The sequence below is a fragment of the Salinivibrio siamensis genome (assembly GCF_001996005.1).
Lineage (GTDB): Bacteria > Pseudomonadota > Gammaproteobacteria > Enterobacterales > Vibrionaceae > Salinivibrio > Salinivibrio siamensis.
On the sequence record NZ_MUFB01000004.1, the window covers coordinates 1 to 57,671 of the forward strand.

Here is a 57,671-nt window from a genome sequence, read left to right on the forward strand (position 1 = left end):
GCATAGAATATAGCTAACAGTAAGCTAGCGAAAATTATTATAAGAATTACAATTGCTCCCAATATTGCGCTTGCATTGACTGGTTCACTAATAAAAACCAAACTCAATCCTAATAGAGGGAAAAGAATGAGGGTGACAATTAAATTGATTCGTAAAAAATGCCTGCTCTGTTGGCCGATACGTACTTTTAACTTGTTTTCCCAGGAGGTAAATTTAGTAGAAAATGATATTTTTTTGAGAGCGCTTGTAGATGTTAGAATCTTTATTAACAAGTAAACACCTACCAAACCAGTATAAATAGGTACTGCCGTAGAAATAGCTTCGTCAAACCTTTCAAATATCCGTAAAAAAGATTGATATTCCTCACTAGAGTTAAACTCCTGTATTGATGTTGAGAGTGAATCTAAAATTGAAGTAATAACGTCCTTGCAAATCAAGATTAAAAATAGAAATCCGAAAAGAGCACTTGAAACTCTGTGCTTCTCTTCACTTTTTTCAACACCTCTTATTCTTTGACTTATAGCTGTGATCCCCAGTGGCATAAAGAATACAAGCGCTGTTAAACTATCTTTTACGATTAATGGAAACTCTGGTAGGTAAAGCACAATTGCTACTTGATTCCACACCCACCTAGTAAAAGGATACCAATAAGAGATAATCCATTTAGCTACAGAGCCAAATCCAAAATAACCGATTACTATCACAGCCAGCTTAAAGCCCGCAAGAATTGGTGAGAGCTCAGCCAGTACAGACTTTAAGTCTTCTTTTAGCGACATATGCAATCCATCTCACTTAAATGATTCGTTTTGTTTTTATGCATAACGCTGCCAGCAGGGGCAGACAAACGCGCCAGCGGTTGGCTGTCCCTTGCCTGGCCTTGTTATATTAATTTTCGCAGATATTGAATCTGATAATCACAAATTTCAATTAGCTTTGGTTGACGTATTAGTTTCGCAAAACCACAAAGAACTTCAAGTCTCTCAAGGGACATGCCTAATAAATTTTTATATAGTTCTTGATTTAGTTGACTGTAACGCAAGCCCAAATGGCTAAAATTAAGTCCTGCCCTAAAGTAACTTGTTGTATGCCGGGTTATCTCTCCAGGCTCTTTGTTTATTTCACCATAAAAAAGGTCTAAAGCTTTCTCTGGGCTACCAGCTTTAGTAAGAAAACTTTCTAGGTTATATCTGTGAGGATTAACCTTTTTATCAAAATCATAATGCTCTAAATAGCCACTATCGATGACGTATTCACATATTTTAGAATCTAATTCTGGGTGATTCATTAAGGCCTGTTGCACATCATTTTCTGATTGAATTACTATTCCTTTTTCTGCAAAATCACCTCTAGATTTATTCAACCATTCAAATGTGCGTTTCTGATTTTCTTTAATCGGATCTTCAGAATTAGCAAACTCTATCTCTTTTTCTAAAGCCTGTCTTGTACAGCCATTAATTTTTACTAGCTTATCCGATTTATGAATATTTTCAGGCGAACAATAGTCCACATTTTTAACAATTGAAAGCCCTGCTTGTTGATATGATTGCGCAACCAACCTTGAGCAAAACTGATCAGATGTAACTGCATCTTTATTAAACTTGTTAAATATTAAACTAGCGCCTGCTTCAGGAATGTTATAAAGGCTTCCGGATAAATTCCGAGAAAACTCGGTAATTATTGACTCTTGTTTTGAGTTTAATCCCCCCTTTTTTCTCAGAACTATGAGGTCCTCAGGTCGCTCAACAAGTATTCTTTGAGGGTTAGTAGAGTACACTCCATCTGTTAATGCATGAATTATTGAATTACCTACGTAAATCATTGCATGAGAATAATAACTTCTAGTCCCTGCTTTTATCCAAGCACTAAACTTTGTATCACCAGCTTGAAGAATTATATCGCCAAGCTTTAATTTTTGTAAATCCAATAAATACGCCATGGCTACCTTAATTAATATAACGCCGTTATAAATTGCCGAAAGAAGTGCAGCTTATTGAGGTCAATTTCATGACTTTGTTAAGTTTCTATACTCTTCAGCACTAAATATACCTTTCCCAACCCCCGCATATTTGACAAATAGTTGTGCTGATTCATTGTCAGTTTCTAAGGGGAATGATTTAGCTCCTTTCGACAATAGCCATATTGTTCTGGTAATTCCATTGCTGAAGGAAGCATAAGGACCATATTCAGATTCCTGGCAATGAGGGAACGCTAAAGGTACTGGGTTAGAAAGTCCATGAGAGAATCCATATTCAGCAGCAGGATATTTGTAATCTGATTCCCATGCAGATTTATCACCTGAAGATAGTTGATATTCTTGCTTACCTGGGTCATTTTTCCAGAGAGCTAAAAACTTCATAGCATCGACAAAGACGATTTTATAATTGCTACCCTTATACGATGATCGACTCGCCGACATATACTTACGACCACATTCTTCTGTATCCACATAGAATATTACTTTTTCATTTTCTATGGAATGTAACCCAGAGCTCATGTTTACCTCCATTTAAACTTAACATTGCATTAGTGCGCGTGCTCGATTTGTCAAAACCGTTATACGCATCTTTTATCGCCTAAGCTATTGTTAGTAAAATTATTTTCAACGCTCGAAGCAATCAACTCGTCTACGAAAGTGTGCATGCCGCCTATCACGGCTCAGGCGTTCACATTATCCCCAAGCAATAAAATGCAACCCATTGATTAAATAGCATTTCTATTTTTTCGTTTGGTGATAATGTGAATGTGTGCCGGATAATCGTGCACACAATCTGGCTTCCCTCGCCGATAAGCTGTGTAAATATATAGCTTGGCAGTTTAGTGGAATGCGCTTTAACACCCACGCTACCGCCCTCTGGTTAGCGGCGTCCAAAAGGCCTTACAGGGCAATTTTTCGTGGGCTAGATTATCAAACGCTGGGCAGTGTGTTTAGGCAAAGGGGTCTAAAATGTTGGTGAGGTCAGGGTTTGGGGATTTGTAGGGGGATAAACGCAAAAAAGCCGCTGACTGAGCAGCGGCTTTTCGGTATGTGGCGGAGAGATAGGGATTTGAACCCTAGAAGGGCTATTAACCCTTGCCGGTTTTCAAGACCGGTGCTTTCAACCACTCAGCCATCTCTCCGGAACGCGGCGTATATTATTGGGTTCGCTGTGGCTTGTAAACCCTTTATTTGCCGCTTTTTGTCTGCTCGCTCAATCAATGATCAGCTTGGCGAACATGCTAGCAAAAGGCGATTAGCTTGCCGCCAATCGCCCTGCTTTTAACTGAGACACGTTAGCTGAGTCTCTTTACTGCGCAGTGTTTATAGCGCGATAAAAATACCCGCCAGTGCCGCACTCATTAGGTTGGCAAAGGTGGCGGCAATCACTGCGCGCACGCCTAAGCTTGCCACATCTTTGCGGCGTTCGGGCACCATAGCACCAATCGAGCCAAGTTGAATGGCAATCGAGCCAATGTTGGCAAAGCCACACAAGGCAAAGGTGACAATCACCTGGCTTTGCACCGACAAGTTCGCTTTGATATCGGCAAAAGATAAGAAGGCGACAAACTCATTGAGTGCGATTTTCTGCCCTAATAGGTTACCAACGGCAAACACTTCATGCACCGGCACCCCAGTAAGCAATGCTAAGGGTGAGAATAAATAGCCGAACAGGCTTTCTAGGCTTAAGCCTTCTAAATCAAGCAGCTCGCCAATGCTCCCGAGTCCGGCGTTTAGCATCGCAATCACACTGATAAAGGCCACCAGCATAGTACCCACGGCCACCGCGACTTTCATGCCGTTCATCGCGCCACTGGCCAAGGCATCAATCGCGTTCGCTTGGTCGCTATCGCTGATCTCCACCTGGTTTTGCTCAGCCGGTGTTTCCGTCTCAGGGACGATGATTTTGGCCATCAATAATCCACCGGGCGCGGCCATAAAGCTCGCGGCAATCAGGTATTTCAAATCCACGCCCATGGCGGCATATCCACCAAGTACGCTGCCGGCCACTGAGGCCATGCCACCGACCATTACGGCGAAGAGTTCAGAGCGGGTCATTCTGCTAAGAAAAGGGCGAACTACCAAAGGAGATTCGCCCTGAGAAAGAAAGATGTTGCTGGTTGCCACCAGAGACTCTGCGCGGCTGGTGCCGAGTAATCGCTGTATGCCGCCGCCGAGGAGTTTGATAACCCACTGCATAATGCCGAGATGATAAAGGAGAGAAATCAGCGCACTGATAAAAATGATTAACGGCAGTACTTTAACAGCGAAAATAAATCCATCGTTCGCCAGAGGTCCAAACACAAACTCGATGCCTTCGTTGGCAAAGGAGAGCAGCTTCGCCGCGCCATTACTCATTGCCCCTAGCATGGCTTGACCAAAGGGAATATAGAGCACCAGGGCAGCAAACCCAGCTTGCAGGCCAAACGCGCCTAGCACTGTTCGCCAGTTGATCGCTTTGCGGTTGGTGGAAAATGCGCACGCGCATAGAAACAGAGCGACCAGACCTGCCGCACTATAGAGGAGTTGCATAAATAGATTACCTTGCCGTTGTGTTGCACTTGCGGTACGGATGAGTACGACACGCTGCCGGGGTGGCAAGAGGTTCCATCATGCGTTACATCGTACCGCGGGTTCGGTGAAGGTGGGCCCGACCTTGGACGCTTTTTCTTCAGCCGCAAATCGCGACACAGTCACTCTTTGGCTATCGCTGCGCAAAGAGCACATGTTGGGCGAGCATTCTAGTGTGATTAAACTCTCATTTCCAGCAGAATTTGACGCTCGATCACACTTATTGAGTGGTTATAGAGGGTTTCAAACTGACCTTTTGGCTGTGTCTTGTCTCTCAGACAATGGTCGGATGTTTATCCCTCTCTTTTTGTGTCACCTTGGTGGTGTCTATCATTCACACCCTGCATCACGCCTACGCTTAACAAATTTGGCARGATTGGTTGACACGTTTGGCTCATATGATATTCATGGGTGGCTATTGACAAAATCATTGAAGGTAAAGCGATAAAAATAAGCCTCAATGGAAAAACAAAAGCAATAGCGCTAAAAAACATAAAACAAAGCAAACACAACAACGCAACCACAATAAAGGAAACACACATGCAAACCGTCTCTTCGCATCAGGCAGGATCTAGCTTGTCGGTGATGCAACGTCTACGCGCATTGGGGCCTGGCATCATGATGGCCGCGGCAGCTGTAGGCGGCTCTCACCTTGTTGCCTCGACCAAAGCCGGAGCCATTTATGGCTGGCAACTCGCGGCATTGATCCTGCTCGTTAACTTGTTTAAATACCCCTTTTTTCGAGCAGGCGTACAATACACTGCGGGAACCGGTGAAACCTTGGTCGAAGGCTATGCGCGTTTAGGTCGGCCTTATTTGTGGCTGTTTGTCGCGTTAAGTGCGGTCTCTGGAGTGATTAACACCGCGGCCTTAACCTTATTTAGTGCCAGCTTGCTCAGCTATTTTGTGCCGTTTGATCTCTCACTGACGGTGCTCTCGAGCATTATTGTGGCCACCTGCTTAGTCATCTTGATTGCGGGGCATTACAAAGCGCTGGATACCTTATCGAAAGTGATCATGGCGACGCTGACTTGCGCCACCTTGGTGGCGGTGACGATTGCCGTGGGGAATCCTGTCGCGGTTGAACCCAACTTCAATGCGCCCTCGATTTGGTCTGTCGCCGCCATCGGCTTTATTGTGGTGACCATGGGTTGGATGCCCGCTCCGATTGAAATTTCTAGCATCACCTCGGTGTGGCTCAAGCGTAAAGCGCAATCTGAGCCGATTAACGCCAAAGCGGCGCTGTTTGATTTTAACGTTGGCTATATCGGTACCGCGCTGTTGGCGATTGTGTTCTTATCACTCGGTGCCTTGCTTCTGCACGGCAGCGGGGTGGAGTTAAAGCAATCAGGTATTGGCTTTTCGCACCAGTTAGTGGGCCTGTATGCCGCCACCATTGGTGAATGGTCGCGCTATTTGATTGCCGTGGTCGCCTTTTTCTGTATTTTCGGCAGCACCATTACCGTGATTGATGGCTATGCGCGGGTCGTATCAGAATCACAACGCTTGTTGCGTGAACAAACAGAAGCCGAGGCGCACCCGGGCATCGCACAAGGCTGGATGATGCTGATCTCGGTGTTGGCACTGGCGATTGTGGCGTTTTGGACCGGCGCACTGCTGACCATGCTTGATTTCGCCATGGTGGCGGCATTTGTCACCACGCCCTTTTTCGCTCTGTTGAACTATATTTTGGTGACCAAGCACCGCTTGCCGCCTGAAGTGACCATGAGCAAAGCGATGCGCGCGCTAGCCATTACTGGATTAGTGTATTTATTCGGCTTTTTGGCGGTGTTCGTCTGGTGGAAGTGGTTGATGTAACAAAGTTTACCTTGTTCGCGCTTAAAGGGCTGGGTTAACATCCTTTTACAACTTCACCATCGGTGTTGAGCGCGGATAAGGTATTATTGACCTTATAAAAGCCAGTCGTGGTTTAGGTTAAGGACGTGGGCGGCTTGAAAAAGTGAACGACTGCCCACATAACTGTCGTATATAAAAATGGATTGTTAACCCAACCGGGAGAACGTTATGAACGATCGTATCGTTTCGCACAGCCAGTCACAGCAGAGTGCGTTATCTACAAACAAAGTGCTACGTAATACGTATGCACTGCTATCGATGACACTGATCACCAGTGCTATCGCGGCCTTTATCGCTATCGCTGTCGGCATCGGCCCAATGATGTCGCTAGGTATGACCCTAGGTGCGTTGGCGATCGTGTTCTTTGTGCTACCACGCACCATGAACTCTTCCGCCGGTATTGTATGGACCTTCGTGTTTACCGGCTTACTGGGTGCCTCACTCGGTCCAACCTTGACCTACTACCTGAGCCTGTCTAGCGGCCCAGGAATTGTCATGCAGGCGTTGGCGACCACAGGTATGGTGTTCTTAGGCCTATCGGCGTATGCCATTACCTCTAAGAAAGACTTCTCTTTCATGGGTGGTTTCTTGGTCGCGGGTGTGATTGCTCTACTGGTGGCGATGGTCGCGAACATCTTCTTGCAGATCCCAGCGCTGAGCTTGGCAATCAGCACCATCGCGGTACTGATTTTCTCAGCCTTCATTCTGTATGACACCAGCAACATCATTAATGGCGGCGAGACTAACTACATCCGCGCCACCGTGTCGCTGTACTTGAACATCTTCAACATCTTCGTTCATATGCTGAGCATTCTTGGCTTTATGAACGACGACTAAGCCTCGTGCTTTAAACCGTAAGTCACAAAGAGCCGGCATGCGCCGGCTTTTTTTATGGCTGCTTTTTTAGCCCTAAAAGCGTGTGATTGAATGGCGCACCCACTCAGTGAAGCGCGCCACATCAGGCACAGTGAACGCCAGTTGCACTCGCCCGCCCTGCTCGCTATGCTTTGCAGCCTCAATCAAAGCGATAACGTCCGGTCAGATGACGAACAAAGGTAAAAGTATGCTGGTGTATGAAGGTGAAACCATTGCGACGGATGCGCAAGGGTATTTAAAAAATGTGGATGATTGGCACGAAGCCCTGGTACCGCTGCTTGCAGAACAAGAAAACATTGCGCTGACCGAAGCCCATTGGGAAGTGATTCACTTCGTCCGCCATTTCTATCAAGAGTACAACACCTCACCAGCGGTGCGTTTGTTGGTTAAATCGATGGAAAAAGAATACGGCCCGGAGAAAGGTAACAGCAAATACTTGTTTAAGCTGTTCCCTAAAGGCCCGGCAAAACAGGCCACCAAGCTGGCAGGCTTACCCAAGCCCGCGAAATGCCTCTAGTCACCGAGGCCGATAGTTCAAGCGCCGCCACACCTTCGCGGCGCATGTAACGATTGGATCTAGGCTCTCTTCTATTGAGACCTGTTACTAAGGCGCTACAAGATGGCAAAGCCATCAACGGCGCGCCATTCCGCGTCCTCTTGATCAACCTGATCGACGCCCGCCGTCGGTGGCCCTTTATCTAACCACGCCATTAACGAATCCACTGATTCTTCACGTCCACAAGCCAATACCTCAACGCGACCATCCGGCAGGTTCTTCGCGTATCCGGTTAATGAGAGCTTCAACGCCTCATGGGCGGTGTGATAACGAAAGCCAACCCCCTGAACGTGACCTGTGACATAGGCTTTGACACATTTTTGAGACATCTGTCACCTCTCCTATATTCCCATTGCAAAACGACACCTGTATAACGCTACATGAGACAAGTCGTTTGACAGGATGGCGTCATGAAAGAAGTTGCGTTTCGATGGATTGATAAATATTTTATCCACCTTCGGCTACAAGAAAAATTTTACCTTATCTTTTTCCTCCCCTTGCTCGCAATGGTTGTGATTGCGCTTACCTTGGATGCCGCCTCGGATACCCGTGTGGCACACAAGATGGAAGCGGAAGGCCAAGCCATTCAAGCCATGGTTGATAAATACGACCTCCCGAAAGGCGAGGTACAAACCCTGCTCAATAACCAGCAAACCGGTTTTACGTTCAATGGTAATGAGCTTGTCTATCAACTTGACGGCTCACTGTTTAGCCATATGAGCGCCACCGACTGGAGCCTGCTGATCGGTATGGTTCTGGTGATTGCAGTACTGATTTACTACATCATGACCTTTATTGGCGGCGCGATGTACACCATGAACCAAGCCTTATTAAAGCTAGCAGATGGTGAGCTGAGCTACCGAATGAACTTTATTCCTGTTCGTGATGAGTTTAGCCAAATTGCCGTCACTATCGATAAAGTGCTTGAGCGCGAGCAAAACTTGGTGAAGGCGATTCAACAAAGCGCTGAGATGATGGATGGCTTGTCAGCAAGCTTGCAGCAGCGTAGCGATGAGAGTGAAGCCTTGGGTGAGAGTCAGCGCCAGTATCTTGATTCACTGGCCAGTGCCACCGAAGAAATGGCAGGCTCGATTCGCGAAGTGGCCAGCCATGCCACGGACACCTCAACCCAAACGCAAGAGGCCACCGAAGCGGCGAACCAAGGACGTCAGCAAGTCCAGCAAACCATGGCCGCGATTAACGGCCTTGCCAGCGAAATTGCCCAAGCAGCGGATAAAGTTAGCGAGCTGAGCAAAAACGCCGAGCAAATTGGTACCGTGGTGACCACCATCAATGGCATCAGTGAACAAACCAACTTGTTGGCGCTGAATGCGGCGATTGAAGCGGCACGTGCCGGTGAACAAGGCCGCGGCTTTGCCGTGGTGGCCGATGAAGTACGCACACTGGCCAGTCGCACCCAAGAGTCAACGGTTGATATTCAGTCTATGATTGAATCACTGCAAGCGCATACCGCGGATCTGCGCCGCGTGATGGAAGGCACGGTTGAAAATGCGTCCGCCAGCGAGGCAGCGGTGCAAGAAATTGATACCGAAATCAGCCAAATCGCTGAGCGCAGTGGCACCATCGCCGATCGCAGCACCGAGATTGCGGCCGCTGCCGAACAGCAAGGCAATGTCGCGGGCACAATTTCGCAAGACGTCGAACAAGTACGCAGCCAATCGACCCAAGTGGCACAAATGCTGCGAGATTCTGCCACCGAAGTCAGCGAGCTGGGCGCACAAGCTCATCAGCTGAAAACCTTAGTGGCAGGGCTTCGTACCTAAACGCCTGGGTCTACCCCCTCACGCTTGTAATCACGCGCCCTTCTCTGGGCGCGTTTTTATTGCAATCCCCCTGACCTTGCTCGACAATACCCGCCCTTTTTTGCTTTGCCTCGTTAGGACACCATCATGACTGCCACTGTGTATCTCGCCAAAGGCCGCGATAAATCGATCAAACGCCGCCACCCCTGGATTTTCTCGCGCGGCATTGCCCGTATTGAAGGAAAGCCAGGTTTAGGTGACACTGTCACTGTCTGTGATCATCAAGGCGAGTTTTTAGGCCTTGGCGCGTTCTCGCCACAATCGCAAATTCGGGTACGCATGTGGTGCTTTGAAAAAACCACCATCGACAGTGACTTTTTCCTTGCCCGTATTCGTGCGGCAAAACCGCTACGTACCATGCTCGCCGAGCGTGATGGCTTAACCGGTTATCGTCTCTTAGCCGCCGAGTCAGACGGTGTGCCCGGCATCACTGTCGACAAGTACGATAACTACTTGGTGTGCCAATTGCTTAGCGCCGGCGCGGATGCCCAGCGTGATAATCTGGTCACCGCCCTACGCACCGAGTTTCCAGATTGTCATATCTATGAGCGCTCCGATGTGGCCATTCGTAAAAAAGAAGGCCTTAAACCGCGCACCGGCGTTTTGCACGGTGAGGAGCCGCCTGCCTCTGTCATCATCGAAGAAAATGGCGTGGCGATTGAGGTTGATATTACCAACGGCCACAAAACCGGCTTTTATCTCGACCAGCGTGATAGTCGCGAACAAGCGGTGAAATACATGGATGGCAAACGGGTCTTAAACTGCTTTTGTTATACGGGCGGCTTTGGCTTGTATGCGCAAAAAGGCAATGCCAAACATGTCACTAATGTCGATGTGTCACAGCCTGCGCTCGACAAAGCGAAAGCCAATGCGGCACGAAACGGCTTTGAACTCACCCGCGCGGAATTTGTCAATGCCGATGTGTTCAAGCTGCTGCGCACTTATCGCGAACAAGGCGAGCGCTTTGACGTGATTGTGATGGACCCACCTAAGTTTGCCGAGTCGAAATCCCAACTGACCGGCGCATGTCGCGGCTATAAAGATATCAATATGCTCGCCATGCAGCTTCTTAATCCGGGTGGTGTGCTGCTCAGCTACTCTTGCTCGGGTTTGATGGATGCGGGGCTGTTCCAAAAGATCCTCGCGGATGCGGCGTTAGATGCCGGTAAGAACGTGCAGTTTATCGAACGCTTTGCACAAGCGGCGGATCATCCCACTCACAGTGCTTATCCTGAAGGCTTTTACCTGAAAGGGTTTGCCTGCTTGGTGCAATAAGCCGCAAGCGCTATCGCACTTTTGTGTCAGTAGGCGACCTATGTCGTCTTCTGACCTAGACACTTCTGTCTAGCGCCTCTACTGTATTTAGAGAGTCAGCGTTTAGAGAGCCAGCAACAGGAGTGTATAAATGCTCAGTCCCATTAAGCCACAAGATGAAGATCAGCGTTTAAAAAAACTAGAAGAGACGGGCCTGCTAGATAGCGAAGACGAAGAGCGCTTTGACCGTATCACTCGCTTAGCAAAACGTTTATTCAACGTCCCGATCGCCCTCGTTAGCTTAATCGACAACGATCGTCAGTGGTTTAAATCCTGCTTTGGCCTGACTGTGCGCGAAACTTCCCGCGATATTTCTTTTTGCGGCCATGCCATTTTGGGCAATCAGCCGTTTGTGGTTCAAGACGCCAGTGCCGATCCACGTTTTGCCGATAACCCTTTGGTGACTGGTGACCCGCATATCCGCTTTTATGCCGGGCACCCGCTTTCTCTTAGTGATGGCACCAATATCGGCACACTCTGTGTTATTGATACCCAGCCAAGACGTTTTAGCCAAGAGGACGTGCGCTTTTTAAAAGATCTGGCGCTACTCGCGGAAAGTGAGTTGTCATCGGCACATACCGCTTACACTGACGACATTACAGGCATTTCTAATCGACGCGGTTTTATGCAACTGGCGAGCCGAGCGGTACAGCATTGCCAGTCAATTAATGCTCCCTATTCATTAGCTTTTTTGGACTTAAATAACTTTAAAGCGATTAATGATACCTACGGCCATGCTGAAGGGGATATCGCGTTATCTCACTTAGCCAACTTGCTGCGCGCCAATATGCGCGAATCGGATGTGTTCGCCCGCTTTGGTGGGGACGAGTTTGTGGTGTTTCTCTATGGTGCGGGTCGTCAAGAAGCGGAGAATGCCCTCGAGCGTTTTGCTGGGGTGGTTGAACGATTTAATCAAATCAACCGGCACACGTATCCTCTCTCATTTAGCCAAGGCATTGCGACCAGCTCAGCCACCTCGCACCGCGGTTTAGATGACTTGTTGGATGAAGCGGATACCAAGATGTATCAACAAAAAATGCGTCAAAAAGCCCACAACGGTGATGAGTCCTAAGCGGTGTAGACGTGTAAACGAATAAAAAACGTGGCACACAAAGGTGCCACGCGTTGTCGATAGTACTCACAGCCTTTGCATCTAGTGTGAAAGCGCCGAGGCGATGGTCTCCAAACTACTCGGATCATCAATCGTCGAGGGCACGTGATAAGCCTCGCCATCCGCCATTTGGCGAATAATGCGACGTAATATTTTCCCTGACCGTGTTTTGGGCAACTTATCGACGATAACCGCTTTTTTAAAGCAAGCGATCGCGCCAATTTGATCCCGCACACGCTGTACCAATTCCTGTTCTATCTCGCCACTCACAGAGACAAAACCATCTTTCAGTACCACCAAGCCGAGCGGCAATTGGCCTTTGAGCTCATCGTGCATGCCCACCACTGCACATTCGGCGACCGCTTCATGGCTACCCAGTACTTCTTCCATTTCTCCGGTCGATAAACGGTGACCCGCGACGTTAATCACATCATCTATCCGTCCCATCACAAACACATAGCCATCTTCGTCCATGTAGCCCCCATCACCAGAGACATAGTAACCGGGGAACTGGCTGAGATAGCCGGCTTCAAAGCGATCGTGGTTGCGCCACACCGTGGGCAGGCAGCTGGGCGGCAGGGGGCGCTTCACGGCAATATATCCTTGCTGGTTTGGCGCCGCAGGGTCGCCCATTTCATCGAGGATACATACCTGATACCCCGGGCTTGGCATGGTTGCCGAGCCAGGCTTGGTCGCAAAACAGGTTAACCCTAATGGATTGCCGGCAATCGCCCAGCCGGTTTCAGTTTGCCACCAGTGATCCACCACGGGTCGCTGGGTCTTTTCTTCTACCCATTCCAATGTCGGTGGGTCAAGCCGCTCGCCGGCCATAAACACCGTTCGTAACGATGTCATCGGATAACGCGCCAGGTGCTCACCGTTTGGATCTTGCTTTTTAATCGCCCGAAAGGCGGTAGGCGCCGAGAACAAGATGCTGACGTTATACTCCTCACACACACGCCAAAAGGCGCCCGCATCCGGTGTGCCGACGGGTTTGCCTTCAAACATCACCGTGGTGCAGCCGTGTAGCAAGGGGGCATAGACAATATACGAGTGCCCCACTACCCAGCCGACATCCGAAGCGGCCCAAAACACCTCGCCGGGTTTGACGTTGTAAATCGCGCTCATGCTGTACTTCATCGCTACCGCATGGCCGCCATTATCACGCACTACGCCTTTGGGTTTGCCCGTGGTGCCGGAGGTATAAAGGATATACAAAGGATCCGTAGCATTAACGGGCACCGGCGGCGCAGGGGTGGCTTCCGCTAACAGCGCCGCCCAATCAGCATCACGCGGATTATCTAAATTGGCACGACACATGGCACGCTGATAGACCACCACATGGTCGGGTTTGTAGCGACTATCCATGATGGCTTGATCGACCATCGGCTTATAAGCCAAGGTTTTCGCGCCCTCGATGCCGCATGAGGCGGTGAGCACCACTTTGGGCTCCGCATCTTCAATCCTTACCGCCAGTTCGTTCGGGGCAAAGCCACCAAAGACTACCGAGTGAATCGCCCCAAGCCGTGCGCAAGCGAGCATGGCCACGGTCGCTTCTGGGATCATGGGCATATAAATCACCACGCGATCCCCCTTTTCAACCCCTAGCCCTGCCAGCATGCCCGCAACTTTCGCCACGTAGTCACGCAGCGCGGCATAGGTATAGGTGGTTTTTTTGTCGGTGACCGGGGAGTCGTAAATAAGTGCAGTTTGTTCGCCTCGACCTTGCTCGACATGGGCATCAAGCGCCATATACGCGGTGTTCATAGTGCCATCGGCAAACCAGCGCTCAATGCCATTGTCATCTTTGCTAAGAATGGTTTGTGGAAAGGTAAACCAATCGAGCTGTTTGGCCTGCGCCTGCCAAAACCCCTCGGGATCGCGGTTGGCCCAATCCGCATGGTGTTGATAACTGGCTTCTTGCATAAGCGGCTCCTTATCGCCCGCCATGAGCGAGCGATGAGTTAGCAAGCAACGTGTTTAATAACGTGCTTAGTTAATCACAAACAGCGACATAAACGCGTGCACCGGGGTTTTCTCCAGCGCGGCCTGGTCGCTACACAAGGCAGCGATTTTTTCGCTCTGTGCTTGCGGGAACCGGGTAGCCAAGTTAGTGCGGAATTTTTGCTCCAGCACAGGGATCCCTTCTTCGCGACGGCGGCGGTGACCAATTGGGTATTCCACCGCGACTTGTTCAGTACTGCTGCCATCGGTAAAGAAGATTTGGATCGCATTAGCAATCGAGCGCTTGTCGGCTTCAAGGTATTCCGCGCTATAGCGTGGGTCTTCTTTGATCACCATTTTTTGCCGTAGCGCATCAATACGCGGGTCGGCGTGATGGAAGGCGTCCTCGTAATGCTCGGCCACTAGATTGCCGTATAGCAGTGGCACGGCCACCATGTATTGCAGGCAGTGGTCACGGTCAGCCGGGTTAGCCAACTCCCCTTCTTTAGAAATGATGCGAATGGCCGATTCATGGGTGGTGATTTCAATACGTTCAATCTCATCCACACGGTCTTTCACCTGTGAATGCAGGGTCACCGCCGCTTCCACCGCCGTTTGGGCATGAAACTCTGCTGGGAAGGAAATCTTAAACAACACGTTTTCCATCACGTAGCTGGCAAAGTCTTGTTTGATACTAAAGGGATTACCGTTAAACAGCACATCGTAATAGCCCCACTTGGGCGCGCTGAGCACCGACGGCAAACCCATTTCACCTTTCATGGTGATCATCGCCAACCGCACCGCGCGGGAGGTGGCATCGCCCGCCGCCCACGATTTGCGTGAACCGGCGTTCGGCGCATGGCGATAAGTGCGCAGCGCACAACCATCTACCCAAGCTTGTGAGACGGCATCAATGATCTGCTCCCGATTACCGCCCAGCATTTTGGTGACCACAGCCGTTGATGCCACGCGCACCAATAAAACGTGATCGAGCCCGACGCGGTTAAAGCTATTCTCAAGGGCGAGCACGCCTTGGATCTCATGCGCTTTAATCATCGCGGTCAACACATCGCGCATAGTGAGTGGTGGTTTGCCTTCGGCCACGGCCACACGACTTAAGTAATCGGCGGTGGCCAAAATTCCACCTAGGTTATCGGACGGATGGCCCCACTCGGCGGCGAGCCAAGTATCGTTAAAATCGAGCCAGCGAATAATACAGCCGATGTTAAACGCGGCAGTGACCGGATCAAGCTCGTGGGAGGTGCCCGGCACACGCGCGCCATGGCGCACAGTCGTCCCCGGCACCAGTGGACCCAGGTGTTTGGTACATTCAGGGAAACGTAGCGCCAGCAAGCCGCAGCCAAGGGTATCCATCAAACAGTTACGGGCAGTGTTGTAGGCTTCTGCCGAGGCAATCGGCGTGCTATCGACATAATCAGCAATTTGCACCAATAAGGCATCGGGGTCGGGGCGCTGGTTCAGTTCTACGTTGTTGCTCATGATCAATTCCTTCTGTGATTTYAATYGGGTGAATACGCGCTGATTAGGGGCGCTGATCGATAGGTAGCCAATCTTGGTGYTCAGGGCCGTCGTAATCGGCACTKGGGCGAATAATGCGGTTATTAGCGCGCTGCTCAAACACATGCGCCGCCCAGCCCGTTACTCGGCTCATAACAAAAATCGGGGTAAACAACTTGGTCGGGATCCCCATAAAGTGGTAGGCCGATGCGTGATAAAAATCGGCATTGGGGAACAAGCCTTTTTCGCGCTTCATCACCTGCTCAACCCGCTCAGACACGTCATAAAGCCAAGCGTCCGGTGCGTTTTCGGCAAGCTGTTTCGACCAATGCTTAATAAGCGCATTGCGGGGGTCTGATTCACGGTAAATCGCATGGCCAAAGCCCATCACTTTGTCTTTGTTGGCGAGCATTTGCATTAGCCCGGCTTCAGCGTCGTCAGGCGTTCGCCACTGCTCGAGCATCGCCATCGCCGCTTCATTGGCACCGCCATGCAATGGGCCGCGCAAGCTGCCGATGGCCGCCGTAATACAAGAGTGCAAATCGGACAAAGTGGACGCACACACACGGGCAGTAAAGGTCGAGGCATTAAACTCATGCTCAGCATACAGCACCAGCGAGCAATGCATCACGGATTCATGCAGTGGCGACGGGGTTTCGTCAGTGAGCATTTTGAGAAAGTAACCGCCAATGCTTTTCACCTCCGGCTGATAGGTATCGACTCGCACACCATCATGCGAATAGCGGTACCAGTAACAGATAATGGCCGGCAACATCGCTAACAGGGTATCGGTTTTATCCGCTTGCTCACTAAAGTCGGTTTCTTGATCCAAGTTACCCAGCATCGAGCAGCCGGTACGCATCACATCCATGGGGTGCGCATTGGCAGGAATTCGCTCCAGCACCGCTTTTAAGGCGTCAGGTAACCCCCGCTTACCGACCAAGGTTTCTGTGTAGTCAGCCAGCGCTTGGCGATTGGGGAGTTGGCCTTTGAGTAGCAGGTAAGCCACTTCCTCAAATTGGGCGTGATTGGCTAAATCGGTAATGTCGTAACCGCGATAGGTTAATCCAGTACCGGTTTGTCCCACCGTACACAAGGCGGTGGTGCCGGCACTTTGGCCACGAAGGCCTGCGCCGGAGATGGCTTTGTCTTTGGGTGCGACGGCGACATTTGTCATGATTGGCTCCTTTCCTTTGATGCCATCAGATTCAACCGCTGCATGAATCCGTGAACGTGGCGATAATTCCAGTGGTGTAACCGACGTTTTCACACCGTGGGTGTACGTTCGTGATCACTCTTTTCCAAATAAGCGATCCAATTGTTGTTCGTAGGCGTGATACCCCAAGAAGTCATAGAGGGCATCACGGGTTTGCATGGTGTCGACCACGTTTTTCTGGTGGCCATCATCCAGCAAGTGTTGATACACATTGAGGGCGGCTTGGTTCATGGCACGAAACGCAGAGAGCGGATACAGCACCATGCTGACCCCGACGCCCGCCAGCTCTTGGCTGGTAAACAGTGGGGTTTGACCAAACTCGGTGATATTCGCCAGCACCGGCACCTTTACTTGCTCGACAAAGGCTTGGTACTGCTCGAGTGTTTGCATGGCTTCGGGGAAAATCATGTCCGCCCCTGCTTCTACGTACGCTCTGGCGCGGGCGACAGCACTGTCCATGCCTTCCACCGCCAAGGCGTCGGTGCGCGCCATGATCACAAACTCAGGATCGGTCCGCGCATCCACCGCGGCTTTAATGCGGTCGACCATTTCAGCTTGGCTGACAATTTCTTTGTTGGGACGATGACCGCAGCGCTTTTGCGCCACTTGATCTTCCATATGCACCGCGCCTGCACCGGCCCGCTCCATTTCGCGAATGGTGCGAGCAATATTGAGCGCGCCGCCAAAGCCGGTATCAATATCCACTAGTAAGGGCACGTCGGTTGCTGCGGTGATCCGGCGGACATCTTCCAAAACGTCGTTGAGAGTCGTGATCCCCAAATCCGGTAAGCCATAAGAGGCATTGGCAATTCCACCTCCAGAGAGGTAAATGGCTTGATGCCCCACTCGCTCTGCCATCATGGCGCAATAGGGGTTGATTGTGCCGACGACTTGCAGCGGAATATTGTTGCGCACCGCTTGGCGAAAACGTGCACCTGCACTCATAGTATTCTCCTTGTGAACTCATGGCTTAGCGGATTAATTAATCGGTAATTTGCTGTTCAATCAGTTGGCGACTGCGCTGAATATGACGACGCATCAGCATTTCGGCCAACTCGGCATCGCGCTCTCGAATTGCCGCCAAAATCTGCATGTGCTCTTGCAACGCTTGCTGGGGGCGAGAATGCGCCCGGGGCGATTGAAAGCGGTACATCCGCAGCAAGTGGTACAACTCACCGCACAACAGGTTGATCAGTTTCTGGTTATGACTGGCTTTGATGATGCAATAATGAAAATCAAAATCGCCTTGTTGGTGAAAGTAGGCCGCCCCCTCCACCCGTTCGATATAGGCATGGTGGGTGTCGAGCACTGCACTTAACTGCTCAATTTCCGCATCGGTGATGTGTGCGCAAGCCAGTCTTGCGGCCATACCTTCTAACGCTTCTCGCACCGCATAAATCTCAGCCAGTTGACGATGCGTGAGAGTCACTACCCTTGCCCCAACATGAGGGACGCGCTCTACCAAACCCAAGGCTTCGACCCGCATCATGGCTTCACGCAGTGGCCCTCGGCTGACGCCAAATGCAGCAGCCAACCCCGCTTCCGATACCTTGGTGCCCGCTGGATAAGTGCCGGTGACAATCGCCTCGATAAGTTGCTCGGTCAGACTGGCTGACTTGGTGGGCTCTCGTGACTCAAGCTGCGCCGCTTGCACGCTCTGATCGATAAATTGATCATTTGTCGACAATAAAGACATAAAAACCGCCTAAAAACTTCAATAAAGCCAGAATAGAACAATATTGTAGACAATGTGGATTAGACTTTGGTCTGTAGACACCGACTTTTATCGTGATCAAAGCCACAACGTAAATGATAATGTACGCATTGAGTTGTTATTCACTTGTTATCAAACGAGCGTTTGACTCGACCTATCCGAACAACGGCGTATGGTGTAGCGGTCGTTTTAATAGGGATAGAACGCAAATATGGATAGAAATCATTCCAAGCGTGAAAACGCATTAGCGTTACTGATTGGCAGTAGTTTGGTGTCACTCGGCATCTTCTTTTTCAATCAAGTGGGGTTACTGACCGGCGGTACCGCTGGGCTAGCACTCTTTTTACAACGGATCACCGATTTCAGCTTTGGTGAGCTTTTCTTCGTGATCAACCTGCCTTTTTATTGGCTCGCCTACACCCAAATGGGCAAACGCTTCACCATCAGTACCTTGGTTGCGGTCAGCATCGTTTCATTCGGTGCGGATCATCTAAGCGCCGTATTAACTATCAACAGCATTCATCCTGTGTATGCGGCGCTGTTTGGCGGCGGCTTAATTGGCATGGGCATGCTGGTGATGTTCCGCCATCAATGCAGCTTGGGCGGATTTAACACCTTGGCGTTGTTCTTACAGCAACGATTTGGTATTCGCGCTGGGAAAGTACAAATGGCGTTGGATTGCTCGATTGTGGTGTTGTCGCTGATGATCGTTGACCCATGGCTGATAGCCTTATCTGTCGCCGCGGCGATTACCACCAATCTCGTACTGGCCATGAACCACAAGCCTGGACGCTATCAAGTCCAGCCTCCTTCAACCGCATAATGGCGGTGAGTGTTGAGAGGCGAGTTTTCGCCTCTCTTCCCTCAGGCTCCATCCGCTTACGTCTGGTGTGTTATTCGTGCCATCGTCGCCACTCGTATGCCTAAATACGAATCACTCTTACAATTGATTGCCGTACATGCTAAATTTCGCTTTTTTGGCGCCTATCATAAAGGAGTGTTGATGAACGCGGCCGATCCTAGCGTTGATGTGTTACCACTGCCCGCCACGGTTGCACTGTCCCCTTTCCCCGCTGCTTTAGGCTTGTCTGTGATACCAGATGATGTAGTGGGCACATCACTTCAAGAACAGCTCACGACTGAGCACGGATTGACGCAGTGTTTTTCCGCCGTCAACGCCACCTATGGCGATGCAGATAACCGCGCCCAGGGCACACTTTTTATCGGCGCCTATGCCTATGAGTTTTTGCTTCCGGTGCTGGCAAGCTGGCTACAGGCTGGACAGCTTCCCTCGCTGGACTTAGATAACTGGCAAGTTAAATACGAGCCTACCCGTGTCACTAAACCGAACGGCGAAGAGCTCGTTTATCACAAGCCGCATTTTTATCTCAATGCCTTGATTGGTTGGGAACAGCCTGCGGCAAAGGATTGGCAGGCTATTTTGCATGGCGCCTTATTACGGCATTTTTCGCCCATCGTCGACGCGGTGGCGGAGCAAAGTGGCATGCGTGAAGGACCACTTTGGAAAGTGGTTGCCGATTCAATCTGTATTGCCTTTTTGATGGTGGGTAAACATCGTGATTGCGAGCAAGCCGCGCGTGACGCAGCTCTATCTATCGTCCATCAACGCGGCACCCCACTTTATAGCAAGCGCAGTGGTTTCCACGATGTCACCGTCTACGACCCGAATGACACCCAAACCGTGCTGCAAACCCATAGCTTCCGTCTACGCGGCGGCTGCTGCCGGATCTTTACCGTCGATGATCACAGTTATTGCTCAACCTGCTGCTTTTTAAAGCCTGACGAACAAGCTAAGCGCCTTGCAGAAGTCGCGTGTCAGCGTGAAGGCGTGGCGCTGGACACGCAGCTTCGCTAACTCAGCGCCACATCGACCCAAACAAGACGATGATCGGAGTGAGCCCGCGCATTTTCTTGGCCGTTTTTATCACAAATCAGTGGGTAGTCGACATCATTAGGCGCAGGCCAAAATACGCCGGAGGCTTGCACCGCGAGCTCTCGCGAAGGTAGGACATAATCAAGGCGCAGCCCGCCGTTGTGGGTGGCGATTGCCCGCCCTTTCCCATCGATAAAGCGAAAGGCGTGAGACAGTGCCGCCTCACTTTTTGGCACCTGTGCGCCGACAGCGACCTCTGGATGCACACGCGGATGATTGAGCAAAGCGCCAATGGCTTGTTTATCTCCATCGCCGTAGCTCGGATCCGCATTTAAATCGCCAATCACCACAAACGGCGTCTCGGAAGCAAGTCCGCCGCGGACGCCCTTGTCGTCCACCAGCCAATCGGCGTTGTCTAAAAGGCCAATTAGTTGGTGAATTTCATCACTGTTGCGCCGCCAGTTACGCTTTTCCGGTCCATCAAACACGGGCGGTGTGGGATGACAGGCCACCACTTGTATTCGATGTTCGCCGACCCGTATCGGCACTGACACCAAGTTTTTTGAGGCGAGACGCAGCGCCTGTTGTGCTTGTTCGGTGTAATACTTCGCAGGAAGCTGATGGCGAGGCAATTGATGCCACGCAAAGTGCTGCCAAGTGCGAATTGCGGCATCTTCGATGGGGTAACGCGATAAAATCACATAGCCAAATTGACCATGATAGTCGCCAAAGCCATGGCATTGCTGGGCACGATTTAAGCGTTGGTGATCACTGACCGGCACCGTTAATTTTAAGCCCGTATTGGTGGCCGGCAAATAGCGATACGGATAATCAATCGGCATTTCACCGTGTTGCGATTGAGCCAAATGCCGCTCACAAAATGCGGCGAGCGCACCATCGTCGCCACCGCTGCCCGGATGATCAAACTCGCAAAGCACCGCCACATCAGGACGCACTCGTTGTAGGGTCGCGGCGAGATTTCTAATTTGTCGGCTGGGGGTGGGCGCTAACATCTGTGCTTTAATGTCACCGGCTTGACGTCCGGCTAGAGACAGGTTGAATTGTGCCAACCTAAGGCTTGAAGGTGCTGTCATGACATCCCGATAATGTGCTGAAAGAACCCCTATTTTAACAAGCTATCAAGGGCGCGACGAATTTGCCGCGCATCTTCTTCTGCTCGATGCGGTGTCGGCCCCAAAGCCTCCATTTCGCGACTAAAATCGCGCCGATCGAGATCGCTGTGCTTTTTTAGCCACTGGTTTACCTCCATTAAGGTGAATGAGGGGCGCATATAACAGGCTTTATAAAGCCGCCCCATCCAAAACAGATCCCACTGGCTGTCGCACAATACATGCTCAAAGGGGGCAAGGGTTTGGTTAAGGTGCTGGCATACTTCTAACACACTCATCCCTTCACTAAAAAGGCGCTCGCGGGAGATCCCATGAATTCGGGTTTCGGCTTCTTTGTCCCAGTGGTGCCAATGTCCACTGGCGGTGGAAGGGTCAATCAAAAAACTATGGCTGTCGCCATTTGGTAACACGTACCCGACCTCAATCGGGTAAGACACTAACGACAAACCGGATGCTTCAAAATCCAGTGTCACCCACATACGCGTACTCCTTGCTCATAAACACTCCTGCATGACTAGGCACTTCCATTGCCTGATTACCTAACTGTAGCCTTTTTGTTGCTACTTGGACGGGTTGTCGCGCTACTTTTGCGTGCTTGATTAACAAGTGGGTGAAAAAATAGATGTTATTTCATCTGCTTGGCTATTTTTTTATTGATAATGTGATAATTCTGACAAGTGACCGTCAGAGTTTGACCGTTGTACGATATATTTCATCGCCGGATTGATTTAGGCTTCGGTAAATGCTGCTTCACGCAGTTTGATAGCAACCACCTTGTTAACGAGGGATGATAGGTATGAAGCAAACGTCTCGCACCATGCTTGCGCGTAAACACGTGGCGTTAGTGGCGCACGATCACTACAAAAACGCCTTGAGCGAGTGGGTACAAGAGAATAAAGAGATACTGAGTCAGCATGAGCTTTATGCTACTGGCACCACGGGGCATATTCTTGCGCGAGAAACCGGATTAAAAATCACTCCGCTTATCAGCGGCCCAATGGGTGGCGATCAGCAACTCGGTGCGATGATTTCTGAACAAAAAATTGATGCGATGATTTTCTTTTGGGATCCGCTCAATGCCGTGCCACACGACCCAGATGTCAAAGCACTACTGCGTGTCAGCACGGTTTGGAACATTCCCGTTGCCACCAATCGCTCAACCGCCCGTTTTCTGATTACCTCCCCGCTGTTCGGGCAAGAGGTGGATGTTCAAATCCCCGATTATCAAGCCTATTTAGACGAGCGTTTGTAGTACTTGCCCCACGCTGTGAGTCATTCGCTGACAGTGTGGGTTATACACCTTCTAGAGATACCCTTTGAGCTCCTCAACAAATGATGAGGCATGACCTTTTTGGTGTACTAGCCACACTTGTTTTTGTGCGCGTGTCAGGGCGACATAAAACAGTCGTCGTTCTTCCGCGTGCTCAACCGGCTCTTCATTTTTCCCTAATAACGCCTCATCGAGTGAAAGCGAGCGTGGTTTGGCGGGAAATACGCCATCATCCATGCCGAGGATAAACACATAGTGCGCTTCTTGGCCCTTGCTGGCGTGTGCGGTGGTATAGCGAAGCGCCAATGAAGGATACGCATTTTGCCAGCTTTCTAGTGCGTCAGGACGGATGGCATGCGTGCGACCAATCAGCATCACACTCACAGCGTGCTCTGCTTTAGCATGCTTTTTCTCTAAGCTTGCCAGTGTCTTTTCTAGCTTATCGTCAGTGATCACCTTGATCGATTTGGGTGTTTTCGTCGATGCCTTGTCTCGCGCGTAATCTAATTGTTTGCTGAGCTGTTTAGGGTTTTGGCCAATAAATTGTTGTGCCACACTCCCCAAGGTAGACGGGTAGCGATAACAGGTGGTCAGCCAGCAAATTTCACTGTCACCGAAACGCTGTGCAAACTCGGTGGTTAAACTGACGTCGGCACCGGCAAAGCGATAAATGGCTTGCCAATCATCCCCCACGGCATACAAGGAGGCGCGTGGTGATTGGGTTTCACTGTCCGTTTTACCGTGACACAGTGCCTCGAGCATCGCCAACCGTGCCGGGGAGATGTCTTGATACTCATCGACCATCACAAACTGAATAGGCGTGACGAATTTTCGCTGCTGAAACAACTTGGTGGCTTTTACGATCAAACCATCAAAATCAACCGCCTGCTCCGCTTTTAGCGCCTGTTTGTAGGCTTGGTACAACGGCCAAATCACCGCCAGTTCATTTTTTAACGCACTCTGCTCATCAAAGCTCGCCAATCTATCGGTCAGGGCGCGCTTGGTGGTATTGGCTTGGATCACTCGAGAGAGACGCGACCAAATCCAAGTGTGCAACCGGTTTTCATGGGCACAGGCGCTGAGCTCAGCATTATCATCAAGTGGCAGTGCGTGCTGCTGATGTAATTTGTCCCATGCTTTACGGGTAGAGGACTGTTGCCAGTGTTCGGCGAGTGTTTGGGTCAGCCATGCCGATTTCGCCGTCTCATCACTGGCGAGTGGAGAAATAATCGGCGCCTGTCCTTGGTGTTCAGCAAGTTGCTGGCGGGCAAAACCATGGAAGGTGGTTACATTCACTTCATGGCCCGTTTTGGTCTTAATCCGAGTTTTGAGCTCGGTGGCGGCATCTCGACCAAAGGCCAGCAACAAAAGCTGCTCAGGCTTGGCTTGACCGCTTTCAATCAAGTAGGCGGCGCGTGCTACCAACACGCTGGTTTTACCGCTTCCGGGCCCAGCCACCACCAAGGTATGAGATTCATCAGTAAGCACGGCCTCGCGCTGTCCCGCATTCAAAGGCGACGACTCAACCTGATCAAACCAGGTTTGCCACTGGTTAAGCATCGCCGCTTGCCACTGTTGATTGCGGGCTTTCAGCCAGCTTGAATCGGCCTGCAACACAGGCGCTAACGTGGTGGCAAGGCTTTCGTCCAAATTGGCTAAGAATGAGACGGGTATCCCCTCGCCTTCCAGCTTATTCAATACCGTTTGCTGCGCGGTGCGTAATTGTGTGACACGTGCATAACCTGGCGCATTCACCAGTGCATCAAGCTCTGCCAGTAAACTGGGGCGTATCATTGCCAGCCGTTTTTGATAACGGGCGATATAGGCTTGATAGTGGCGATAGATAGTTTGTCCCGCCTGTTGGGCGTGATCCCATGGCAAGCCAAAGACCTCGAATGGCAGTGGGTCGCCCTCTTCGGTGTAACCGGTCAGCGAAATCGTGCCCCAAAGCAAACCACGCGACACCCGAAGTTGCCCGTCCCATGCTGAGAAAGGAATGTATTGGCGATGGTGGCGAGACTCCAGCAATAAACCATCATCTTCTAACTGCAGGCTATAATGATCGCCATAAACAAGCCATTGTGCCCAACGGTTGGCCGTAAGTTTCATATCTCAACGTTATTCAGCGAATAGCGCACGCGTTGTGCCCTAAAAAGATGCTTGGCATGCTACTTCTCAAGGCTCGATAAATCAATTCACTAGCGCGATGCCACTGCCTACGCACTGCGCTGACAACGCGAAATTGACCTGCCGCAACCATTTTCTTAATCCATGACAAAATACCCGATTGAGGCTTAGTTTCTGGTCCCGTTTCTGCTATCTTGCCAGCATTGTTGGCCGATCACCGTTATTTATGTCTCTTTCTCTGCCACGTTTACCTTTCCTGCCGCTCGCCGTGCGTGAGTATTGGGCGAACCATCGTATTAATGACAGCATTCGCGTCCTTATTGCCCTAATGGGGGTAGCGCTTTATGCGGGGTATGCAGACCGTACGGATATTGTCACACCGCTGGTGTTGGGCGTGATTGCCTCGGCGTTGGCAGAAGTGGATGACCACTTTTGGGGGCGGGTACGAGCACTTGGCGTCACACTCGTTTGCTTCACGGTCGCCGCCTTTTCTGTCGAACTGCTTTACGACACGCCTTGGTTATTTGCCATTGGTCTCACACTATCGAGTTTCGGTTTTATCATGCTGGGTGCGATCGGTGAGCGCTATGGCACCATTGCCTTTGCCTCTTTGCTTCTCGCGGTTTATACCATGCTGGGGATGGAGCAAGGCAGTGATATGTGGTTACAACCTATGATGCTGCTGTCAGGCGCACTCTGGTATGGGCTGCTATCGCTAGTATGGATCCTCATTTGGCCTCACCGCCCTGTGCAGCATCGGCTCGCGGCGGTTTTTCGTCAAACGGCGACGTACATGGAAACCAAATCCCGTTTATTTCATCCCGTGGCTGAATTGGTTCCGCAGCCGACGCGTATCGCCGCCGCTAACCAAAATGCCCAAGTGGTGGCGGCGCTAAACCAAGCAAAAGCGTCATTGCTGACACGTGCGCGGCGTGGCCGACTCACACAGCGCCATCAAACCTTGCTACAAACCTATTTCATTGCTCAAGATATTCACGAGCGTGTCAGTTCATCCCATTATCGTTACCAAGATCTGGCGGCGCATTTTTTCCATTCCGATATCCTCTTTCGCTTTGAAGCCTTATTAAACGCGCAAGCTCAAGCCTGCCGGGATGTCGCTCAAGCCATGTCAATCGGTACACACTACCAGCATCCGAAAACAGGCCAACAAGCGCTCATGGCAATCAAACAGTCGATGGCCTATTTGTCGGCACAAGAGGAGCAAAACAGCACTCGCCTCGCACTGCTGCAGCAACTCGATTTTCTCTACAAAAACTTGGAAACAGTAGAACAACAACTCGCCAGCTTGAGCCACTTAGCTAGCACGGACAATCTGCAAGAAAGTGAACTGGCCGACCCTGATGCACACTCGTTGGGGGAAATGGCTTACCGCATTCGTCGACAGCTCACGGTCAAATCATTGCGGTTTCGTCATGCGGTGCGTTTGTCCTTATCACTGCTGACCGGCTACGCCCTGATCCAAGGGCTTTCGCTAGAGCACGGTTTTTGGATTTTGATGACCATTCAGTTCGTGTGCCAAACCAACTATTCAGCCACCCGCAGTAAGCTTAAAGAGAGAGTATTGGGCACCGTCGCCGGTCTACTCTTGGGCGTACCGGCGCTCTATCTCTTTCCAGATCCCAGCAGTCAACTGGCGTTGATGGTGATCACCGGTGTGCTCTTTTTCGCGTTTCGCACCGTGCAATACACCCTCGCAACCTTGTTTATTACGCTGTTGGTATTAATGTGCTTTAGCCAATTCGGCCAAGGCTTCGCTGTTATTCTTCCCCGCCTTGGCGATACCGTCATTGGCAGCTTGATTGCCGTCGCGGCCGTCCGTTACGTGTTACCCGACTGGCAAGCACACCGTTTGCGCGGGATCATGACCGAAGCCTTGCAAGCCAATCGAGACTATCTTGCTCATGTGATTGCGCAATACCGCGTCGGTAAGCGCGACAACCTGGCTTATCGTATCGCTCGACGTCACGCCCACAATGCCGATGCCGAGCTCACCACCGCTATCAGTAACATGCTGGTGGAGCCTGGACGCTATCGCACCAATATAGAAGAGACCTTCCGGTTCTTGTGTTTAAACAACGCAATGTTGAGCTATATTTCGGCCCTCGGCGCGCACCGTAGTCGCATGGATGATGAAGTTAATCACCAAAAAATGGCGCAACTCCATCGTGAGATTCATCAATCACTTAACACACTGACTGAGCGTTTGGGTCAAGCATTGCCAGCAGAGTTACCCACCCAAGTACCATCCACTGGCACCAAGACACCCGCAGGCGAGCCTGTGAGCATTGATGAGCACCACGCCAATGACGCTAACGCATCGCAATCACCTTCGTACGCGCCTGTTGATAACGCGCCGCTAAGCATGGTGCTGCAACAGCTACACTTAATTCGACGCATGTTGCCTGAGCTAAATAGTTTGACAGAAACACTGCGCCAGCAAGCACTTAAGCAAAGTCGCGCCTAGAAGGAAGAAACACGGTTACACAGGGTTAGCTCGGCACTGTCACGTAAAAGGCGCGGTTATTGCTGAGTTAACAGGACGGATATCACGTCAGCGCTGTGTAAAATTACACTTATTTACGCAGCGAATGGTTGAAAGCCTGACCGCGAGGCCGGATATTAATAGTTACGCCACCTGTTGAGGCTGGCAACTATACTGATAATTAAGCGGCCTAATGCCGCCTCGTAGCCCGCCTGGAGCAATTATGGCTATTCATGTAGGAATCATCGACTCTGACCCCGTCCGTCTCGTCACCCCTGTTTTACATCAGCAATTGCCTGTGAGTAAGCTGATACTCATTGGCACACTGGAGCAAGATCTGGAGTTTGAGCGTTTAACACGTGTGTTGGCACCCAAGGGGATTGAAACCGAGTTTTTTGAAATCTCGGACGATATCAATATTCGTGAAGTAAAAAGCCAAGTGAAACAACTGGCAGAACAGCTCAGCAACGCTTCTGAAGACATCCTTTTTAATGCGAGCTGTGGCCTGCGCCACCAATTACTCTCCGCTTATGAAGTATTTCGTACCTATCAGTGGCCCAGCTATGTAATTGAGCCCTATAGCGACGAGCTTTGTTGGCTGTACCCTGACGGCCTCCCCCAGCAACAAGTGGAAGACCATATTAGTCTCACTGAGTATTTAACGGTTTTCGGCGCGCGCTGTGAGCACCAAGATGACCAAGTTACAGGTTGTTTAACCAATGACATTTACCGGTTAGGGGAAAAGTGGGCCAGCAATGCCTATGAGCTCGGTCCAGGCCTAGCCACTTTGAACTACCTCGCAACCACGTGTCGTAAAGAGCAACGTTTAGACGTCGCGCTTAGTGAGAAGCAGCAAGGTTATCGCGAGCTTGGTATTCTTCTCAATGACCTCTCGGATGCCGGCTTAGCCAGTTATGAGCAAGGGGTGCTGACATTTAGCTGTGAAGAAGCGCGACGTTTTGCCAACGGGGAGTGGCTAGAAAGCTACGTGCACCACACTGTCACTTCCATCCAACAGGAGCTTCCCACCATCCAAGACAGTGCCCTCTCTTTACAGGTATATCGTCAAATTGGTGAGCGCGAGGTGCGCAATGAGTTAGATGTTGCCATGGTGGTGAATAACAAGCTGCATATTATTGAATGCAAAACCAAAGGCATGTCGAGCGACGGCGACGATACCCTATACAAGCTGGAGTCCTTGCGTGATTTGCTCGGAGGGCTGCAGGCGCGCGCGATGTTGGTAAGCTTTAGGCCATTAAGGCATCACGATATTACCCGTGCCACCGATTTAGGCTTAGCCTTGATTGGCCCTGATCAACTGGCCAACCTGCGTACTCATCTTTATGACTGGTTTATCGCAGCGGGCGGGACGATTGAGGTAAGAACGAGCTAAACGCTTGCGCGAAGCAATAGGACAGGTTCGCTAAACGGTCGACAATAAAAAAACGCGGTGCCCGAGGGCACCGCGTTTGGGTAGGATAACGAGGTCTCGCTTATGACAGAAGCTTTCGTGCAGCCTCTACCACGACTTTAATCGAGCGCGCTTCCGTCTCTTTCAAGGTTGCATGATCTGGGGTCTCTTTCTGTGTGCGGTTGATAATCACGCCCGCCACGCAACCCGCTCGCAGGCCGGAGCTCGCACACATGGTCAGCAATGTGGCTGATTCCATCTCAAAGTTCAGCACACCCATGTCCTGCCATTCTTGCATTGAACCTTGGAAACGACGCACAACACGGCCGCTAAAGGTATCGTAACGCTCTTGACCTGGGTAGAAGGTATCACTGGATGCCGTCACGCCAGTGTGAACCGTCGCACCATCTTCATCAACGGCGGCTTTCATGGCCGTAGCGACGTCAAAATCGGCCACCGCAGGGAACTCCATTGGTGCAAAGTGCGTACTTGCACCGTCAAGGCGTACAGAGCCGGTGGTCACAATCATGTCACCGACATTAATGTCAGGCTGAATTGCCCCGGTCGTGCCCACACGCAAGAAGGTGCCAACGCCAAGTTGTGCCAACTCCTCAACCGCAATAGAGGTCGATGGGCCACCGATACCCGTTGAGCAAACCACCACAGGTTTGCCATCAAGCCAACCGAGGTACAAGGTATACTCACGCTGTGAGGCGAGAAACGTGGGTTTTTCCATCAAGTTAGCAATTTTTTCTACGCGCGCAGGGTCGCCAGGAATAATCGCCGTGGTTGCGCCTTGAAGATCCGCTTTTGTTACGCCAAGGTGAAATACAGGGGTATCAGACATCATTCGTCTCCTCGCTGGATGGTATCATCCGCATTAGAATCAATGTGATGCCTACGTGAGCAGGCATCAACGCGTTATTGGTTATGTGGTTAGGATACCCAAATTTTACGCCTTTTGTGTGACCACCATCGACCTATTACCATATTGAATATTACAGATTTCAGAATTTAGAGATCGTTATCACTTTATAAAGGCAAAAGCAGACAGCCTTTGCCCTGGTTTTTAGCGCGGGTCACGAAGTAAGCGTAGCGCATTCAGCGTGACTAACGCCGTGGCCCCGCTATCAGCCAGCACCGCGACCCAAAGTCCTGTGATACCGAGTACACTCGTCACCAAAAACACCCCTTTAAGCCCTAATGCGATCGTGATGTTTTGCCGTACATTCGCTTGGGTCGCTCGCGCCAGTTGCAGTACTCTTGGTAACTCGACCAGCCGGTTATGACTCAATGCCGCCTCAGCCGTTTCTAGCGCCACATCGGTACCACTTCCCATCGCAACACCCACGTGAGACGCTTTCATGGCCGGTGCGTCATTAATGCCATCGCCAACCATGGCGATACGATATTGCTCCGCCAGCGCTTCTACCGCCTCAACCTTGTTCTCCGGCAGGAGCCCCGCGCGGTAATCAATATCCAGTTCGCGGGCAATTTCAGCGGCTGAGGTCGGGTTATCGCCGGTCAACATCACAGGCTGGATGCCCATAGCGCGCAATTGCTCGATGGCTTCTCGCGCATCATGTCGCAGTGTATCTCGCCAGCCGATCATCCCTTGTGGTTGCTCGTCAATGAGCACAACCGCAACCGTCACCCCGCGCTCGGCCACCGATTGGGCCTCTTGATATTGCGCGTGGTTTAACGTCGACTCTGCCACTTTATCCAATGCAACCAACCTGACGGCTTGTCCTTCGACCATGCCTTGCACGCCACGGCCAGCATTCGCTTGAATATGCGAGGCATCCGGTACCGATAGACCACGCTCGGCGCTATACAACACCAAGGATTTCGCCAAGGGGTGGTGACTGCCACGCTCTATCGCCGTCGCCGCTTGAAGCAGAGCGCTCTTATCACCGTGCCATGCGCGAACATCGGTCACCATGGGTTTACCTTCGGTCAAGGTACCTGTCTTATCCAATGAGACGGCATTGATACTGGCGAGTGTCTCTAACGCTGCTCCACCTTTGATCAAAGCGCCACGGCGTGCCGCGGTGGCAAGCCCTGAAGTAATCGCCGCAGGTGTCGAAATCACGAGCGCACATGGGCACGCGATCAACAATAGCGCTAACCCTCGGTATAACCATTCTTGCCAGCTGGCGGCAAAGAACAGGGGTGGAATCACCACAACCAGCGCGGCGAGCCCAATCATTGCCGGCGTGTACCAGCGACTGAACTTGTCAATAAATCGCTCAATCGGCGCTTTTTTCGACTCGGCCTGCTCGATGAGACGCAAAATACGGTCAATGGCATTTTCGCCCTGTGCGGATGTCACGGTCAGCTGTACGGTTTTATCAGTTGCCAAGCTGCCCGCCATCACGGTATCACCCGCGTCGATATCGACGGGAATAGGTTCACCTGTCAGCGCACTTTGGTCGAAACTGGCGGCACCTTCCATCAGTTGCCCATCCGCGGGGAGCCGCTCACCGGCACTGATTTCAATCCGATCACCCGGCTCTAGATCACTGGCCGCGACTGTCTCACGCGAACCATGACGATCAATCCGCGTCACGGTTTCTGGCACTAACGCCATGAGTGACTGGATACCATCACGGGCACGTGTAGAGGCATACCCCTCTAACCGCTCGCCAATAAGAAACAGCACAAGTACCATCGCCGCTTCCGTGGTTTCTCCCAGATACAGGGCCCCGATGGCTGCAATGCTCATTAAGGTTTCTATCGAAAATGGCGATCCTTGGCGGGCAAGCCGAGCCGCTTTAAGCACAATGGGTGCCAGTCCGACTACAGTCGCAGCAGTAAATAACCAATCGGATAAAGAAGCGGACCAATAATCTAGTCCCCAAGCCACCAACATCATGCCCATTAGACCAAACAGCAGAGCATCATCACGCCATTTCAGCCAGCCAGAAGGCGCAGTGGCGGTTTGATTCAAGGGAACCAGCGGAAAACCGGCTTTTTTCGCGGCTTGCTGAATCGCAGAGCGAGTATCGATTGTTGGCGCTTCGTGAGTCAAAGCGACGCGTAGCTTTTCAGTCGCAAACAGCACTTGTGCGCTCTCTACACCCGGCGTGGCATGAATCGCCTTTTCAAGTTTGCCAGCACAGCTTGGACAATCCATACCGGTCACCCCCCACTCATGGGTTACAGAGGACCATGACGGGGATGACGCCGAAGATGCATTCTCGCAGGTATCGTTACACGAGGTGTGAGGCCTGTCGGGGTCGTCATCGCCCGCACTGCCCTCTCCGTCTTGGTGACTTGCACAGCAGCTCGACGCTTGGCAGCTATTCGTTACCGTCTGCGCAGACTGAGAAACCGTTTGGTGATGTGGCTGATGACAGTGGTGATGTCCACAATGCTTACACATGATCGACTCCTTCTTTGGTCGTTGTGTCATTATCTTGTGGTCAGTATAAGGGTTGGAGCCCACTCCAGAGTCAAGCGCTTATCGAAACAACTCTCATTTGTTTTGCCAAACGCTGCACAACAGCAGGAAAAAGATGCGCCCAGCCATGATGGCTGAGCGCAATGCGCCTATTGGATAATAAAAATATAGCCCTGTAATATTAGGAGGTTAACAATATCGATAAAGAAAGCCCCCACAATCGGCACCACCATAAAGGCTTGGGGCGCGGGACCGAAGCGATTCACAATTGAGCCCATATTCATTACCGCGGTCGGGGTGGCGCCAAGGCCAAAACCACAATGCCCGCCAGCAATAACGGCCCCTGTATAATTGCTCCCCATCAGCTTAAACGTGACGTAATAACTGAATAAACCGATAACCACCGATTGAATCGCCAAAATAATTAAARATGGCACCGCTAAGTCGAGAATGTTCCACAGCTTGAGCGTCATCAGCGCCATCGCTAAAAATAAGGATAGAGAGACGGTCCCTACCATATCCACGGTTTCTGACTCTAGCTTTCTGAGTTTAAAGACCTCTAGCGTATTCGTAACAATCACACCCAAGAATAAAGCATAAACAAAGTCAGGTACCATGAGCCATTCAATATTAAACCCGTTTACCCACTCAGATAAATGGCGAGCCCCCGTAATACAAAGTAGTAAAATAAATAAGACTTCAATGACTTTCTTCGCTGTTACTTTATCTTCTTCATTTTCATTGTAAGTCACAAGTTCGGGATATTTTTCGTGTGTTGTGGTGCCACGCCCATATTCAGACTCAAGCTGATGTTTATTAATCAAACGCTGAGCAACTGGACTACCAATGATACCGCCAATCACAAGGCCGAGTGTTGCCGACGCCATGGCAATTTCGAGGGTACTTTGAATACCATACTCATCGGTTAATATCTGTGCCCAAGCGGCGCCAGTACCATGCCCGCCGGACAGGGTAATGGAGCCAGCGACCAGTCCCATCAGAGGATCCAAGCCAAGCATCGACGCAAAACTGACACCAATGGCGTTTTGTATAATGATGTACACAGATGCGATGGCAAGAAACCAAAATACCTTTAAACCACCTYTTACCAATTGTTTATAATTTGCTGCCAGACCAACGGTAGCAAAAAACATCAACATGAACGTATCTTTTAGTGGCAGACTAAACTTAAAATCGATACCGTTGTAATGTAATACAGATATAACACACGCAATGATTAACCCGCCCACAATCGGCTCTGGGATATTAAACTTGCGCAATGCGGGGATTTTTGAATTAACAAAATGGCCTAAAAAAAGGACACCGATGGCAATCAGGAATGATTCTAGCGCACCAATTGAATTGAGTTGATACATATAACCTCTTTGTTTCTCTCACCTCATCCTCCCTGATTATTTAATTTGACCTTTGTTTTACCTCATTTACGTTCACATTAACGTCAATACGGGTTAGCCACACTTCACGATACTCCAGCATCCTGCTTATCGTTTTGCTGCCGCGCTTGGGCTTTTTTACGCCTCAACCTCGCGATAACTGCCCGCTACCAATGGGCAGCACAATAGCAGAAAAACGTAAAACAAGCACCAACAATCGAACTATATATCGCCATATAGCAAGTAACTACTTAAATAGGCAGGATTAAAATTGACTTACCAGCACATAAGACTGAATGAAAAACAACCACAATTCGTTCGGTTTTTGTACTTGGGCAGCGATAAAGCGCGGTGAGATAGTCGTAAGGTAGGAGGAGAGAGCAAGAGAAGCGACGCGGGTATCAATACTAAAATCGGCGCACCTTACCCCGATTGTAAGGTGCGCAATTAACAAACCTCAAACAGGATGGGTAAGACATTCACCCATTTGCATACTGATGGCTCTTAAGACATCCCGCCGGGTGATAATACCCACCAACTTGCCCTCGTCGACCACGGGGTACAGTTTAGGTTTGGTCGGCGCCATCATTTCAGCCAATTTGATAATGCTATCCTCAGATTCAACCGCCAAGGCATTACTGGTCATGCAATCAGCCACGGCGTGTGAATCTTGACAGTGATAGCTGTCGCGCAATAGCTGTTGCAACATATCTTGCTCAGAAATAAAGCCAACCAAACGCTTGTTAGCATCCACCACAGGTCCACCGGTCTGCTGACTGCGGAGCAGTTTTTCCAGTGCACTGGAAAGCGGCATATCCGGTGAAAAGGTTACCGGGCGTTTATTCATATAATCTTTAACGGTGATCGACTCCATGTCGCCTCCCTTAATCGTCATGACAATCTGTTGTCCAGTACTTTAAGTGTTGTCGAAGTTGGCGAAATGTCTAAATCACTTTAAACAATTTGTGTTATTGAGCAAACCAATGGATAAATAGCTCGATCTATCGGTGGGCTACCAGCCGAGTAAACGATAAAGCTCACCGGTTTTTACACTTCGGTGTGCATTATCGATGGTGCCATCACGAGCCCACTGTTCAACGACAGGCCGAATGATAGCTTGCGCCGTTTGCCAATCTTGCCCTGCTTCTATCTCGTCGAGATACAACAATCTTAGCAGTAAGCCATCCAGCCCAGTCAAAAGCTGCTGTGGCGTGCGGTCATTAAAAATCGATGGAAAAACCCGGTCATCGTCATTAGGCAGTCCCATCACTTGGGTCAACTCTTCCACCACACAGGCCACGAGCTTCCCTTTGGATCGCGCCAAATCAACGGGAATAACGACCGCTGCATAACGAATCGCACCCTGCTTATTGACTCTAAAATTAGCAGCACAAACGGCATCTTGTAACGGGGAGACATCCGCATTGGCAAATTGCTTGCGCGCATCATCTAAAAAGCGGTCGTGATTAGTAAACATGATGGTGAGATTGGCGCGCTGCGGAATGTCGGTGGGGGTAAAGTCGATGCCAGTTAGCGTTTCGAGGTGTGAAACGTGATATGTGACAAGATCATCATGCAGCTGGCTCTCGTTGATTGGGTGCGCCACATGATAACGGATCGGGCCTTCCCACTTGCGGACGCCTTGCTCACCTTGCACATACTCACTTTTAAACGCAATACGATAAAACGCATCGACAATAAAATCAGGCGACTGCCAAGCCCGTTGGTTGGCCATTACAGGCGTCACCGTTAAGCACAAGGCTAATAACACCATCCGCTGAAAAAGCCGCCAATATGAGTGACTCACAGTATTACTCCCGATATCGAATCCCTTAGCTAGCATAGTCGCGAAAGTGCAACGCTTGAATCATTTTTTTAACAATCGCTAGCGTTGTCTTTTATTTTGTGCATAAAACGTAAAAACCTAATATCAGTTCCATTTTTCTAGACATTTTTTGAACCAAATCCTCATTCTCACCGCTAAAAAACCCCCGCTAGACGCACACTATGGATAGTAACCAACGATTTTTAACTCGTTGTAGTATGAAGAGGAAACTATGCGTAAAACGCTACTCGCTTTAACCCTTCCATTAGCGATACCTGCTCAGGCTGCCAATGTGGTCGATGCCTCAAGCTTAGATTTGAGCGCGGCATTAAACCATGATCAGTCACGCGCAATGACGGCATCATCGCCAGCACTAAGCTTTCGTGAAAAATCACGCCTACAAGTGGGTAATAAAGCCTTGGTGCGCAAGCAGCAGCTGCATCATGGCGTTCCCGTTTACGGTTATTCGGTAGTCGAAAATACCACCGCACGCGGCTTCGCGCCCAGCGTAAAAGGTGACGTTGTCACTGATATCGAGCAAGATATCGGTGGTACGCTACCGATGATTAATCAGCAGCAGGCCATTGCAATTGCACAAGGTCAAACAAGCCAAGGCAATCGGCATTTTCACCAAGCCGATGCGAACACAGAACTCTTGGTCTGGCTGGATAAACAACAAACAGCGCGCCTAGTCTACAAAGTTGACTACCTTGCCAGCGACAACGGTCACCCTTCGCGTCCGATGAAAATTGTTGATGCTAAGTCTGGCGAGATCCTCGATAGCTGGGACGGCATCGCGCACCTAGAGGCGGGGGGTCCCGGCGGTAACCAAAAGAGCGGTCGATTTAACTTTGGTCCCAACACCGAACTAGGTAGCTTTCAAGTCAACCGCGACTGCCAAATGGATAGCCCGAATGTGGTGACATTAAACATGAATAACCGCGAATGGGGCGGAGAGGTTCATCAGTTCAATTGCCCACAAAACACCTACCGTCAAGTCAACGGTGCGTATGCGCCGATGAATGATGCGCAGTTTTTTGGCCAGAAAGTATTTGATATGTACCAAGACTGGCTCGGTATACGTCCGATTCGACAAAAGCTCACCATGCGCGTCCACTACGGCCAAGGTTATGGCAATGCTTTTTGGGATGGCAGGCAAATGACCTTCGGCGACGGTAATCGCAGCATGTATCCCCTAACCACTTGGGATGTCATTGCTCACGAAGTGAGCCATGGTTTTACCGAGCAAAACTCAGGGCTTGAGTACCGAGGCATGTCCGGTGGGATGAATGAGTCTTTCTCGGATGTCGCCGCAGCGGCTCTGGGACAGTACGTATTTGGTGAGTTTAACTGGAAAATGGGTGAAGACGTGATGAAACATAGCGAAGCTATGCGTTATTTCATCAACCCAAGCCAAGATGGACGCTCAATTGGTCATGTGAACCGCTATTACTCTGGCATCGATGTGCACTTTAGCTCTGGCATCTTTAACAAAGCTTTCTATCATCTCGCCACCAGCGATCAATGGAATATCAAAAAGGCCTTTAAGGCATTTGCGACAGCAAACCAGCTTTATTGGCGCCCAAACTCCAGCTTCCAGCAAGGCGCGGAAGGCATTTGCGAAGCGGCCAAAGCATTAAACTACCCAGCCGGAGCAGTAAGCCAAGCCTTTGCAGAAGTGGGCATTCAAACCCAAGGTTGCCAAGGAACGGGAGGCAACCCTACGCCAGACCCAGAGCCACAACCTGATCCAGAAATCTTGCCACTGACACTCGATCAGCCCGTGCAAATCCAAGGGCCCGCGGGCGCTGGTTACCAGTTCGTGGTACACAATGCGCCTCGCGGCACTGTTTGGCTGCAAACCTATCGTGGTCACGGCGAAGTAGATTTATATGCCGCGGTAGGTCGCCCTGCAACCGTCAATGATAACGACTGCGCCTCAACGAATGCGGGCAACGAAGAGTACTGTGGCTTTAGCCAAATTCAGGGCATGGATCTGTACGTCACTGTCGTGGGGGCGCGTGATTATGCGACCAACGTGTTAGCACGCCTTGACGATCGCGGGGTAGATACCAACCGCTGTACCAATATGCCGACTTGGGGTGGATACAACTATTATCCAGCAGGCGTCACCGTTCAGTATCAAGGGCATCTATTCCAGGCCACGCAAGATAACTGGGGCATAGACCCTTTCACTAACCAATGGGTTTGGCAGTATCAAGGCAGCTGCCAAGGCTAATTTCTCTGCGGCCGACTTCTTTCGGCCGCTTTATTTGAGTTAACACCTCCTCACGTTACGCCAAGAGTGTGATCCCCTAGCGATTATTCCCGTCAATGCTTCGTGCAACGTCATCGCGCCGCTCGCATTACGGTTTTATTGCATCTATGTTAATGATTACTGGTGATAATCTAGCAATGTAGAGGCGATAAATGCGACTAACCGCGTTGAGTAATACATGGCAGTGGCGCTGTTTGGCCATCCTCTTATTTCTACTCCCCACCCTTGCATGGGCAGCGAACACGGACGCGTCTTCGCTCCACACCCTCACCATGTTGATGGGGCTGCTCGGTGGCTTAGCGCTGTTCTTATATGGCATGGAAAAAATGTCTAATGCGCTGAAAAACGCCGCTGGAAGCCGACTCAAATCCTTACTCGCCAAACTCACCACCAACCGTGTCGCCGGTGTTTTAACGGGCGCGGGAGTCACAGCCACCATTCAATCCTCTTCTGTCACCACCGTATTGCTCATCGGTTTCATTTCCGCAGGGTTAATGTCGCTCGCGCAAGCAACTGGGGTGATCATGGGGGCCAATATCGGGACAACCATTACCGCCCAGATTGTGGCCTTTAAAATCACTCAAGCTGCCTATCTGATGGTCGCTATCGGCTTTTTAATTGAATTTACGGCCAAAGCCGATAAAACCAAGCAATACGGTAAAATGCTATTCGGATTGGGGTTGATCTTCACAGGGATGAATGTGATGAGTGAGGCAATGTCGCCTCTGCGCGATTATCAGCCATTTATTGATGCCATGGCGAAAATGCACAATCCTTTTTTTGCCATTTTACTTGCGGCCTTGTTTACCGCATTAGTGCAGTCTTCATCTGCGACAACCGGGATTGTCATCGTCCTTGCGGGGCAAGGCTTTATCTCGCTTGAAAGCGGGATCGCACTCGCAATGGGCGCCAACGTCGGCACCTGTGTGACAGCCCTCCTCGCCGCTATCGGTAAATCGCGGGAGGCCAAACAAACCGCCAGTGTGCATATTCTGTTTAATATTATCGGGGTGTTGATATGGCTTCCATTGATCAGTGTTTTGAGTGATTGGAGCGTCGCACTGTCGCCGAGCCATCCTGATCTCACGGGCGTTGAACGCTTAGGGGCTGAACTTCCTCGTCAAATTGCCAATGCCAACACCCTATTCAACGTCGTCAATACACTTGTCATGTTGCCGTTTATCGGCGGGTTTGTTTGGCTTGCAAAGAAGATTGTCCCTAAAACTCGTAAGCCTGCACCAAGTGAACAACCTATTGTTTCACCGAAATATCTCTCCAAAGAACTGCTGATGACACCCGATATTGCCATGGATCAAGCCCAGCTCGAGATTGGACGCATCGGACGCCGAGTTTGCAATATGATGAATGCACTCCCGCCTCTCACTTCTAAATTAGCTTCCCAGCAAGAGCGAGAAGCGGCTAATCATGCGTTAGAGAAAATCGATGAGCTTGAGCATCAAGTCGATATTTTGCACGGACATGTGCTTTTTTATCTCGGTCGATTGCGTAAAGAGCCTCTCACGCAAGCACAGAGTGACCGACAGATCACCCTAATTAGCATGACCGATCAGCTTGAGAGCATTGCTGATCTGATTGAAGACACCTTGGTGCCCATCATGGATAAATCACTGCATGCTGAGATCGATATCAGTGATGAAATGCGTGAAATCCTTGATAATATTCAAGAAAAAGTCACACATGCGCTGCTAGATAGCGTGAATGCCATTCGACGTGGTGATAATAAACGCGCGAAACAAGTACTGCATACCAAACGTGCGCTTAACGCGCTATTGGATAAAGTGCTTGCCCATCAAGCCGAGCGCTTGGTAGAGCATGACACCAACCGCTTGCAACTTTTTAGTATCGAGATGGAGTGGACCGAATCGCTAAAGCGCGTGTATACAGTGACGAAACGGATCGCCAAACTACACCTGCGAGAAAAAGACCCGCAGTGATACGTCACTAGCAGACTTTAAAAAGAAAACGGAACCAAGCCCTAATTTTTAGGCTGATTAAACCAATAGTGTCGGGAAAATCGTTATAACGGCTCCGCCTAATCATATCTAGGAGCTTGAAATGTATACACTATTTCCTTCCCGACCCAAAACTCTATCGGCACTCATTGCGCTTGCCGCCTTTAGTAGCACCAGTGCATGGGCTGATGCTCAATGTGATATTGCCGATTTAGCGGCCAGTAACACACCGCTCCAAGCCATTATGAGTGCTGAACGCAGTTGCTTTACCAGCTGGTACGACACCACGTCTATTCGATATTACAACGTCTACCAAGAAACCTTTGTAAACAAAGTGACGCAGCGCCTCGCACAGACCATTGCCAATTATCAAGGGGATGACAGCCAAGCCCGCCAAATTGCTAACTTAGCCGAGTATGTGCGCGCCGCCTACTATGTTCGCTTTTATAGTGATAAAGCGAACGCCGACTTTTCGGACGCACTAGACAACCGCCTTGCTGATGCCATCAACACATTTTTGCGCTCGCCCTACGCAACGGCAAAGGGTAGCGCCCAAACCGATGCCTTGCATGGCTTAACGCTGATGGCCGATAGCATCAAGCGTTTACCGCAAACTTTGGACCTACAAATTCAACTGCTTGAAAATCTCAGGCAAGATCGCTTACATGAACGCCGTTACGCGGATGCACTGAATAACCTTTTCCGTGCCATGGCAGGCCACCAATCACGTCAGGCCTTTTATGACGAGCTTGCTGCCGATCTCTCATTGATTGACCGTCTCTATCAATTCGTGTTGGATAACCCACAACTGTCCAACAGCGAGCACGGTGCACTATTGGTGTCGAATACCGTCCGTGAAATGGGGCGGCTATTGATGGCGCCACAAGCCAGCGTGCGAGATCGTGTGATGAGTCATTATCGCGACCTGTTACCACGTTTCCCACTGGGCGGCAAAAACGACGCGGTTTGGGTAGGCATGGTAGAAATGGTGGATGCTTACGCCCCCGATAAAATGACCGAATTAGGTCTGTCTGACGCCAAAGCGACACTGGAAGCCAAAGTGGTACCTTATCGCCACCAATGTGAAGGCCCGGCGATCATTCGCTCACAAAGCATGACACAGGCCCAATCGCAACAAGCATGCGAAAGCCTGCATCAAAAAGAAGTGGCCTTCCATCAAACCGTGAACTCAGGCTATCAGGCCGTCGCCGATGATCTAAACGACAGTGTTGAAGTCGTGGTATTTGATAACCCGTCCGACTACAAAACCTATTCCTCATTTTTGTTTGGTAACTCGACGGACAATGGCGGCCAATACTTAGAAGGTAACCCTGCCGATCCAGATAACCAAGCTCGTTTTATCGCGTACCGTAATGATAATGGCCAATCGCTTTCCATTTGGAACCTTGAGCACGAGTACGTTCACTATCTGGATGGGCGCTTTAATATGTACGGCGATTTCAACGACGTACTTCGCCACGGTCATACGGTGTGGTGGCTTGAAGGCTTTGCGGAGTATATGGCCCATGGCGATGATTATGCCGACGCCATACGCTTGGGTAAAGAAGGCGGCTATTCACTCAGTGAAGTCTTTGCCACCACTTACCAAGATGATGTTAATCGTGTGTATCGCTGGGGCTATTTGGCGGTACGCTTCTTGTTTGAACAGCATCCAGATGCTGTAGAAACCTTGGTTGAAGCCGGGCGCACCGGGAAATTCGAGCAGTGGGCAAATTTAGTCAAAGACTATGGCCATCGTTATGACCAGGCCTTTGCGCAGTGGCTGAACACTTTGGATAATACCGGTGGCGGTGAACTACCACGTCCAGACCCTGATCCCGAGCCAGAGCAGCCAGAGGTAACAACGCTATCATTGGGACAAACGGTCACCATTAGTGGACAAGCGTACAGTGAGCACCTGTATCAGATTGATATTGCCCAGCCTGCCAATGCGCTTACATTTAGCATTGCCGGACAAGGAAACGCGGATCTCTACGTGGCGAAAGGTCGTCAAGCACACTATTACGATTTTGATGCCACCGAGTGGAACCAAACCAGTCATGAAACCGTGACGCTTAATGATGTAGAACCAGGCCGCTATACCTTAAGTGTCACCGGACGTGGAGACTTTACCGATGTCACCGTCGCGGTAAATGCGGAAGGCCAAGTCGATCCCGAGCCAACGCCAGAGCCACAGCCTGAAACACCGGCTGGCACCGATGACTTGCGCCCGGCTCAGCTTAACGTCGCGAGCCCCAATAGCATCAGCGTTTATCAACGTCGTTACCTGTATGCCGATGTGCCTGAAGGCGCAGCCAAAGCGCAAGTGTGGGTCATGGCGGATGGTGACGCGGGCGATCTGAGCGTATTCGCCGCCGAGGATTACTGGCCAACGCAAGCACAAAATCAAGCCGTTTCAGACGTGCCGGGCAGCAACCAGTATATCGAGGTCGATTTACGTGATCAGCAACGTCTGCACCTGCTGCTCACGGGCGATGGAAGCCGAAGCCAAACCGATGTGCGTGTTTACTTTCGCTGATCGCTAAGCACTAAGCACTAAAAAAATGCTACCAAGCGCCACTGCCGAGTGGCGCTTTTTTGTTCGATTTCCATAGGAGGAGGAAAATAATAGAAAGAGGAAAAACGCTTAAGGAATGATTTCTGTTTTCACGCTCCCACAAACTGAGATAATGCCGTCATGACTGGTCTTGTATCACTGTTCACGAATAATAAGGAGAAACCATGACCGAATGGGAAAAAATGTGCCAAGGACTTGTCTTCGATGACAGTGATGGATCCATTGATATCAGGCGAGACCATGCCACACGAACCTTACTGGCATTCAATCAAACAATAGAGACGACGACAAGGCAGCAACTGCTGCGCGAGTTATTAAGTGCTATCGGCGAAGGTTCGGTGATCCAACCGCCGTTCCATTGTGAATTTGGTGAGACCATTCGGGTTGGCAGCAATACCTTAATCAATATAAATGTCACTATGCTCGATGGCGCCCCGATCACTATCGGTGACCATGTGCTGATTGGCCCCAATACCCAGTTTTACACTCCCACCCACTCTCTAGATTATCAAAGCCGCCGCTCGTGGGAGACCTGGTGCAAACCCATCGTGGTGGAAGACGATGTGTGGATTGGCGGCAATGTGGTGATCTGCCAAGGCGTGACGATCGGCGCGCGCAGTGTCATTGCAGCAAACGCCGTGGTGAAACAAGATGTGCCACCTGACAGTCTTTACGGTGGCACACCCGCTCACTATATAAAAACGCTCAATGGCAAGTGAGACAGACAAACTAGTCGATATTTCGCCAATGTGTCGGAGGAGTCAGCCCCCAGCGCTCAAATTCTGTGGCGCTATAAATGGCTCTCCCTTTTTTGCCATGAATAACCGAAATTTCCGAGGCTTCTTCACCCGCCAACACGCGGTTGACGTATTTGCCCGCTTGTATACCTTGGGATTCGCCAAATAGCACGACCCCGCCAGCAGTTTGGCCTTTCCCGACCGAAAAGTCCCAAAAGCCAAACAAAGGTGTCTCACTGTTTTCATTAGTCCATGAGAGCACTTTATTGGCATCAACCACTTTGTCCGACTCATTGCGGATAATTTGGTATAAACCAACCACAATCGCGTCGTAATCATCGGATTGCTCTACTGAGTTTTTCCAAGACGAAAACAAGCGGTGATTTTCGATGGTCACATCGATACCCAGCTGTTGTTTCAAATCTTCATATTGGTTGGTGATGTGATCGGTTGCAATCGTCGCCGTGGTGCCCGCATCAAAGAGGATTTTTACCTTCATTTGATCTTTCCCTAGTAATTCGCTCATCTCTTTCATACTGCGAGCAAACAAGGGGCGCTCCAACACACCAGTGACTCGCGCCGTACCGGCGTATTTCGCCATTAATCGGCGTGGATTGGAGTTAATACCTAAAAACACTATATCGATATCTTTGTTTCTCAGTCTCGGCAGCATATGGCTCAACGCATTATCATCTCCAAGAACAACGACCTCGGGGCTAATCTTTTGATAAAGCGCCAACGCTTTATCTGCTTGCGCGTCAAACTGAGACCTGGGTAAACGCTTAGTATCCATTTCAAAAGTATGTAACGTCACATCATCGCCAAGCGTACTTTCAAGCCCACGGATATAGCTTTCATCCCAGCCGTATTCTTTATGATAACTCTGAACCAGCAGTACATCGGCAGCCCAAGTGGGTGCAACGCTCATCAAATAGAAGGCCAGGATTTGTAAATAGAGTTTCATTATGGCTCCTTGACGCCGAGTTCAACCTTCTACAACTGTAGAACAAGATTTTGAAGTGAGACGTTCCCCCACCCGCCACATGAAAAAAAGCCGCACCTCTTGGGTGCGGCACGTTTGCTGATTGCCTGCTTTTTCGGCTTACTGAGCGGGTTTAATCGTCAGTTCAGCATTTTCAAATCCGAGTGCGGCCAACTCATCCGAATCAAAGTTGGAAATGAGCTCCACCCCATTTGCGCTATCATGACTTGCCATGGGCGTCGCAGACCGCTTACTGCGCGTTTGACGAGAGGTTTGCGACTTCGCTTGTCCGACTTCGATGGTGCCCGCGTATTGTGACTCTGCATAGAAATCGCCAGATACGTGGGAGTAGAAAGGACGTAAGCTTTTGCCTGTTGCCCATTGCATACTCTGTAGGCCGTATTTCTCAATGGCCCAACTCCAGTCCCACCATTTTACTTCACCTGGGATATAACGATGATGCCACTGATAGGCAATATCGGCAGACGGCTGGCTACTGCGGCCCATGGTGAAGGTATGGTCATGTGTAGGGCGATTGTCTGGATGGGAGTGCCATGCATTGCCGCCCCAGCGCAAGAAACCGTTAAAGTTAACGTCATAACTGATGTCTGCGCCGAAGCGATAAGGATACGAAATGCTTGAGCGATATAACTCAACACGGATGGGGATCTCTGAGTGTGCTGGAACGAAAGGACGTGCTTGCAAGGTCACTTGCTCGCTGCTCGCGCCGCCATTGCTGCTGGCAAAACTTTGGTTTGCCTCAAAAGAAATGGTTAACTTGGTCTCACCCACCAGCGGCCAATCAAAACTGTTTTCAGTTTCCACTTTTTGTGAAAAGCCATAGGTGTTGGTTTTTTCCCAACTGGTGGATTCATCGACTTTAAGATCGACCACAACCTGTTGATCAATATCGGTATTATTCCGTGCTACCGCTGAAACAGTTTTAACTAACTGGCGATCAGACTCGACCACATCACCGTGCCAGAAATCGCTATCATTGAGGGTATAAGCAAAATTATCGACCGTGATAGTGGTCTTATCACTACAACGATAGCCATCACAGCCCCCGTCATTATTACCGCGAATATGCCACTTATCACCTGAGCGCCAGACGTCCATATCTTCACCGACATAGTCACTGTGGTTGCCACCTACCCATGCATAACCGAGATAATGCGCGAGATAGCTCAGTGGTTTAACAAACTCACTGCGGTTATTCACGAGTGCATACTGGATATCAAGTTCTGTGCCCTCAGGGATGCTCTTGGCAGCATAATGAGGGATTTCGCCCTCATCGTTTTCTGGATAACACCAAGTATCGGCCGTCTGGCCGTATTGCTTGATTTCACCGTTGTATCCACTGCCCATAATGGCCCAATCACCTTCTAGGCCGGAAATCTGCCACTGTCCCATGCGATCCATCAGAAAATGACGATGTGTGCTTGCTTCATCGGCAGTAAGGGGGCGGTAATTCGCGCGACATTGGTCATCACCTAAGTTATCGAGCACAATTTGATCAGGGTAAATATTTGCCTGCGCGAGCCCAGCATAAACCAGTACTGATAGGCTGGACACAGTGAGCGCCGTTACACGTATTGTATTAGCCATTTGACGTATTCCTTATTGAACCTTAAATAAGAGTCATAGTGCGACTGTCATGGTCGTCGCAGCCCTTACCCTTTCATAACGGTTCAATAAAAAATAATGAAAAGCGTTGAAATTAATTCCTCCTAAACTTCATAAAGTTACCGCTAGGCATTCAAAAAAACACCAAATATTCAATGTGATTTTCATTCAATAATAGAAAGGAGGAAGCTGGCGATGAAAATAGAGTTAAGGCTCTATTTTTTGGCCTATCAAGAACATCATGTTTAGGCATGAGAATAAATTTAGTTGTTGCTTATGAATCTAGCGTATTATTTTTCCTGCTGAAGAAATTCATCTATTTTTTGTGTCGATTGAATAATATTGAGCGGAGAGTATCGAATAAAAGTGCTCCGATGGGTCTGCTTTGAAACAAAAAGAAAGGTGGAGTACTTGTGTTTTTTTTCAATATAAACAAGGCAGTTACACTGGCTATGAGTTAAAAATTGCTCTATAGAAAAGCCGAGCTCACTACCGGGCGGGTAAAACACGTAAAGCGCCCCAACACGCTTTTGATTTAACCCTCCTCGCTGAACCCAATCACTCCACCGCCATCCATTCATTTTTCCAACCACAAACACGCTTGTTGCCACGCACAGCAATAGTGTTATCGCAATCAACAAACACTGCCGGTAGAGAGGCACTTTACGCTGAGCCGGACTTGATGGCTGAGGATGTGAGGATCGCCCTGTTTGAGGGAGGGAAGGTTGAGGTAATGGCGTAACGTCATCCACCTCACTACATGCGGGCTCAGCGGTATGATGAGCGATCATGCCTTGTGTTAATCGGTAGCCATACTTAGGGACCGTGACCACCAATGAAGCGTCTGCACCTATTGCGATCAAGGCGCGCCGCAAAGCACTGACTGATTTAGCCAGCGACGTCTGACCAATGTACTCACTCCCCCAGCTATAACAGATCAGCGTCTGCTTACTGACGGCTTGCGGTGCGTGCTGCAGAAGGCACTCAAGGACAAGCGTCTCGCGAAATCCAATTCGAGTTGACTTGTGATCGTTGTGGAGTTTCCTTGCGACATTGTCGAAATAAATCATAGTTTTTTCTTTTAATAATAAAACAATCAGTTATTTAGTGCGATAAACATCGTTTTATTTAGAAACAAGATCACATTTCAAGAAATGATGTGATTAACCCGTTTATTCATAAAAATATTAACCCCTTAGAATATATGGTTAATACTGGGTTCAGCTGATGTCTGCTCACACAAAATACGGTCATTTACTATACAAAACAAGGGTATGGATAGGGTGCATTCTTCTTTTTTTCGTTTAAATTTTCTTTTGCTGACCCATTTATTACTATGGCAATGAGTTTATAATCAGCTATAAATACTGAGTGTTTACTCAAAACAGGTTGGCAACAATAATGAAATATATTTATAAAACACTCTTCATCCTCTCTGCATTGTTCTCTGCTGCAAGTTTTGCAGCCATAGGACCCTACAAAGTCGTTTTAATCCATGGCTTTCAACCCGATCAACTACAAAGCCGACCAGATCGTGATCAAGTAGCCGTAGATGGTTCAAACTACTGGCAAAACTACTGGTTACAGCATGCTGATGCCCGTATCGATTGGCCCGCTCACGAGCGGATCAAAGGAAAGATTGCGTCAGACTATCTATGGCCTGCATTAAAAACGCTTTCCGAGCAAGAAACCTGTCTGTCCGGCTGCATTTTAGTGACCCACTCTACCGGCGACTTGGTGGCACGCTACCTGTTAGACAACCAAGCAAACTGGCTGAATAACGCAGGGCTCGAGCCACTCAACATTGTCGGCACCTTTGACTTTGCAGGCGCAGGCGGCGGCGTTGAACTGGCCAACATCGCGGTGAATGTTGCTGAAGGTGGTGGTTGGCTAAATCATGCGATGAAAAAAGCCGTGTCACTGTGGATGGGACAACTCCCCAGCAAAGACAATATCGGCGTACTGAACGACTTGAAAGTGGCAAACGCGCGCCAACTCGCCATGTGGCCTGATAACCGTGTACCGCGTATTCGTTTTGTGGGCAATGGCTCTGACTTCTTAGGGGCGACATCACCCTTTATACCAGGCAGCGACGATGGCGTGGTCGCCGCCCACTCGGCCTGTGGTGCCGCCGATGTCGATGCATTTGATAGTTGTTCAACCGCCATTGAGTTTGATGGCCAATTAGATTATGTCCACAAAGGGGTTCGACGCTTTATGCCCTCACACTACCCGCTATTGATGGGCGATAAGTATAGCCATCTGACTATCTTTAATCCTTGGCATAAAGGCAAAGTAACAGCCACCGATCCTGAGCTTAAGCTCGGCGATCAGTCTCGTATCGCTGTCGAGACCATTGACGAAGATGGCTGGTTTGGTAAGAAGTACCGTTATGTCCGTGATTCAGACCGTGACACCTTGTCAGAGCTGGTTCATGCTCTCCCACAATGATTTCGGACAGGCTGTGACGTGATTAACAAAGCTGCCCTTTCATCGAGATAAGGGCAGCGGGTTGGATTTATTCGCTTTTCTTTCCTGTGCTACCGTGGCTGTAACACATTAATTAGGGATTACTATGACTAGACTGCTGCTCGCAGTAACCTTGGTCGTATCAATGGGAACGACAGCGTATTTATGGCTGGATGCACCAGACACGCTGACACATCAAACGACGACCGAACGTGGCCACACACCTTCACCCCCGGATATGCGTGAAGCCGCCTCCTCCCTTCCTGATACCACGCGCCACAAGGCACAAGCTCAACCTGCCGAGCCCGATGTGATGAAAACCTCGATGGCGCCGACACTGAGCTACATTGCCGCCGATTATGCAGAGCAAATCCAGCATCCCGACTACTCGATCCCCATTCCATCAAAACAAAGCCCGTATTTACACTGGAATCAACATATCTCGACCCCAATACCAATTCTCGATGGCTCAGTGAAAGCGGCATTAAAGCTCAACCAATACCGTTACTTTTATCCAGAAAATATCCAAGCCTCACTGGTCACCCCTGCCTCTTTTAATCAGGCGACTTTGTCGGTCATTGATGTCGAGGCTAATCGGGAATTGACCCACCTCGATGTCACAGATACACAGTGGAGCATTGAGCCCGAAGCCGATTGGCCTGTCGAGCTTCGTCTTAAAGCAGCCCTCAGTTTTGATGGGGGCGACGATGTGCTCACCGCCGACTTTCGTCTTTATCAGCCCATTGCGGAAGTGAAAGGGGTGAAGCCAGTTTTCGGCCGCGGGCCGGATATGGTTATCCCGCTCGTTATGGATATCGACAAAGGCGGTATTTATCGGGTACGTGCTAATCTATTTACTGCTGACGATCAACCCGTTGCGGTATTAACCAATAAGACACGCCTCAGTGAGGGCGAGCAAACGCTAGAGCTACGCGCTTTTCGAGCCTCGATGCGTGGCTATGGCGATGAATGGCAACTGAAAGACGTGGTGATTGAGCGTATGTCGGGCTATCCCGGTGAGCGGGCACAATTTGGCATCAGCCCACAGGATCATTATTCACTCGGTGTTTTTGACACCGGACAGTTATCCGACGAGCCCTATCAAATGAGTGAGCAAGAGCGAATGCAGTTGGAATTTCTGCAACGTGCAGCTCAGCAATCTTAGTCGCCCATGAAGGCCTCTGACGCTAACCGTTCACTTTGTTCACGTGCGGTATGAATACACCGACGCACACCCTGAGCGGTATTGGTGCGCTGCCACGCGAGTACAACGTGGCTGACTAACGGCATATCTTCAACCGCGACGACAGCGACATGATCGCTCAGCTGTGTGGTCAATGATTCAGGCACCAAGGCAATCCCAAACCCCGCTGACACCATCGCTGTTGCCGAATGCAATTGCGGCGCTAGCGAAGCATTTGATGGTGCCAGTCCTGCTCCTTTTAATGCGTCCACCAAAGCATCATGTAACCCTGGGCCAATATCACGCGGAAACAGAATAATCGGGTCACCGCCTAATTGTGACAACGTCACGCTTTGCTGCTTAGCAAAGGTATGATTAGCAGGCACCACTAGCTTAAATGGGTCAGGAAACAGCGGCGTGTGCGCCACGTGTTCACTGGCATAACACGGCAGGCGAAGAAAGGCGAGATCGACATCCTGCTGGCGCAAGGTTTCCACCAAAGAAGGCATGGGCAGCTCTATTGGTTGAAAATCAATCTCTGGATGGGCTTGCTGTAATCGCCGAACAAGCTCCAACACGGCTTGGCTCACCACTGTCGAGCTGGCAAACCCAAGCCGAAGCTGATTCCGCTCTCCTCGTGCTACTTGTTTGACCCGCTGCACGGCGTGATCCAACTGCGCCAAGATTTTCACCGCATCATCATAGAGCACCTGACCGGCCGGCGTTAGCGCCACCCCACGCGACAAACGCTCAAACAAAGGCACACCCACCTCTTGCTCCAGCTTTTTAATTTGTTGACTCAGTGGTGGTTGCGCAATGCCCAATTTTTCGGCTGCGCGGGTGAAGTGTCGGCACTCTGCCACCGTTACAAAATACCGTAAATACCTTAGCTCCATGACTCTACCTCTGAGAAGTCTCTGATATTCAGTATCTTACCACGTTTTTTATGTGCCATATCTTTTCGATATCAAAGCCAACCTTTTTTGTATTGGATGCTATTCACGTCAGCTCGCATCATAACTATAGGTTTCACGCAACGAACCGTTTGATTATCAGAACGGTCGTTAAATACGGTTAACGAGGACGCTTTATGAGCACCCAAACCTGCCACTGTGCCGAGCACATTGCGGCCGCCTACGTTGAGCATCACCAACACACGGGTGAAGGCGAAATCTATCAAACCTCCCTGATGAGTGCCTTGATTGATGGCATCTACGAGGGCGACACCACCATGGCCGATCTCCTCAAACATGGCGACTTCGGCCTCGGCACATTCAACCAACTCGACGGTGAGCTCATCGCCTTTGATAAAACCATATTTCAGCTGCGCGGTGATGGTTCGGCACGCCATGCCGACCCGGACCAAAAGACCCCCTTTGCGGTCATGACCTTCTTCAAGCCAGAGATCAGCCAGTTTTTTGATCACCCCATGTCGCGCCAAGAGCTGCATGATGTCATCGATAGCTTGGTGCCAAGCGATAACATTTTTTGTGCGGTTCGTATCGATGGTGCCTTTGAGCATGTGCGCACTCGCACTGTGCCCAAACAAACTCCGCCGTACAAACCTATGCTTGAGGCCATCGCTGCACAACCTGAGTTTCGCTTTGACCATGTTAATGGCGTGATTGCTGGTTTTCGCAGCCCACAATATACCCAAGGGATCAATGTCGCTGGCTATCACGAGCACTTTATCACTGACACACGCCAAGGCGGTGGCCATGTCCAAGACTACGAATTGGCTTGTGGCACCTTGCAAATTGGACGGGTCTCTAAACTGGTCATTGATCTTCCGACCAATGCCAGCTTTCTCGGCGCGAATTTAACGCCGGACAACATACACGCCGCTATCGAACAAGCAGAAAAATAATATCACCTCCCATTGGGAGGCAACCTCACGAGGAGCCCAGCATGACTACAAAAACACAGTGGGACAATGGCGCACAACTGATCGCAAATCACCTAGAGCGCCAAGGTGTGGAATACATTTTTGGTATTCCTGGTGCCAAAATCGACCGTCTCTTTGACGCGGTTGAAGACACCAACATTAAGATGATTCCCGTTCGTCACGAGGCGAATGGTGCCTTTATGGCAGGCGTCGTCGGCCGTCTAACCGGTAAGGCGGGTGTGACTATGGTGACCTCTGGCCCAGGCTGTGCCAACTTGGTCACCGGTCTGGCAACCGCAACCTCAGAAGGCGATCCCTTGGTCGCATTAGGGGGCGCCGTAAAACGGGCCGATCAACAAAAACAAACCCACCAAAGCCTTGATACCGTGAGCGTATTCCGCTCCGTCACCAAATACAGCGCCGAGGTTCAAGCCAGCACTGCTGCGTCTGAGATCCTTGCCAATGCCTTCCGCTCAGCAGAAAGCGACCGCCCCGGCGCTGCCTTTGTCAGTCTGCCCATGGACATTCTCAACGAACGCGTTGAAAGTGATATCCTCGCACCGACCTTCCCCGCGCAGCCCGGCATGGCAGATACGCGAGCCATCAGCGAAGCGGCCAATAAAATCAAAGCGGCGAAAAATCCGGTGTTCCTTCTAGGTTTGCAAGCCAGTCGCCCCGAGAATGCCGCCGCTATTCGTACTCTGCTTAACCGTACCCAATTACCCGTTCTCGGCACCTATCAGGCGGCAGGTACTGTTGATATCAGCTACTACCAGCGCTTTGCGGGTCGGGTGGGTTTGTTCAACAACCAGCCCGGCGATCTATTGCTCGCAGATGCAGACCTTATCATCACCATTGGCTTTAGCCCGATTGAATACGACCCTGAACTTTGGAATACCCAACACACAGACATCGTGCATATTGATGTCGAGCCTGCGGAAATCGAGCATTACTATCGCCCCAGCGTTGAGCTCGTTGGCCAAATTGAGCCTACCCTGAAAGCTCTCACCGAGCAGCTCGATCATCACTGGCTGATGCCGTCTACCACCGTCGATGTGCTCGAGGAAGTCGCCCACCAACGCCAAGCGATCCGTACCTACAGCCAATCACACCAAGAGTTTGCTTTGCATCCGTTACACCTAATCAAAGTGATGCAGGATGTGATCACCCCAGACACAACCTTGTGCTTGGACATGGGTAGTTTCCACATTTGGATTGCCCGTTACCTCAACTGCTTCCGTTCCCGTCAATTGTTGGTCTCGAACGGTCAACAAACCATGGGCGTCGCCCTTCCTTGGGGAATTGGTGCTAGCTTGCTCAATCCCGATCGCAAAGTGGTGTCCGTTTCCGGAGACGGTGGGTTTATGCAATCGAGCATGGAGCTTGAAACTGCTGTGCGCCTCAAATGCAACTTGCTACACATTATTTGGGTGGACAACGCCTACAACATGGTAGAGATGCAAGAGGTCAAAAAATATCAGCGCTTTTCCGGTGTGAAATTCGGCCCGATTGACTTTAAAGCCTACGCCGAGGCGTTTGGTGCTAAAGGCTTTGCGGTCACTCGCCAAGAAGAGCTCGCCAGTCAATTAAAACAAGCCATGGACACCGAAGGACCCGCAGTGATCGCAATTCCTGTTGATTACAGTGACAACTTCAAGCTGATGGCCCCGCGTGAGGCCGGCAGTATGGATCCGGTATTTGCTTGATCAATCAGATAAAAAGGAGAACACAATGAAAGGTATTAACCAAAAAGTCGCATTGATTACTGGCGCAGCCAACGGCATTGGCGCAGCCATTACCGACCGCCTCTATCAAGAAGGTGCCAAAGTGGCCATTGCAGACTGGAACCAAGCGGCATTAAATGACACTGCAGCAAAATACGATGCTGATCGCGTCTTGAAGCTCTCTGTCGATGTGTCAGATCCAAAAGCGGTAGAAGCGATGATTCAAGACGTCGTGTCTCACTTTGGACAGCTAGATATACTAATCAATAACGCTGGGGTGCATACGCCTGGTTCGGTCATTGACGGCACTCTGGCTGACTGGGAGAAAGTATCAGGGGTAGATATTGATGGTGTGGTTTTTTGCGCCAAATACGCCATGCCTGAGTTAATTAAAACCAAAGGTTCAATGGTAAACACGGCATCAGTATCAGGCCTAGGCGGTGATTGGGGCGCGGCTTTTTACTGTGCCGCCAAAGGCGCCGTTGTGAACTTGACACGTGCCATGGCACTCGATCACGGCCTTCAAGGCGTGCGCATTAATGCCGTCTGTCCTAGCTTGGTCAAGACCAACATGACCAATGGCTGGCCTGAATCGGTGCGGGAAAAGTTCAATGAACGTATCGCACTAGGTCGTCCGGCAGAGCCTGAAGAAGTCGCGTCTGCGGTCGCATTTCTTGTCAGTGACGATGCATCATTTATTTCCGGTGTTAACCTCCCCGTTGATGGCGGCGCCACCGCCTCGGATGGTCAACCCAAAATCGTCTGAGAAATCACCAAGCGTCGCGATGCGTCCGTGTTATCGGGCGCTTTTTTCATGGCGCACTGTCAGTCCACGCGCTGCGAGCGCGCGAGCTGTTAAGCCAGATGAAAATCAATCACAAACAACGGGGGACGTTCTGGGTAGATTTGCAAAATCAGCGCCTTCAGCTCAGTCAACGACATTCCCTCTTGTTCCGCATGGCGAGCATTAATGTCCTCGAAAGCAAGCGGAGCAACGCTGTCGATCACAATGTCACACACATAATCATCGGTTTCTAGCTGATGTACCGCGACGCGCGAACCGGGTTGATAGTGACTTTCGGATTCATCACGAATGGTGAYGGTTTTAACACCGGCGGCCACCATGGGCGTTAAGGTGGAGAAAAATGTGATTTTGGTCGGGGCAGTCATGTTGTGTTCTTCCAAAACTGTGGTGGCCTATGTGCGATACAATTAAAAAAGCCCGCGCGCGACTGCACACGGGCTTTTCATGCCTTGCGACGTTACGCCATCATCGGCACCAATACAAGCGTGCCAATAATCACAGTAATTAACCCGCAAAGCACCGGCACCGAGGTGCGTTTAACCACCTCAAACGGGCTGAGTTTTGCCATCCCTGATGTCGCCACAATTACTCCCGACACAGGCGAAACCGTACGGCCTAAATTAGACGCTTGCAACATGGGGATAATCAAAAACGCTGGGTTAAGCCCCATCTTCGCGGCTAACGAGGGCGCGAGTTCAACAAACGCATAGAAAGGCGCATTACCCGAGCCGGTCGCAATTGCTGCCGCGACAGTGAGCAAGGTTAGCAACATCATCAGCGCGATGCCGCCGGCGCCGGCGCTTTCCGCCAAGCCCAATAAGTTGTCTATCGCACCAATCGACATCAAGCCTTGGGCGAATACACCAGCAGCCACCAACAGCATCACGACGCCTTTAAAGGCGTCCGCCATGCCCTCATAACAAGCATCGAGATCTTCTAGCGTTCTTCTGCCATCAAATTTTTTGGTCGCAAAGTCCACCAATGCCCCCAAGAAGATCGACAAGACCACGATGGTATAAATATCAAGATACAGCCCCTTGATGGTTTGCCCATTGAACAGGAACACCCCAATAATGGGTAAAAACGGTAACACTGCGTAATAAGCAGGCGCGTGGGTTTCTATCTCAGAGACATCCACACGTTCCATCGGCGTGTTTTCTTTTTTATCCAAATATTTATTCCAAAAGTACGCCGCTGCTGCCATCACGATGATCGCACAAATAGAGACCGGCAATACGGTTTCGACCGCAAACACATGGAGAGGCAACCCGGATTTTTCCGCCGCAATCACCACATCCCCCGACGTAGGTGACAAGATAATGGCAGCGGGAGAGGCACACACCGCGGTGGCGGCAGGACGAGAAATGCCCATCGCGGTCATCATCGGGAACAAGGTTGCCATCAGAAGGACACCTAACCCAGTTGCAGAGCTGACAGCCAGCGACATCAAACACGCCACGATGTAAGCCGCTACGAGCAGCACATAAGGTGACTTAATCACCGAGAGTGGCTTAGAGAACTGTTTCACCACCACATTGTTGGCACCAATGTGCGACATATAGGCCGCAAAGCCACACAACAACATAATTTGCATCCCAAGGCCGCCACCCCGGTATTGCAGCATGTATTTCACGTATTCAAGCGAGTCGGTAAACAGGTTGCCCGTCGACGTTAATTTAGCCGGCAGCACACTGTGTCCGATTAACCCGGTGATAATCAGTAATAAAATCCCTGCGGTTAGCAAGGTACTTGCAGCACGATAACCTTTGACAATGAAGTAGCCCACAGCCACTGTTACAACGAGCCCAATGAGCAGTTCTAGCATAATTCACTCCGCCAGATGATAAAGATAAAAGAATTGGATGGAATTTACTCAGCTCACTGTACTAAACCCCTGCCTGTAGCACGACAAGAACCAACCCCGAGCTTGATTTAAGACAAATAAAAAGCCGCCTCTCAATAAAAGGCGGCTTGGCGATCACAGTTTGTCTTGGTTAAGTCATCGGCTAGTGGTGAAGATCAAAGCGGTCAGCGTTCATCACTTTCACCCACGCCGCCACGAAATCGTGTACGARCTTGGCTTGGTTGTCATCTTGCGCGTAAAACTCAGCATAAGCGCGTAAAATAGAGTTTGAACCGAACACTAAATCAACGCGACTTGCCGTCCACTTCACCRCACCAGAGTCGCGCGCAATGATTTCATAGCGGTTGCGGCCGACGGGTTTCCATTGATACGCCATGTCTGTCAGATTGACAAAAAAGTCATGACTTAGCTGCCCCACTCGGTCAGTCAGCACACCTTCCGACGCACCGCCATAATTGGTCCCCAGTACGCGCATACCACCCAGCAATACTGTCATTTCAGGGGCCGTGAGTCCCATCAATTGGGCACGGTCGAGCAGTAACTCTTCAGGCTGAACGGTGTAGTCTTTTTTCAGCCAGTTGCGGAATCCATCTGCAACCGGTTCTAGCACCTCAAACGAAGCCACATCGGTTTGTTCAAGCGTGGCATCACCACGACCGGGCGCAAATGGAACGTCGACGGGGAAGCCAGCCGCTTTTGCGGCTTCTTCGATGCCTTGATTGCCTGCTAGCACGACGGTGTCGGCCAAACTAATCTGATGCTTCTGGGCTATATTGCTCAGCACGTTGACTACCTTCGCCAAACGCTCCGGCTCGTTCCCTTGCCAATCTTTTTGCGGCGCTAGGCGGATCCGCGCGCCGTTCGCCCCACCCCGCTTATCGGATTGACGATAAGTCCGCGCACTATCCCATGCGGTCGTCACTTTCTCTACCAGTGTCAGGCCACTGTTGGCAATATCCGCTTTTACCGCCGCGACGTCATAATCGGTGCGTCCTGTCGGTACAGGGTCTTGCCAAATCAAGTCTTCACTTGGCACATCTGGGCCGATGTAACGCGATTTAGGCCCCATGTCGCGGTGCGTCAGTTTGAACCAGGCTTTAGCAAAGGYATCCGCTAACTGCTCGGGATGTTGATAAAAACGCTCCGCAATGCTGCGATAGGTTGGGTCCATTTTGAGTGCCATATCAGCATCCGTCATGATGGGATTACGACGAATAGAGGGGTCTTCCACATCGACAGGTTTATCTTCTTCTTTGATGTCGATGGGCTCCCACTGCCACGCACCCGCTGGGCTTTTCTTCAATTCCCACTCGTAGTTAAACAACAGATAAAAGTAGCCGTTATCCCATTGCGTGGGATGGGTGGTCCACGCCCCTTCAATGCCACTGGTGACCGTATCGCGACCAATGCCACGCGCTTGATGGTTGTTCCACCCTAAGCCTTGCTCTTCAATCGCTGCACCTTCCGGCTCGGGGCCGAGCTGTTCCGCATCGCCATTGCCATGACACTTACCAACAGTATGGCCACCTGCGGTGAGTGCAACCGTTTCTTCATCGTTCATCGCCATACGCTCGAAGGTGACACGCATGTCTTGCGCGGTTTTAAGCGGATCGGGATTGCCATCCACCCCTTCTGGGTTGACATAAATCAGCCCCATCATCACCGCTGCCAATGGGTTTTCCAGATCGCGTTCACCAGAGTAGCGGCTGTTTTCAGCATCACTTGGCGCCAGCCATTCTTTCTCTGCGCCCCAGTAGGTATCTTTCTCAGGGTGCCAAATATCCTCGCGGCCAAATGCAAATCCATAGGGTTTTAAGCCCATCGATTCATACGCCATCGTCCCCGCCAGCAAAATTAAATCTGCCCAGCTTATTTTGTTGCCATATTTTTTCTTAATCGGCCACAACAGGCGGCGGGCTTTATCGAGATTGGCGTTATCCGGCCATGAGTTTAAAGGCGCAAAACGCTGGTTACCGGTCGCACCGCCACCGCGGCCGTCGGCAATACGATAGCTCCCCGCGGAGTGCCATGCCATGCGGATCATCAAGCCGCCATAATGTCCCCAGTCGGCGGGCCACCAAGACTGACTCTCGGTCAGTAACGCTTTCACATCCTTTTTTAATGCATCGATATCG

The 57,671-nt window shown here is 50.4% G+C and carries 45 protein-coding genes and 1 tRNA gene (1 of these 46 running past the window's edge); 20 read left to right on the forward strand and 26 right to left on the reverse strand.

The window, feature by feature from the left end; translation table 11 throughout:
* From BZG73_RS03155 to BZG73_RS03175, 5 genes are all read right to left on the reverse strand, one after another.
* Window positions 1-776: hypothetical protein (locus BZG73_RS03155; protein ID WP_131826182.1), on the reverse strand; the 776-nt coding region annotated here is incomplete at its 3' end.
* A gap of 104 nt (window positions 777-880) precedes the next feature.
* Window positions 881-1,936: a YiiX/YebB-like N1pC/P60 family cysteine hydrolase gene (locus BZG73_RS03160; RefSeq protein ID WP_077667558.1), complete on the reverse strand. Its 1,056-nt coding sequence runs from the start codon at window positions 1,934-1,936 to the stop codon at window positions 881-883.
* A gap of 66 nt (window positions 1,937-2,002) precedes the next feature.
* A complete protein-coding gene (locus BZG73_RS03165; RefSeq protein WP_077667559.1) occupies window positions 2,003-2,494 on the reverse strand; it encodes a plasmid fertility inhibition factor family protein in 492 nt (163 codons plus the stop codon).
* Between the two features lie 532 nt (window positions 2,495-3,026).
* Window positions 3,027-3,117 (reverse strand) — tRNA-Ser (locus BZG73_RS03170).
* A gap of 181 nt (window positions 3,118-3,298) precedes the next feature.
* Entirely contained in the window at window positions 3,299-4,507 is a 1,209-nt protein-coding gene (locus BZG73_RS03175) for a NupC/NupG family nucleoside CNT transporter (protein WP_077667560.1), read from the reverse strand.
* Window positions 4,508-5,086: 579 nt separating this feature from the next.
* Here BZG73_RS03175 and BZG73_RS03180 point away from each other — a divergent pair.
* The 3 genes from BZG73_RS03180 to BZG73_RS03190 all read left to right on the forward strand — a co-directional run bounded on the left by BZG73_RS03180 (window position 5,087) and on the right by BZG73_RS03190 (window position 7,796).
* Window positions 5,087-6,364, forward strand: coding sequence for an NRAMP family divalent metal transporter (locus BZG73_RS03180; RefSeq protein WP_077459433.1), 1,278 nt, complete (start codon window positions 5,087-5,089; stop codon window positions 6,362-6,364).
* Window positions 6,365-6,571: 207 nt separating this feature from the next.
* Window positions 6,572-7,240 (forward strand): Bax inhibitor-1/YccA family protein, encoded by a 669-nt coding sequence (locus tag BZG73_RS03185; protein WP_046073363.1) that lies wholly within the window; start codon window positions 6,572-6,574, stop codon window positions 7,238-7,240.
* 226 nt (window positions 7,241-7,466) lie between these two features.
* Window positions 7,467-7,796 carry a TusE/DsrC/DsvC family sulfur relay protein gene (locus tag BZG73_RS03190; RefSeq protein ID WP_025672953.1) on the forward strand — a complete coding sequence of 110 codons (330 nt, stop codon included), beginning with the start codon at window positions 7,467-7,469 and terminating at the stop codon, window positions 7,794-7,796.
* A gap of 95 nt (window positions 7,797-7,891) precedes the next feature.
* On the opposite strand, the gene yccX is transcribed toward BZG73_RS03190, so the two are convergent.
* Window positions 7,892-8,164: an acylphosphatase gene (yccX, locus tag BZG73_RS03195; protein ID WP_077606288.1), complete on the reverse strand. Its 273-nt coding sequence runs from the start codon at window positions 8,162-8,164 to the stop codon at window positions 7,892-7,894.
* An 81-nt stretch (window positions 8,165-8,245) separates the two neighbouring features.
* Here yccX and BZG73_RS03200 point away from each other — a divergent pair, with 81 nt between their 5' ends.
* The 3 genes from BZG73_RS03200 to BZG73_RS03210 all read left to right on the forward strand — a co-directional run bounded on the left by BZG73_RS03200 (window position 8,246) and on the right by BZG73_RS03210 (window position 12,044).
* A complete protein-coding gene (locus BZG73_RS03200; RefSeq protein WP_077606289.1) occupies window positions 8,246-9,619 on the forward strand; it encodes a methyl-accepting chemotaxis protein in 1,374 nt (457 codons plus the stop codon).
* A gap of 126 nt (window positions 9,620-9,745) precedes the next feature.
* Window positions 9,746-10,933 carry a class I SAM-dependent methyltransferase gene (locus tag BZG73_RS03205; RefSeq protein WP_077667561.1) on the forward strand — a complete coding sequence of 396 codons (1,188 nt, stop codon included), beginning with the start codon at window positions 9,746-9,748 and terminating at the stop codon, window positions 10,931-10,933.
* A gap of 130 nt (window positions 10,934-11,063) precedes the next feature.
* A complete protein-coding gene (locus BZG73_RS03210; protein WP_077667562.1) occupies window positions 11,064-12,044 on the forward strand; it encodes a sensor domain-containing diguanylate cyclase in 981 nt (326 codons plus the stop codon).
* An 81-nt stretch (window positions 12,045-12,125) separates the two neighbouring features.
* On the opposite strand, the gene BZG73_RS03215 is transcribed toward BZG73_RS03210, so the two are convergent.
* The 5 genes from BZG73_RS03215 to BZG73_RS03235 all read right to left on the reverse strand — a co-directional run bounded on the left by BZG73_RS03215 (window position 12,126) and on the right by BZG73_RS03235 (window position 18,457).
* Entirely contained in the window at window positions 12,126-14,009 is a 1,884-nt protein-coding gene (locus tag BZG73_RS03215) for a propionyl-CoA synthetase (RefSeq protein WP_077667563.1), read from the reverse strand.
* A gap of 66 nt (window positions 14,010-14,075) precedes the next feature.
* Window positions 14,076-15,527: a bifunctional 2-methylcitrate dehydratase/aconitate hydratase gene (locus BZG73_RS03220; RefSeq protein WP_077667564.1), complete on the reverse strand. Its 1,452-nt coding sequence runs from the start codon at window positions 15,525-15,527 to the stop codon at window positions 14,076-14,078.
* 43 nt (window positions 15,528-15,570) lie between these two features.
* Complete coding sequence (prpC, locus tag BZG73_RS03225) at window positions 15,571-16,722, reverse strand: bifunctional 2-methylcitrate synthase/citrate synthase (RefSeq protein ID WP_077667565.1); 1,152 nt, start codon at window positions 16,720-16,722, stop codon at window positions 15,571-15,573.
* A 114-nt stretch (window positions 16,723-16,836) separates the two neighbouring features.
* Entirely contained in the window at window positions 16,837-17,706 is an 870-nt protein-coding gene (prpB, locus tag BZG73_RS03230; RefSeq protein ID WP_046073371.1) for a methylisocitrate lyase, read from the reverse strand.
* Between the two features lie 37 nt (window positions 17,707-17,743).
* On the reverse strand, window positions 17,744-18,457 hold the full coding sequence (locus BZG73_RS03235) for a GntR family transcriptional regulator (protein WP_077667566.1): 714 nt from the start codon (window positions 18,455-18,457) through the stop codon (window positions 17,744-17,746).
* A gap of 229 nt (window positions 18,458-18,686) precedes the next feature.
* Here BZG73_RS03235 and BZG73_RS03240 point away from each other — a divergent pair, with 229 nt between their 5' ends.
* Together BZG73_RS03240 and BZG73_RS03245 are read left to right on the forward strand one after the other, a co-directional pair.
* A complete protein-coding gene (locus BZG73_RS03240; protein WP_046073373.1) occupies window positions 18,687-19,298 on the forward strand; it encodes a YitT family protein in 612 nt (203 codons plus the stop codon).
* A 180-nt stretch (window positions 19,299-19,478) separates the two neighbouring features.
* Window positions 19,479-20,351, forward strand: a complete 873-nt coding sequence (locus tag BZG73_RS03245; protein ID WP_158075261.1) for a ferric iron reductase — start codon at window positions 19,479-19,481, stop codon at window positions 20,349-20,351.
* Here the strand turns inward: BZG73_RS03245 and BZG73_RS03250 are convergent.
* Window positions 20,348-21,463, reverse strand: a complete 1,116-nt coding sequence (locus BZG73_RS03250) for an endonuclease/exonuclease/phosphatase family protein (RefSeq protein WP_077667568.1) — start codon at window positions 21,461-21,463, stop codon at window positions 20,348-20,350. The two genes, BZG73_RS03245 and BZG73_RS03250, sit on opposite strands and share 4 nt — an antisense overlap.
* A gap of 29 nt (window positions 21,464-21,492) precedes the next feature.
* The gene (locus BZG73_RS03255) at window positions 21,493-21,978 is read right to left on the reverse strand and encodes a 3'-5' exonuclease family protein (RefSeq protein ID WP_077667569.1); all 486 of its coding nucleotides are present in this window, start codon (window positions 21,976-21,978) and stop codon (window positions 21,493-21,495) included.
* Window positions 21,979-22,295: 317 nt separating this feature from the next.
* Between BZG73_RS03255 and BZG73_RS03260 the strand changes: the two genes are divergently transcribed.
* Window positions 22,296-22,751, forward strand: a complete 456-nt coding sequence (locus BZG73_RS03260) for a methylglyoxal synthase (RefSeq protein ID WP_046073377.1) — start codon at window positions 22,296-22,298, stop codon at window positions 22,749-22,751.
* Window positions 22,752-22,802: 51 nt separating this feature from the next.
* On the opposite strand, the gene helD is transcribed toward BZG73_RS03260, so the two are convergent.
* A complete protein-coding gene (gene helD / locus BZG73_RS03265; RefSeq protein ID WP_077667570.1) occupies window positions 22,803-24,878 on the reverse strand; it encodes a DNA helicase IV in 2,076 nt (691 codons plus the stop codon).
* A gap of 244 nt (window positions 24,879-25,122) precedes the next feature.
* Here helD and yccS point away from each other — a divergent pair, with 244 nt between their 5' ends.
* Window positions 25,123-27,381, forward strand: a complete 2,259-nt coding sequence (yccS, locus tag BZG73_RS03270; protein WP_077667571.1) for a YccS family putative transporter — start codon at window positions 25,123-25,125, stop codon at window positions 27,379-27,381.
* A 241-nt stretch (window positions 27,382-27,622) separates the two neighbouring features.
* On the forward strand, window positions 27,623-28,792 hold the full coding sequence (locus BZG73_RS03275; RefSeq protein WP_077667572.1) for a Card1-like endonuclease domain-containing protein: 1,170 nt from the start codon (window positions 27,623-27,625) through the stop codon (window positions 28,790-28,792).
* Between the two features lie 100 nt (window positions 28,793-28,892).
* Here the strand turns inward: BZG73_RS03275 and udp are convergent, their stop codons facing one another.
* From udp to BZG73_RS03300, 5 genes are all read right to left on the reverse strand, one after another.
* Window positions 28,893-29,657 carry a uridine phosphorylase gene (udp, locus tag BZG73_RS03280; protein ID WP_046073381.1) on the reverse strand — a complete coding sequence of 255 codons (765 nt, stop codon included), beginning with the start codon at window positions 29,655-29,657 and terminating at the stop codon, window positions 28,893-28,895.
* A gap of 222 nt (window positions 29,658-29,879) precedes the next feature.
* Window positions 29,880-32,195 carry a zinc/cadmium/mercury/lead-transporting ATPase gene (locus tag BZG73_RS03285; RefSeq protein WP_077667573.1) on the reverse strand — a complete coding sequence of 772 codons (2,316 nt, stop codon included), beginning with the start codon at window positions 32,193-32,195 and terminating at the stop codon, window positions 29,880-29,882.
* A gap of 167 nt (window positions 32,196-32,362) precedes the next feature.
* Entirely contained in the window at window positions 32,363-33,589 is a 1,227-nt protein-coding gene (gltS, locus tag BZG73_RS03290) for a sodium/glutamate symporter (protein WP_077667574.1), read from the reverse strand.
* 475 nt (window positions 33,590-34,064) lie between these two features.
* The gene (locus BZG73_RS03295) at window positions 34,065-34,481 is read right to left on the reverse strand and encodes a CBS domain-containing protein (RefSeq protein ID WP_046073384.1); all 417 of its coding nucleotides are present in this window, start codon (window positions 34,479-34,481) and stop codon (window positions 34,065-34,067) included.
* Between the two features lie 138 nt (window positions 34,482-34,619).
* Window positions 34,620-35,414, reverse strand: coding sequence for a DUF2927 domain-containing protein (locus BZG73_RS03300; protein WP_158075262.1), 795 nt, complete (start codon window positions 35,412-35,414; stop codon window positions 34,620-34,622).
* A gap of 250 nt (window positions 35,415-35,664) precedes the next feature.
* Here BZG73_RS03300 and BZG73_RS03305 point away from each other — a divergent pair, with 250 nt between their 5' ends.
* The 4 genes from BZG73_RS03305 to BZG73_RS03320 all read left to right on the forward strand — a co-directional run bounded on the left by BZG73_RS03305 (window position 35,665) and on the right by BZG73_RS03320 (window position 42,980).
* A complete protein-coding gene (locus BZG73_RS03305) occupies window positions 35,665-37,671 on the forward strand; it encodes a M4 family metallopeptidase (RefSeq protein ID WP_077667576.1) in 2,007 nt (668 codons plus the stop codon).
* 311 nt (window positions 37,672-37,982) lie between these two features.
* Window positions 37,983-39,665 (forward strand): Na/Pi cotransporter family protein, encoded by a 1,683-nt coding sequence (locus BZG73_RS03310; protein ID WP_077577982.1) that lies wholly within the window; start codon window positions 37,983-37,985, stop codon window positions 39,663-39,665.
* Window positions 39,666-39,786: 121 nt separating this feature from the next.
* A complete protein-coding gene (locus BZG73_RS03315) occupies window positions 39,787-42,222 on the forward strand; it encodes a M9 family metallopeptidase (protein WP_077667577.1) in 2,436 nt (811 codons plus the stop codon).
* A 203-nt stretch (window positions 42,223-42,425) separates the two neighbouring features.
* On the forward strand, window positions 42,426-42,980 hold the full coding sequence (locus BZG73_RS03320) for a sugar O-acetyltransferase (protein ID WP_077667578.1): 555 nt from the start codon (window positions 42,426-42,428) through the stop codon (window positions 42,978-42,980).
* A 10-nt stretch (window positions 42,981-42,990) separates the two neighbouring features.
* On the opposite strand, the gene BZG73_RS03325 is transcribed toward BZG73_RS03320, so the two are convergent.
* The 3 genes from BZG73_RS03325 to BZG73_RS03335 all read right to left on the reverse strand — a co-directional run bounded on the left by BZG73_RS03325 (window position 42,991) and on the right by BZG73_RS03335 (window position 46,676).
* Window positions 42,991-43,962 carry an ABC transporter substrate-binding protein gene (locus BZG73_RS03325; RefSeq protein ID WP_077667579.1) on the reverse strand — a complete coding sequence of 324 codons (972 nt, stop codon included), beginning with the start codon at window positions 43,960-43,962 and terminating at the stop codon, window positions 42,991-42,993.
* 138 nt (window positions 43,963-44,100) lie between these two features.
* The gene (locus BZG73_RS03330) at window positions 44,101-45,588 is read right to left on the reverse strand and encodes an aerolysin family beta-barrel pore-forming toxin (RefSeq protein ID WP_077667580.1); all 1,488 of its coding nucleotides are present in this window, start codon (window positions 45,586-45,588) and stop codon (window positions 44,101-44,103) included.
* A gap of 308 nt (window positions 45,589-45,896) precedes the next feature.
* On the reverse strand, window positions 45,897-46,676 hold the full coding sequence (locus BZG73_RS03335) for a transcriptional regulator (RefSeq protein WP_077667581.1): 780 nt from the start codon (window positions 46,674-46,676) through the stop codon (window positions 45,897-45,899).
* Window positions 46,677-47,007: 331 nt separating this feature from the next.
* Between BZG73_RS03335 and BZG73_RS03340 the strand changes: the two genes are divergently transcribed.
* Complete coding sequence (locus BZG73_RS03340) at window positions 47,008-48,057, forward strand: hypothetical protein (RefSeq protein WP_077667582.1); 1,050 nt, start codon at window positions 47,008-47,010, stop codon at window positions 48,055-48,057.
* A 124-nt stretch (window positions 48,058-48,181) separates the two neighbouring features.
* Entirely contained in the window at window positions 48,182-49,240 is a 1,059-nt protein-coding gene (locus BZG73_RS03345; protein ID WP_077667583.1) for a hypothetical protein, read from the forward strand.
* Here the strand turns inward: BZG73_RS03345 and BZG73_RS03350 are convergent.
* On the reverse strand, window positions 49,237-50,154 hold the full coding sequence (locus BZG73_RS03350; protein WP_077667584.1) for a LysR family transcriptional regulator: 918 nt from the start codon (window positions 50,152-50,154) through the stop codon (window positions 49,237-49,239). The genes BZG73_RS03345 and BZG73_RS03350 overlap by 4 nt on opposite strands.
* 194 nt (window positions 50,155-50,348) lie before the next feature.
* Here BZG73_RS03350 and budA point away from each other — a divergent pair, with 194 nt between their 5' ends.
* The 3 genes from budA to BZG73_RS03365 are packed head-to-tail and all read left to right on the forward strand — an operon-like array spanning window position 50,349 to window position 53,633.
* On the forward strand, window positions 50,349-51,125 hold the full coding sequence (gene budA, locus BZG73_RS03355) for an acetolactate decarboxylase (RefSeq protein ID WP_077667585.1): 777 nt from the start codon (window positions 50,349-50,351) through the stop codon (window positions 51,123-51,125).
* A gap of 41 nt (window positions 51,126-51,166) precedes the next feature.
* The gene (gene alsS / locus BZG73_RS03360) at window positions 51,167-52,849 is read left to right on the forward strand and encodes an acetolactate synthase AlsS (protein ID WP_077667586.1); all 1,683 of its coding nucleotides are present in this window, start codon (window positions 51,167-51,169) and stop codon (window positions 52,847-52,849) included.
* Between the two features lie 25 nt (window positions 52,850-52,874).
* The gene (locus BZG73_RS03365; protein WP_077667587.1) at window positions 52,875-53,633 is read left to right on the forward strand and encodes an SDR family NAD(P)-dependent oxidoreductase; all 759 of its coding nucleotides are present in this window, start codon (window positions 52,875-52,877) and stop codon (window positions 53,631-53,633) included.
* A gap of 89 nt (window positions 53,634-53,722) precedes the next feature.
* Here BZG73_RS03365 and yqfB read toward each other — a convergent pair whose 3' ends face one another.
* From yqfB to katG, 3 genes are all read right to left on the reverse strand, one after another.
* The gene (gene yqfB / locus BZG73_RS03370; RefSeq protein ID WP_077667588.1) at window positions 53,723-54,037 is read right to left on the reverse strand and encodes a N(4)-acetylcytidine aminohydrolase; all 315 of its coding nucleotides are present in this window, start codon (window positions 54,035-54,037) and stop codon (window positions 53,723-53,725) included.
* A gap of 92 nt (window positions 54,038-54,129) precedes the next feature.
* On the reverse strand, window positions 54,130-55,497 hold the full coding sequence (dcuC, locus tag BZG73_RS03375; RefSeq protein ID WP_046073400.1) for an anaerobic C4-dicarboxylate transporter DcuC: 1,368 nt from the start codon (window positions 55,495-55,497) through the stop codon (window positions 54,130-54,132).
* A gap of 181 nt (window positions 55,498-55,678) precedes the next feature.
* Window positions 55,679-57,671 carry the 3' portion of a catalase/peroxidase HPI gene (gene katG / locus BZG73_RS03380; protein ID WP_077667589.1) on the reverse strand. Its footprint extends 185 nt past the window's final position, so 1,993 of the gene's 2,178 nt are visible here — the last part of the coding sequence; its start codon lies beyond the right edge, outside the window — the gene reads right to left on this strand; the stop codon is at window positions 55,679-55,681.

What these genes read in the sequence shown, in the direction of transcription:
- prpB (WP_046073371.1), bottom strand. Translation starts at nt 17,706, where the DNA reads ATGAGTGCAGGTGCACGTTTTCGCCAAGCGGTGCGCAACAATATTCCG.
- BZG73_RS03295 (WP_046073384.1), bottom strand. Translation starts at nt 34,481, where the DNA reads ATGGAGTCGATCACCGTTAAAGATTATATGAATAAACGCCCGGTAACC.
- BZG73_RS03205 (WP_077667561.1), top strand. Translation starts at nt 9,746, where the DNA reads ATGACTGCCACTGTGTATCTCGCCAAAGGCCGCGATAAATCGATCAAA.
- BZG73_RS03345 (WP_077667583.1), top strand. Translation starts at nt 48,182, where the DNA reads ATGACTAGACTGCTGCTCGCAGTAACCTTGGTCGTATCAATGGGAACG.
- budA (WP_077667585.1), top strand. Translation starts at nt 50,349, where the DNA reads ATGAGCACCCAAACCTGCCACTGTGCCGAGCACATTGCGGCCGCCTAC.
- BZG73_RS03180 (WP_077459433.1), top strand. Translation starts at nt 5,087, where the DNA reads ATGCAAACCGTCTCTTCGCATCAGGCAGGATCTAGCTTGTCGGTGATG.
- dcuC (WP_046073400.1), bottom strand. Translation starts at nt 55,497, where the DNA reads ATGCTAGAACTGCTCATTGGGCTCGTTGTAACAGTGGCTGTGGGCTAC.
- yccS (WP_077667571.1), top strand. Translation starts at nt 25,123, where the DNA reads ATGTCTCTTTCTCTGCCACGTTTACCTTTCCTGCCGCTCGCCGTGCGT.
- BZG73_RS03285 (WP_077667573.1), bottom strand. Translation starts at nt 32,195, where the DNA reads ATGTGTAAGCATTGTGGACATCACCACTGTCATCAGCCACATCACCAA.
- BZG73_RS03275 (WP_077667572.1), top strand. Translation starts at nt 27,623, where the DNA reads ATGGCTATTCATGTAGGAATCATCGACTCTGACCCCGTCCGTCTCGTC.
- BZG73_RS03340 (WP_077667582.1), top strand. Translation starts at nt 47,008, where the DNA reads ATGAAATATATTTATAAAACACTCTTCATCCTCTCTGCATTGTTCTCT.
- BZG73_RS03185 (WP_046073363.1), top strand. Translation starts at nt 6,572, where the DNA reads ATGAACGATCGTATCGTTTCGCACAGCCAGTCACAGCAGAGTGCGTTA.
- BZG73_RS03215 (WP_077667563.1), bottom strand. Translation starts at nt 14,009, where the DNA reads ATGCAAGAAGCCAGTTATCAACACCATGCGGATTGGGCCAACCGCGAT.
- BZG73_RS03310 (WP_077577982.1), top strand. Translation starts at nt 37,983, where the DNA reads ATGTTGATGGGGCTGCTCGGTGGCTTAGCGCTGTTCTTATATGGCATG.
- alsS (WP_077667586.1), top strand. Translation starts at nt 51,167, where the DNA reads ATGACTACAAAAACACAGTGGGACAATGGCGCACAACTGATCGCAAAT.
- BZG73_RS03260 (WP_046073377.1), top strand. Translation starts at nt 22,296, where the DNA reads ATGAAGCAAACGTCTCGCACCATGCTTGCGCGTAAACACGTGGCGTTA.
- BZG73_RS03160 (WP_077667558.1), bottom strand. Translation starts at nt 1,936, where the DNA reads ATGGCGTATTTATTGGATTTACAAAAATTAAAGCTTGGCGATATAATT.
- BZG73_RS03335 (WP_077667581.1), bottom strand. Translation starts at nt 46,676, where the DNA reads ATGATTTATTTCGACAATGTCGCAAGGAAACTCCACAACGATCACAAG.
- BZG73_RS03320 (WP_077667578.1), top strand. Translation starts at nt 42,426, where the DNA reads ATGACCGAATGGGAAAAAATGTGCCAAGGACTTGTCTTCGATGACAGT.
- BZG73_RS03175 (WP_077667560.1), bottom strand. Translation starts at nt 4,507, where the DNA reads ATGCAACTCCTCTATAGTGCGGCAGGTCTGGTCGCTCTGTTTCTATGC.
- BZG73_RS03365 (WP_077667587.1), top strand. Translation starts at nt 52,875, where the DNA reads ATGAAAGGTATTAACCAAAAAGTCGCATTGATTACTGGCGCAGCCAAC.
- BZG73_RS03325 (WP_077667579.1), bottom strand. Translation starts at nt 43,962, where the DNA reads ATGAAACTCTATTTACAAATCCTGGCCTTCTATTTGATGAGCGTTGCA.
- BZG73_RS03190 (WP_025672953.1), top strand. Translation starts at nt 7,467, where the DNA reads ATGCTGGTGTATGAAGGTGAAACCATTGCGACGGATGCGCAAGGGTAT.
- BZG73_RS03350 (WP_077667584.1), bottom strand. Translation starts at nt 50,154, where the DNA reads ATGGAGCTAAGGTATTTACGGTATTTTGTAACGGTGGCAGAGTGCCGA.
- BZG73_RS03330 (WP_077667580.1), bottom strand. Translation starts at nt 45,588, where the DNA reads ATGGCTAATACAATACGTGTAACGGCGCTCACTGTGTCCAGCCTATCA.
- BZG73_RS03220 (WP_077667564.1), bottom strand. Translation starts at nt 15,527, where the DNA reads ATGAGCAACAACGTAGAACTGAACCAGCGCCCCGACCCCGATGCCTTA.
- yccX (WP_077606288.1), bottom strand. Translation starts at nt 8,164, where the DNA reads ATGTCTCAAAAATGTGTCAAAGCCTATGTCACAGGTCACGTTCAGGGG.
- BZG73_RS03165 (WP_077667559.1), bottom strand. Translation starts at nt 2,494, where the DNA reads ATGAGCTCTGGGTTACATTCCATAGAAAATGAAAAAGTAATATTCTAT.
- BZG73_RS03315 (WP_077667577.1), top strand. Translation starts at nt 39,787, where the DNA reads ATGTATACACTATTTCCTTCCCGACCCAAAACTCTATCGGCACTCATT.
- BZG73_RS03235 (WP_077667566.1), bottom strand. Translation starts at nt 18,457, where the DNA reads ATGTCTTTATTGTCGACAAATGATCAATTTATCGATCAGAGCGTGCAA.
- BZG73_RS03255 (WP_077667569.1), bottom strand. Translation starts at nt 21,978, where the DNA reads ATGTGGGTGACACTGGATTTTGAAGCATCCGGTTTGTCGTTAGTGTCT.
- BZG73_RS03250 (WP_077667568.1), bottom strand. Translation starts at nt 21,463, where the DNA reads ATGACAGCACCTTCAAGCCTTAGGTTGGCACAATTCAACCTGTCTCTA.
- helD (WP_077667570.1), bottom strand. Translation starts at nt 24,878, where the DNA reads ATGAAACTTACGGCCAACCGTTGGGCACAATGGCTTGTTTATGGCGAT.
- BZG73_RS03210 (WP_077667562.1), top strand. Translation starts at nt 11,064, where the DNA reads ATGCTCAGTCCCATTAAGCCACAAGATGAAGATCAGCGTTTAAAAAAA.
- BZG73_RS03305 (WP_077667576.1), top strand. Translation starts at nt 35,665, where the DNA reads ATGCGTAAAACGCTACTCGCTTTAACCCTTCCATTAGCGATACCTGCT.
- BZG73_RS03200 (WP_077606289.1), top strand. Translation starts at nt 8,246, where the DNA reads ATGAAAGAAGTTGCGTTTCGATGGATTGATAAATATTTTATCCACCTT.
- BZG73_RS03240 (WP_046073373.1), top strand. Translation starts at nt 18,687, where the DNA reads ATGGATAGAAATCATTCCAAGCGTGAAAACGCATTAGCGTTACTGATT.
- udp (WP_046073381.1), bottom strand. Translation starts at nt 29,657, where the DNA reads ATGTCTGATACCCCTGTATTTCACCTTGGCGTAACAAAAGCGGATCTT.
- BZG73_RS03245 (WP_158075261.1), top strand. Translation starts at nt 19,479, where the DNA reads ATGAACGCGGCCGATCCTAGCGTTGATGTGTTACCACTGCCCGCCACG.